This is a genomic window from Winogradskyella echinorum, from assembly GCF_014297365.1.
GTDB lineage: Bacteria > Bacteroidota > Bacteroidia > Flavobacteriales > Flavobacteriaceae > Winogradskyella > Winogradskyella echinorum.
This window is the reverse complement of sequence record NZ_JACOQD010000001.1, coordinates 519043-576713: the sequence shown is the minus strand read 5'-3', so window position 1 is coordinate 576713 and position 57671 is coordinate 519043. Positions and strand designations below refer to the sequence as shown.

43 protein-coding genes and 1 tRNA gene (1 of these 44 running past the window's edge) are annotated in these 57671 nt (G+C 32.7%); 28 read left to right on the top strand and 16 right to left on the bottom strand.

Annotated elements, in window-relative coordinates:
• The 4 genes from ilvC to ilvD all read right to left on the bottom strand — a co-directional run.
• On the bottom strand, positions 1-26 hold the beginning of the coding sequence (ilvC, locus tag H8K90_RS02535) for a ketol-acid reductoisomerase (protein WP_186844363.1). 1474 nt of this gene lie to the left of the window's left edge; only the first 26 of its 1500 coding nucleotides appear in the window; the start codon lies at positions 24-26; its stop codon lies off the left edge, out of view.
• Between the two features lie 77 nt (positions 27-103).
• A complete protein-coding gene (gene ilvN, locus H8K90_RS02530) occupies positions 104-634 on the bottom strand; it encodes an acetolactate synthase small subunit (protein WP_186844362.1) in 531 nt (176 codons plus the stop codon).
• 112 nt (positions 635-746) lie between these two features.
• Positions 747-2480, bottom strand: coding sequence for a biosynthetic-type acetolactate synthase large subunit (ilvB, locus tag H8K90_RS02525; protein WP_186845246.1), 1734 nt, complete (start codon positions 2478-2480; stop codon positions 747-749).
• Positions 2481-2622: 142 nt separating this feature from the next.
• Positions 2623-4302: a dihydroxy-acid dehydratase gene (gene ilvD / locus H8K90_RS02520; protein WP_186844361.1), complete on the bottom strand. Its 1680-nt coding sequence runs from the start codon at positions 4300-4302 to the stop codon at positions 2623-2625.
• Positions 4303-4764: 462 nt separating this feature from the next.
• On the opposite strand from ilvD, the gene H8K90_RS02515 reads away from it, so the two are divergent.
• The 14 genes from H8K90_RS02515 (at position 4765) to H8K90_RS02450 (ending at position 29600) form a co-directional block, all read left to right on the top strand.
• Positions 4765-7545: a LuxR C-terminal-related transcriptional regulator gene (locus H8K90_RS02515; protein WP_186844360.1), complete on the top strand. Its 2781-nt coding sequence runs from the start codon at positions 4765-4767 to the stop codon at positions 7543-7545.
• Positions 7546-7801: 256 nt separating this feature from the next.
• On the top strand, positions 7802-10912 hold the full coding sequence (locus tag H8K90_RS02510) for a SusC/RagA family TonB-linked outer membrane protein (protein ID WP_186844359.1): 3111 nt from the start codon (positions 7802-7804) through the stop codon (positions 10910-10912).
• Between the two features lie 9 nt (positions 10913-10921).
• Positions 10922-12331 carry a RagB/SusD family nutrient uptake outer membrane protein gene (locus tag H8K90_RS02505; RefSeq protein ID WP_186844358.1) on the top strand — a complete coding sequence of 470 codons (1410 nt, stop codon included), beginning with the start codon at positions 10922-10924 and terminating at the stop codon, positions 12329-12331.
• A gap of 122 nt (positions 12332-12453) precedes the next feature.
• Positions 12454-13836 carry a glucoamylase family protein gene (locus tag H8K90_RS02500; RefSeq protein WP_186844357.1) on the top strand — a complete coding sequence of 461 codons (1383 nt, stop codon included), beginning with the start codon at positions 12454-12456 and terminating at the stop codon, positions 13834-13836.
• Positions 13837-15204: a glucoamylase family protein gene (locus H8K90_RS02495; RefSeq protein WP_186844356.1), complete on the top strand. Its 1368-nt coding sequence runs from the start codon at positions 13837-13839 to the stop codon at positions 15202-15204. It begins immediately after the preceding gene.
• A 12-nt stretch (positions 15205-15216) separates the two neighbouring features.
• Positions 15217-16002 (top strand): carboxylesterase family protein, encoded by a 786-nt coding sequence (locus tag H8K90_RS02490; RefSeq protein ID WP_186844355.1) that lies wholly within the window; start codon positions 15217-15219, stop codon positions 16000-16002.
• A gap of 2 nt (positions 16003-16004) precedes the next feature.
• Positions 16005-18347 carry a beta-glucosidase BglX gene (gene bglX / locus H8K90_RS02485; protein ID WP_186844354.1) on the top strand — a complete coding sequence of 781 codons (2343 nt, stop codon included), beginning with the start codon at positions 16005-16007 and terminating at the stop codon, positions 18345-18347.
• A 12-nt stretch (positions 18348-18359) separates the two neighbouring features.
• Positions 18360-20966, top strand: coding sequence for a glycoside hydrolase family 2 TIM barrel-domain containing protein (locus H8K90_RS02480; protein ID WP_186844353.1), 2607 nt, complete (start codon positions 18360-18362; stop codon positions 20964-20966).
• The gene (locus H8K90_RS02475) at positions 20967-21854 is read left to right on the top strand and encodes an alpha/beta hydrolase (RefSeq protein ID WP_186844352.1); all 888 of its coding nucleotides are present in this window, start codon (positions 20967-20969) and stop codon (positions 21852-21854) included. It abuts the gene before it with no gap.
• Entirely contained in the window at positions 21854-23548 is a 1695-nt protein-coding gene (locus tag H8K90_RS02470) for a sulfatase family protein (protein WP_186844351.1), read from the top strand. Before H8K90_RS02475 ends, H8K90_RS02470 begins: the two co-directional genes overlap by 1 nt.
• Positions 23549-23550: 2 nt before the next feature.
• On the top strand, positions 23551-25398 hold the full coding sequence (locus H8K90_RS02465; protein ID WP_246457491.1) for a family 43 glycosylhydrolase: 1848 nt from the start codon (positions 23551-23553) through the stop codon (positions 25396-25398).
• An 81-nt stretch (positions 25399-25479) separates the two neighbouring features.
• Positions 25480-27246: a DUF4886 domain-containing protein gene (locus H8K90_RS02460; protein WP_186844350.1), complete on the top strand. Its 1767-nt coding sequence runs from the start codon at positions 25480-25482 to the stop codon at positions 27244-27246.
• Between the two features lie 95 nt (positions 27247-27341).
• Entirely contained in the window at positions 27342-28163 is an 822-nt protein-coding gene (locus tag H8K90_RS02455; RefSeq protein ID WP_186844349.1) for an endonuclease/exonuclease/phosphatase family protein, read from the top strand.
• 60 nt (positions 28164-28223) lie between these two features.
• A complete protein-coding gene (locus tag H8K90_RS02450) occupies positions 28224-29600 on the top strand; it encodes a sugar porter family MFS transporter (protein WP_186844348.1) in 1377 nt (458 codons plus the stop codon).
• Positions 29601-29707: 107 nt separating this feature from the next.
• On the opposite strand, the gene H8K90_RS02445 is transcribed toward H8K90_RS02450, so the two are convergent.
• Complete coding sequence (locus H8K90_RS02445) at positions 29708-30754, bottom strand: hypothetical protein (RefSeq protein WP_186844347.1); 1047 nt, start codon at positions 30752-30754, stop codon at positions 29708-29710.
• Between the two features lie 185 nt (positions 30755-30939).
• Positions 30940-31015: transfer RNA gene (locus H8K90_RS02440), tRNA-Phe, on the bottom strand.
• A gap of 160 nt (positions 31016-31175) precedes the next feature.
• Here H8K90_RS02440 and H8K90_RS02435 point away from each other — a divergent pair.
• From H8K90_RS02435 to H8K90_RS02405, 7 genes are all read left to right on the top strand, one after another.
• Positions 31176-31904 (top strand): type III pantothenate kinase, encoded by a 729-nt coding sequence (locus tag H8K90_RS02435; protein ID WP_186844346.1) that lies wholly within the window; start codon positions 31176-31178, stop codon positions 31902-31904.
• Positions 31904-33226, top strand: a complete 1323-nt coding sequence (locus H8K90_RS02430) for a hypothetical protein (protein ID WP_186844345.1) — start codon at positions 31904-31906, stop codon at positions 33224-33226. The genes H8K90_RS02435 and H8K90_RS02430 overlap by 1 nt, the downstream gene beginning before the upstream one ends.
• Before the next feature lie 14 nt (positions 33227-33240).
• A complete protein-coding gene (locus H8K90_RS02425) occupies positions 33241-34602 on the top strand; it encodes a hypothetical protein (protein WP_186844344.1) in 1362 nt (453 codons plus the stop codon).
• Positions 34602-35171 carry an LPS export ABC transporter periplasmic protein LptC gene (lptC, locus tag H8K90_RS02420; protein ID WP_186844343.1) on the top strand — a complete coding sequence of 190 codons (570 nt, stop codon included), beginning with the start codon at positions 34602-34604 and terminating at the stop codon, positions 35169-35171. Before H8K90_RS02425 ends, lptC begins: the two co-directional genes overlap by 1 nt.
• A 36-nt stretch (positions 35172-35207) precedes the next feature.
• On the top strand, positions 35208-35399 hold the full coding sequence (locus tag H8K90_RS02415) for a hypothetical protein (protein ID WP_186844342.1): 192 nt from the start codon (positions 35208-35210) through the stop codon (positions 35397-35399).
• A gap of 3 nt (positions 35400-35402) precedes the next feature.
• Complete coding sequence (locus H8K90_RS02410) at positions 35403-36692, top strand: hemolysin family protein (RefSeq protein WP_186844341.1); 1290 nt, start codon at positions 35403-35405, stop codon at positions 36690-36692.
• A gap of 103 nt (positions 36693-36795) precedes the next feature.
• A complete protein-coding gene (locus H8K90_RS02405) occupies positions 36796-38943 on the top strand; it encodes a peptidylprolyl isomerase (RefSeq protein ID WP_186844340.1) in 2148 nt (715 codons plus the stop codon).
• Positions 38944-39043: 100 nt separating this feature from the next.
• On the opposite strand, the gene H8K90_RS02400 is transcribed toward H8K90_RS02405, so the two are convergent.
• From H8K90_RS02400 to H8K90_RS02390, 3 genes are read right to left on the bottom strand one after another with little or no spacing between them, the layout of a single operon-like run.
• The gene (locus tag H8K90_RS02400; protein WP_186844339.1) at positions 39044-39976 is read right to left on the bottom strand and encodes a GYDIA family GHMP kinase; all 933 of its coding nucleotides are present in this window, start codon (positions 39974-39976) and stop codon (positions 39044-39046) included.
• Positions 39973-40341, bottom strand: coding sequence for a GIY-YIG nuclease family protein (locus H8K90_RS02395; protein WP_186844338.1), 369 nt, complete (start codon positions 40339-40341; stop codon positions 39973-39975). The genes H8K90_RS02400 and H8K90_RS02395 overlap by 4 nt, the downstream gene beginning before the upstream one ends.
• A gap of 50 nt (positions 40342-40391) precedes the next feature.
• A complete protein-coding gene (locus H8K90_RS02390) occupies positions 40392-41693 on the bottom strand; it encodes a hydroxymethylglutaryl-CoA reductase, degradative (RefSeq protein WP_186844337.1) in 1302 nt (433 codons plus the stop codon).
• Positions 41694-41936: 243 nt separating this feature from the next.
• Between H8K90_RS02390 and H8K90_RS02385 the strand changes: the two genes are divergently transcribed.
• From H8K90_RS02385 to H8K90_RS02375, 3 genes are all read left to right on the top strand, one after another.
• Positions 41937-44168 carry a S9 family peptidase gene (locus tag H8K90_RS02385; protein WP_186844336.1) on the top strand — a complete coding sequence of 744 codons (2232 nt, stop codon included), beginning with the start codon at positions 41937-41939 and terminating at the stop codon, positions 44166-44168.
• Positions 44169-44189: 21 nt separating this feature from the next.
• Positions 44190-45779 carry a peptide MFS transporter gene (locus H8K90_RS02380; RefSeq protein WP_186844335.1) on the top strand — a complete coding sequence of 530 codons (1590 nt, stop codon included), beginning with the start codon at positions 44190-44192 and terminating at the stop codon, positions 45777-45779.
• 182 nt (positions 45780-45961) lie between these two features.
• Positions 45962-46522 (top strand): thioredoxin family protein, encoded by a 561-nt coding sequence (locus H8K90_RS02375; protein WP_186844334.1) that lies wholly within the window; start codon positions 45962-45964, stop codon positions 46520-46522.
• A gap of 117 nt (positions 46523-46639) precedes the next feature.
• Here the strand turns inward: H8K90_RS02375 and H8K90_RS02370 are convergent, their stop codons facing one another.
• Positions 46640-48667 (bottom strand): ComEC/Rec2 family competence protein, encoded by a 2028-nt coding sequence (locus H8K90_RS02370; protein ID WP_246457489.1) that lies wholly within the window; start codon positions 48665-48667, stop codon positions 46640-46642.
• Between the two features lie 41 nt (positions 48668-48708).
• On the opposite strand from H8K90_RS02370, the gene H8K90_RS02365 reads away from it, so the two are divergent.
• Positions 48709-49269 carry a hypothetical protein gene (locus H8K90_RS02365; protein ID WP_186844333.1) on the top strand — a complete coding sequence of 187 codons (561 nt, stop codon included), beginning with the start codon at positions 48709-48711 and terminating at the stop codon, positions 49267-49269.
• Positions 49270-49273: 4 nt separating this feature from the next.
• Here the strand turns inward: H8K90_RS02365 and H8K90_RS02360 are convergent, their stop codons facing one another.
• The 4 genes from H8K90_RS02360 to surE are packed head-to-tail and all read right to left on the bottom strand — an operon-like array spanning position 49274 to position 52009.
• Entirely contained in the window at positions 49274-49783 is a 510-nt protein-coding gene (locus H8K90_RS02360; protein WP_186844332.1) for a C40 family peptidase, read from the bottom strand.
• 51 nt (positions 49784-49834) lie between these two features.
• Positions 49835-50953, bottom strand: coding sequence for a lipid-A-disaccharide synthase (gene lpxB, locus H8K90_RS02355; protein ID WP_186844331.1), 1119 nt, complete (start codon positions 50951-50953; stop codon positions 49835-49837).
• The gene (locus H8K90_RS02350; protein WP_186844330.1) at positions 50953-51243 is read right to left on the bottom strand and encodes a hypothetical protein; all 291 of its coding nucleotides are present in this window, start codon (positions 51241-51243) and stop codon (positions 50953-50955) included. The genes lpxB and H8K90_RS02350 overlap by 1 nt, the downstream gene beginning before the upstream one ends.
• Positions 51236-52009, bottom strand: a complete 774-nt coding sequence (gene surE / locus H8K90_RS02345) for a 5'/3'-nucleotidase SurE (protein ID WP_186844329.1) — start codon at positions 52007-52009, stop codon at positions 51236-51238. The genes H8K90_RS02350 and surE overlap by 8 nt, the downstream gene beginning before the upstream one ends.
• 342 nt (positions 52010-52351) lie before the next feature.
• Here surE and H8K90_RS02340 point away from each other — a divergent pair, with 342 nt between their 5' ends.
• The 3 genes from H8K90_RS02340 to H8K90_RS02330 are packed head-to-tail and all read left to right on the top strand — an operon-like array spanning position 52352 to position 55826.
• Positions 52352-54529, top strand: coding sequence for a carboxy terminal-processing peptidase (locus tag H8K90_RS02340; RefSeq protein WP_186844328.1), 2178 nt, complete (start codon positions 52352-52354; stop codon positions 54527-54529).
• An 8-nt stretch (positions 54530-54537) separates the two neighbouring features.
• On the top strand, positions 54538-55632 hold the full coding sequence (locus H8K90_RS02335; protein WP_186844327.1) for an ABC transporter permease: 1095 nt from the start codon (positions 54538-54540) through the stop codon (positions 55630-55632).
• Positions 55633-55649: 17 nt separating this feature from the next.
• Positions 55650-55826, top strand: a complete 177-nt coding sequence (locus H8K90_RS02330; RefSeq protein ID WP_186844326.1) for a hypothetical protein — start codon at positions 55650-55652, stop codon at positions 55824-55826.
• Positions 55827-55839: 13 nt separating this feature from the next.
• Here H8K90_RS02330 and yihA read toward each other — a convergent pair whose 3' ends face one another.
• Positions 55840-56454, bottom strand: a complete 615-nt coding sequence (yihA, locus tag H8K90_RS02325) for a ribosome biogenesis GTP-binding protein YihA/YsxC (protein ID WP_186844325.1) — start codon at positions 56452-56454, stop codon at positions 55840-55842.
• Between the two features lie 52 nt (positions 56455-56506).
• Positions 56507-57271, bottom strand: a complete 765-nt coding sequence (locus tag H8K90_RS02320; RefSeq protein ID WP_186844324.1) for an alpha/beta fold hydrolase — start codon at positions 57269-57271, stop codon at positions 56507-56509.
• Between the last annotated feature and the right edge of the window lie 400 nt (positions 57272-57671).

Genomic DNA, 57671 nt, shown 5'->3' with positions numbered 1-57671 from the left:
GGTAATGTGTTGAAATAATTTGACATTGTTTCTAGTTGTTTTTGTTTGAAGAAAAAAGAACCAAAACATATTTATTTGGTCTTTTTTCTAATCTCTTTTTTATTTAATCTTGAAATGCTTGAAGCATTGATGATATTTTCATTTCGTCTTTTGTAACCGCGACACGCCCTGAGCGTGTAAACTGCATAATTCCGAAAGCATTTAATTCTCTATATAATAAATCTATTTCTTCCTTTCTTCCTGATTTTTCGATAGCGAAAAATACTTTGTTAACAGTAACAATTCTGGCGTTACTTTCCTTAATGATATTTTGAATTTGACGTTCATCAAATAATAATTCAGATTTAATTTTAAACAAGCAAGATTCTTGATAAATGATTTCATCTTCAGTATGATAAAATGCTTTAATCACTTCGACTTGCTTTTCAATCTGACCAATGATTTTTTTCATTTGGGACTCTGTAATATTGACAACGAGCGTAAATCTTGAAACACCTTCAATTTCTGAAGGAGACGTATTTAGACTCTCAATATTCATGTGTCTTCTTTGGAAAATTGCTGAAATTCTATTCAACAGTCCAATGTTATTTTCCGTATAAATTGAAACGGTAAATTGTTTTATTTCTGTACTCATATCTTTAAGATGATAGATAAAAGAGAATAGAAAATAGATTTGTTTTTAATTCTATCTTGTTGTTTTCTCTCAATCGTCTTTATTCTTTTCTCTATACTCTGTTTTCTTTGTTTTACTCTAACCTTATATCTGAAACACTCGCTCCTGTTGGTATCATAGGAAAAACATTATCTTCCTTTTCCACTCTCACTTCTAGGAAGTAAGGACCGTCACAATCGATCATTTCTTTTATAGCAGCTTTTAAATCTTTTCTTTCTGAAACCTTTTGTGCATCAATGTGATAACCTTTGGCAATGGCCACAAAATCTGGATTCACCATTTCTGTTGAAGCATATCGTCTGTCAAAAAATAGTTGTTGCCATTGGCGCACCATGCCTAAGAATTCATTATTTAAAACCACAATTTTAACAGGTACTTTTTGCTGAAAAATAGTTCCTAATTCTTGAATATTCATTTGGTAGCCTCCATCGCCAGCAATCATAATTACTTCGCGTTCTGGAGCTGCCATTTTTGCACCGATTGCTGCAGGTAATGCAAATCCCATAGTTCCTAAACCTCCTGATGTAATATTACTTTTAGAAACGTTAAAATCGGCATAACGACAAGCAATCATTTGGTGCTGACCAACATCACTAACAATGGCTGCTTCACCTTTGGTTTGTATGTTGATTTCTTTCAATACTTCACCCATGGTTAAACCTTCTTTAGTTGGGTGAATATCATTTTTAATGACCTTTTCGTATTCTATTTTGTATAAATCTTTAAATTTTTGATGCCAATCGTTATGCGAATTCGCATTTAGTAAAGGTAAAAGTGCATTAAGACTTGTCTTTGCATCACCTAAAACAGCTACATCTGTTTTTACGTTTTTATCAACTTCAGCAGGATCAATTTCAAAATGAACAATTTTTGCTTGTTTAGCATAAGTGGCTAAATTCCCTGTTACACGATCATCAAAGCGCATACCTATGGCAATTAAAACATCACATTCGTTAGTTAATACATTAGGTGCATAATTACCATGCATACCAACCATACCAACATTTAATGGATGCGAAGTTGGCATTGCAGAAGCTCCTAATATTGTCCATGCAGAAGGCAAACCAGCTTTTTCTATTACAGCTTTAAATTCTTCTTCTGCTTTTCCTAAAATAACACCTTGTCCCCAAACTACTAATGGCTTTTTAGCATTATTAATAAGTTCGGCTGCAGCTTTTAGAGTACTTTCATCTGTTTTAGGTACAGGTTTATAGCTTCTTATGCCTTTGCATTTTTCGTATTTAAAATCGAATTCTTCAAACTGTGCATTTTTTGTAATATCTATTAAAACAGGTCCTGGTCGTCCGCTTTTGGCAATATAGAATGCTTTAGCAAATACTTCTGGGATTTCTGATGCCTTTGTTATTTGGTGATTCCATTTAGTTACGGGTGTAGAAATACCTACAATATCAGTTTCTTGAAACGCATCACTACCTAACAGGTGAGAACCCACTTGACCAGTGATACAAACCAAAGGTGTAGAATCTATTTGAGCATCGGCTATACCAGTAATTAAATTTGTTGCTCCTGGGCCAGAAGTTGCAATAGCAACACCAACTTTACCAGAAATTCTTGCATATCCTTGTGCAGCATGCGCAGCGCCTTGTTCATGGCGTGATAAAACATGATGAATTTGGTCTTGATACTTGTATAATTCGTCATACACTGGCATTATTGCTCCACCAGGATAGCCGTAAAGCGTATTTACTCCTTCGGCTAATAAACATTTAATAACCGCCTCGCTACCAGAAATACGTTCTGAGGTCGTTGAGGTTTTTATTTGATTTTGTTTTGTTTTTGTTTCCATATCTTCCTGCGAAGGCAGGAATCTCATCCTACCGTTTTATGGTTTTATTTTATACCTCTCGCTTCGCTAGAGGCTTGTTTTCGTTTTTTATTTTTCTTAGCCATTAGATTTTACGACTGAGAGATTCCTGCTTTCGCAGGAACTAAAATTCATCGGTTACGCATCCTTTAGATGCCGATGAAACTGTTTTTGCATATTTATATAACACACCACGTTCAAATTTTAATTCTGGTGCTTTCCATTTCGCTCTTCTCTTTTGAAGTTCTACTTCTGAAACTTCTAAGGAGATTGAATTAGTTTCGGCGTCAATAGTGATGATGTCTCCATCTTCTACAACAGCTATAGTACCACCTTGTTGTGCTTCTGGTGTTATGTGTCCGACGACAAAACCATGTGTTCCACCAGAGAAACGTCCATCTGTAATTAAGGCCACATCTTTTCCTAAACCTGCTCCCATAATTGCTGCAGTTGGTTTTAGCATTTCTGGCATTCCAGGACCACCTTTTGGGCCCTCATACCTAATGACGACGACATCTCCTTTTTCAACTTTACCATCTCTAATTCCGTCGTTTGCTGCATATTCACCTTCAAAAACTTTAGCTTTTCCTCTAAAGCATAAGCCTTCTTTACCAGTAATTTTGGCTACACTACCTTCAGTGGCTAAATTGCCGTAGAGCATTCTTAAATGACCAGATATTTTAATAGGTTCTTCTATTGGTTTAATAACATCTTGTCCTTCTGTTAGGTCATTAACATCTAATAAATTTTCTGCTATTGTTTTTCCTGTTACGGTTAAACAATCTCCGTGTATTAATCCTTTCTTTAAAAGATATTTTAAAACAGCAGGAATACCACCAACCGCATGAACATCTTCCATTAAATATTTTCCACTAGGTTTTAAATCGGCTAAAAACGGTGTATTGTCACTAATATCTTGAAAATCTTTAAGCGTGAAATCGATTTGAGCTGCTCGTGCTATAGCTAAGAAGTGTAATACAGCATTTGTAGAGCCGCCTAAAATAGTTACTAATCTTACAGCATTCTCAAGAGACTTTCTTGTAATTATATCTGAAGGTTTAATATCCTTTTCTAATAAAACTCTTAAAGCTTCACCTGCTTTTATGGATTCTTGTTTTTTAGCATCACTTAATGCTGGATTAGAGGAGTTAAATGGTAATGCCATACCCAAAGCTTCAATAGCAGATGCCATTGTGTTTGCTGTATACATTCCACCACAAGCACCAGCTCCAGGACATGCTTTTTCAACTATATTCTGATATTCATTTTCAGACATTGTCCCTGCAACTTTACTTCCCCATGCTTCAAACGCTGAAACGACGTCTAATTTTTTACCTTCGTGACAACCAGAATCTATTGTGCCTCCATAAACCAAAATGCTTGGCCTATTTAATCGTATCATTGCCATTAATGCACCTGGCATATTTTTATCACAACCTACTACAGTAACAAGACCGTCGTAACTCATGGCCTGCACAACAGTTTCCATAGAATCCGCAATAATATCGCGAGAAGGTAATGAGTAACGCATTCCTGGAGTTCCCATAGAAATACCATCGCTGACACCAATGGTGTTAAAAATTAAACCAACGACATCTTCATTTTTTGTGCCTTCCTTAACTAATTTTGCTAAATCATTAAGGTGCATGTTGCAAGGATTACCTTCGTAACCCGTACTTGCTATACCGACAATAGGCTTAAAAAAATCTTCTTTTGTTAATCCAATAGCATGCAACATAGCTTGAGCTGCAGGTTGTGTTGGGTCTTGAGTTACCGTTTTACTGTATTTGTTTAATTGACTCATAGTTTTTTAATTGCAAAATGATTTGCTAGGTTTAAAAGTACTTGTTATACTAAATTTTAAATTATATTTTCTTTTTTTTAAGCTAAATTCAGTTTTAATTTCATTTATATAAACATATGATAACCAAATATTTAGAGGTTTTTAAATATGATGTTCAAGTCTGTTAATTTTTTGCATAAAAAAAGCCTTCCCGATTAAAGGAAGGCTTAAATTAAATTTATCTATTAATTCATCATAGCATTCCTTGGCTTCGCGAAATAATCACGATGCGTGTAATAGAAATGATATTAATGACTTGTTTGTTCATTGTTGATTCAAATATTAGAAATTAAGTTTTTATTTCCTAATATTTTTCAACTGATAATTAAATTGAATTAAGTTTTATTTGATGATAAAGTGTTTCACTATAAATGAAATTATTACTTTTAAGCGTTTTCAACTTAAATTTTTTGATACTTCTTAATGAAAAAGTGTTTATCATTTTTACTGTTTATTTTTTCTTTAAACTGTTATAGCCAGTTTTCTCCGAGTATTCATAATTATTCTTTAGCTGAGTATAAAGCGAGTAACCAAAATTGGGACATTTCTAGAGCAGAAGATGGAAAAGTGTATGCTGCAAACAATAGTGGTTTATTAGAGTATGATGGTTTGGTTTGGGAGCTTCATCAATTACCAAATAAAACAACAGTTAGGTCTGTGTTGCCTGTTGATAATGTAATCTATACAGGCTCTTATGAAGAGTTTGGATATTGGGAAAGAGACGATTATGGTATTTTAAAATATTTTTCTTTAAGTGATAGTGTATTAGATAAAATTTCACCTAATGAAGAAATATGGGAAATTGTAAAATTTAAAGATAAAATCATTTTTAGATCTTTTCTAAATGTATATATATATGATTTTAAAAAGGTAATTCAACTCTCACCAAAATCAATAGTAATATCTTGTAGTGTAGTTGAAAATGAGTTGTATGTCAGTACTTTAAATCAAGGTGTTTTTTTATTAAAAGATAATAGTCTTGTGCCTTTTTACTCAAATGAGTTACTAATAGATACTAAGATTATATCAATTAGTAAATATCAAGATAAGTTAATGATAATGACCTCTTTAAAAGGCAGTTATTATTTGGAAAATGAAAACTTAATTCCGACTGATTTTCCCATTAATGAACAAATAAAACTACATCAGCTAAATAATTTCTCTGTTTTAGAAAATGGAGAAATGGTTTTCGGAACCATTAAAGATGGTCTATTCTTAACCGATAAAAATGGACAGATAAAATTTCATATCAGTAAAGAAAATGGATTATTAAATAATACTGTACTTGGTCAATCCTTAGATGCTTCGGATAATTTGTGGATAGGTTTAGATAATGGTATAGCAAATATTGCACTTAATAGTGATAACTTTTTCTTTAATGATGTGTCAGGAAAGTTAGGTGCTGTTTATGATATTATAGAACATAAAGGAGCTATATATATAGGAACAAATACAGGTCTTTTTAAATTAGATGGCAAAGATAGGCTGCAATTTGTTGAAGGTTCTCAAGGTCAGGTTTGGGATTTGAAAATTATGGATGGTGATCTTTTTTGTGGTCATAATGAAGGTACCTTTTTAGTAAATGAAAATGGGATAGAAATGATTTCTACTTATACAGGTGGTTGGTCTATAAAAAAAGTGCCAGAAAGGGAACATACTTATATACAAGGAACTTATTCTGGACTCGTAAAATTCGAAAAAGTATTAGGTAAATGGAATGTGAAACATTTGGGTAAAACAACGATACCATCTCGATTTTTAGTTTTTGAAGACTTACATACGGCTTGGGTTGCTCATGCAACAAAAGGGGTTTATAAAATAAGTTTTGATAAAAATTATGATGCAATTGTAAATGTTGAGGACTATCAAGACAAGGGTATTAGCTCAAACTATAATGTTAGAGTCTATAATATAATGAACACTATTAGTTTTAAAACTAATGAAGGTTGGCAAAAATATGAACCAATATTAGATTCAATAATACCTTTTGAATTATTAAATGAAAAGTTAGGAAGGGATAGCTACATTATATCTGAAGAAGATACAGATCTTATAGCTTTGAAAAATAAGCAAGGGTATATTAGTTTTAAATCTTTTGCAAATAATGAGGATGGTCTAGTACTAAATGATAAAACTTTAAAGGATCGCTATATTGTAGGCTATGAAAATGTTTCAAAAATCAGAGATTCAATTTATGCCTTAAATTTAGATAATGGCTTAATGATGGTTAATAGTTCATCTAAAGCTAACGTTGAATTATTTGAACCCAAATTAGAGAGCGTTACAGTAGGAGGAGAACCAATTAAAACTGCTGATGTTAAGGATGGTATAGGATTTAAGTATAATAAAAATCTAGCAGTCTCATTATCATCGCCTAAATCACTAAATCATTTTTTTGAGTATAATATCTTAAATACAGACGATACATGGTATAAAATAGAGGGAAATAAAGTGGAATTCTCTAACTTAAAAGATGGAGACTATACAATCTCTTTTAGAACAAGTGATAATTCTGGTAATATTTCAAAAACCAAAAATGTAAGTATTGATGTTTTTCCTCCATGGTATAGAAATACTTTGGGTTTATTACTGTATATATTAATCGCAATTTTAATTGTTATTATATTTTATATAATGCACAATAGAAAAATAATTAAGGAGCAACGATTAATTAAAATAAAATACCAAAAAGAACAACAAAAATTATTGCGAGAAAAGACATTGGAAAATGAAAAGCGAATTGTACAGTTAAAGAATGAATCTCTTGAAAACGAAATAAAACTAAAAAGTAAGCAATTAGCTAATAATGCAATGGCATTAGTAAAGAAAAATGAAACTTTACAAGAAATTAAAAAGGAGCTTACCCTAAACAAAGATAGTTTTAGCAATTATTATGCATTTAAAAAATTAGTAAAGAAGTTAGATAACTCAATTGTTCTTAAAGATGAATGGGAAGTTTTTGAAAACAACTTTAGCCAAGTTCATGATGAGTTTTTTGAGATATTAAAAAGAAAACACCAAGCACTTACACCTAAAGATTTGAAGATTTGCGCATACATCAAAATGAATCTTTCCTCAAAAGAAATTGCGCCATTAATGAATATTTCAGTTAGAGGCGTAGAAACGCATAGATATCGCCTAAAAAAGAAATTAGATTTAGAAAATGATATATCTGTAGGTGATTATTTGTTAAATATTAAATAATTGTCATAATATTTTATCTGATAAGCAATTTTAACTACGTCATTACTACGTCATTTTGTTAATCTTTACGCAACTAAAACGTTTTTTTAATAGCTTTATAGTACGTCAAAAGCAAGTTTTTTAGTCAATTTTCGCTTTTTATTTTCATCAGTGGCGTAATTAAAATGTAAACATATATTAATAGAGTTTAACATTAGATTATAATTTAGACACAAGAAATAAACTAACTATCTAATCTAAATATTAATTAATTTATATGAAAACAAAAATTAGTCTATTGTTGATGCTATTTTTTTCGTTTTATGCTTTTGCGCAACAGATCGAAATTAATGGCCAAGTCACAAGCTCAAATGATGGTTTGCCTCTGCCAGGAGTAAGTGTAATTGTAAAAGGAACTACTAAAGGGGTTTCAACTAATATTGATGGTAAATATTCTATTTCAGTGAATGTTGGTGATCAATTAGAGTTTAGTTACCTCAGTTTTAAAACTGTTACTATTACTGTTGGTAATGAAAAGGTAATTAATGTGTCTTTAGAAGATGACATAGAAACTCTTAATGAAGTTGTTGTTATTGGATACGGTACGCAAAAAAGAAAAGAAGTTACTGGTTCTATTGCCAGTGTATCAGGGGAGGAATTATTAAAACAGCCTGCCGTAAATGCTGTTCAGTCTATTCAAGGTAAAATGACTGGTGTTAACATCGTTAACACTAATGCACCTGGTAGTGAACCAAATATAATAATAAGAGGTATCGGCACTGCTGCTGGTGGAGATGAGCCATTATATGTAGTAGATGGTGTACAAGTAAATAGTATAACTAATATCAATCCTGCAGATATAGCGTCATTTGACGTGCTTAAAGATGCGTCTTCTGCAAGTATTTATGGTATGAATGCGGCTAATGGTGTAGTTATTATCACTACCAAAAAAGGTAAAGAAGGAAAAATGAGATTAGAAATTTCGTCTTTTTATGGTGCTAAAACTATGTTGAATCAAGTAGAGATGGCGAATTCTTTTCAATACGCCAGATATTTTAATGAAAACCAAGTTGCTTTGGGTGAAACTGTTTTTCTTTCTAGCGATCAACCACATGATACAGACTGGTATGATGAATTAACAGATGTAGGTTTAAGCAACTCTAATAACATAGCAATATCAGGTGCTAGTGAAAATATTAATTATTTTTTTAGTTTCAATAATTACACTGAAGACGGTATACTAAGTGATGACGATTATAACAGAAATACCTTAAGAGCAAATAATAGTGTAGAACTTTTTAACGATCGATTAAAAATTTCATCTAACATCAGTGCGTCTTTTATTCAAGCCTTTCCAAAACCTTTTGGAGCATTTAATGCGGCTTATAGACAAGCACCAGTTGTGCCAGTTTTTTATGAATCAGGACAGTATGGTCAATCATTTTGGAATCAAACAACTGGTATTGCTACTTATTTAGGTAATCCTGGTGAAATTATCGACAGGTTAAATTCTACGGGTAATCCGCTTATGGCTGTTGATTTTGCAAACCAAAAGAACAATACTACAGACTTGCAAGGAAGTATTCAAGCGGATTTAAAAATTACAGATTATGTAACGGCTTCAGCAAGGTACTCTGCAACAAAATCTTTTAATAAGGTTAGAACGTTCAATGATACAAGAGGACAATGGTTGGCTGGTGATCCTACAAGAACTGACGACGAATTTCAAACCAACCAAGATAATAATCCTGGGGTAGTTTCATGGGCAGACAATAGTTTGTTCTATTCTAATTCTGAAAGTTATAGATACAATGTTGAAGGGTTTTTAAATTTTGAAAAAACCTTTAATAATGTACACAATTTAAATGCTGTTGTAGGTTTGTCAAGAGGTCAGAGAAATGATGTGTATACCATAAATGCGAGAGGATACGGTGTGCCATTACAGGAAAACTATTGGAGTGTTAATTTTGCTGACGATGGTTATGAAAAAGTTGTAAATCAATTTTATTCAACTCCAACAAGAGAACAATCTTATTTTGGTAGAGTTATGTATAATTATGATGAGAAATATTATATACAGGCTAATATAAGAAGAGATGGTTCAAGTAATTTTAAGAATGATAATAACGAAGACTACTTCGATAACTTTCCTGCTATAAGTGCTGGTTGGACCATTTCAAACGAGAGTTTTTTCAACGCACCTTTCATTGATTTCTTAAAAATAAAAGCTGGTTGGGGTAGAGTAGGTAACTCAAGAGTACCATTTAATCAAACAACTTTAACAACAAGTACAGGTAGTAGTAGTGTAAATTATGTGTTTGGCGCAAATCAAGATTTAGCGTTTGGTGCTGCTTATGGAGCTGAAACATTCCCTATTTCTTGGGAAGTAACCGAGGAATTAAACGCAGGTTTTAATTTAACTGCTTTAGATTATAGATTAAATGCAGAATTTAATTACTACGATAGAAGTACTGAAAATGCAGTTTTACTTGTAACTCCAATTTATACTACTGAGGGTTCTCAAAGTTTTTACGATCATGGCGCTGAGGTTTCTAATAAAGGAGTTGAGATAGATTTAAAATGGAGAGATAATATCGGTGATGATTTTTCTTATAATGTTGGAGCCGTTTTTTCAACCAATAAGAACCGAGTAATAAATGTAAAATCTGCTTATGATGGCCAAACAGGAGGTAGTTTAAGTAATGGTCAAATAACTAAGAGATTAGAAGAAGGTCAACCAATATATGCTTGGTGGATGTATGAAACCGATGGTGTATGGCAAAACGAAGATGAAATAGCTAATAATGCAAGTATTTCAGGTGCACTACCTGGGCACTTAAGATATAAGGACCAGAATGAAGACGGAGTTATTGATGATAAGGATAAAAAATTCTTCGGAACTTATTTACCAACATATTCTTACGGACTTTCTTTAGGATTCAATTATAAAAACATAGATTTCGTAGTAGAAGGATATGGAGCAGGTGGAAACAAAGTTTATAATGGATTAAAAGGTACTCGTATCAATGGAGGTGAGAATATTACGGAAGAAGTATTTAATTACCGATGGACAGGCGAAGGTTCTACAAATAAATATCCAGGTGCAAATAGAGATTCTTTTGCTTCAGATTATTACCTAGAGGATGGAGATTATTTTAGAATCAATAACATTACTATAGGTTATACAATTGAAAATTTAATTGACGGATTAGGTAAAGTTAGGGTTTATGCTACTGCTCAAAATCCTTTTATGTTTACCAAATATTCTGGGTTTACCCCAGAAATAGTAGGAGGAAATGGAGGAAGTGCAGCCAATACATCTGGTATAGAGCTGTCTGCATATCCTAACCTTAAGACATTTTTATTTGGTATTAATATTGAATTATAAAAAAAAGTTATGAAACGAAAAACAATAAAATTTGGAATGCTATTGTCAGCTTTACTTATAGTAGTTAGCTGTAACGATGAGTACTTAGATGTTGACAGTAGAGCAAGTATTGATGCGGCTGATATTGGAGAAGCTGTTCCGCCAGAACAATTGGTAAATGGTATTTACGGTATGTTAACAGACTGGGATTTCTCTTTTTCTTATTTAGGAATCACAGAAATTATTTCAGATAATGCAGATAAAGGTAGTTCTGCTTCTGATACAGGTACAGATAAACAACAATTAGATGCCTTAGAACATACAACTACTGGGCCATCAATAAGATCTATGTGGGAGCATTGGTATAAAAGTATTGGTAGAGCAAGTATTTCAATAAATTATTCAGAAACTTATGACATATCTGATCAATCATATAGAGAAAGATTAATAGGTGAAGCTAAGTTTTTAAGAGCACTCAATTATTTTTGGTTAGTGCGTTCATTTGGTGATGTGCCTTTACAACATGTAGACTATGTTATCCGTCAACCAAAAGCAGATGTATATGCTTTTATAGAACAAGATTTGTTAGATGCAATAGATATGTTGCCTAATAAGAGTGAATATGCAGATTCAGAAATAGGACGAGCAACTAAAGGTGCCGCTCAAGCTTTATTAGCAAAAGTATATATGTATGAAGAAAGTTGGCAAGATGCTTATGATATGGCTACAGCCGTAATTACTGGAGGTGAGTACGATTTACATTCTAATTATGAAGAATTGTGGAGGGCTTCTCAAGAAAATGGTATAGAATCAATTTTTGAAGTACAAGGAAGAGGAGAATCTATAGCTCATGGTGTACAACAATATTCACAAACACAAGGTGCAAGAGGTACTGGTGGTTGGGGCTGGGGTTTTAATACACCTTCTCAAAATCTTTTAAATGCATTTAATGCAGAAGGAGATGTTATTCGTAGAGATGCAACAATCATTTTTGCAGGTGAAACATTATGGGACGGTAGAGAAGTTAGCGCTTCCACAGAAAACCCTATGTATAATGAAAAAGCATACTCGAGTGCGAATGCAGGTGCAGGTGATGGTGATAAAAATGTTAGAATTCTTCGTTTTGCCGAAGTATTATTAATTCAGGCAGAAGCTGCACTTCATATAGGTGCAGATGCTGCAACACCATTAAACAGAGTGAGAAATAGAGTTAATCTTGCTTCTATAAATTCACCAACTATGAATGATATTTGGAAAGAAAGAAGATTAGAGTTGGCCTTTGAGCACGACCGTTGGTTTGATCTTAATAGAACTGGTCAAGCAGAAAGTGCTATGGCAGCAGATGGTAAAACATTTATTGTAGGAAAACATGAATTGTTTCCAATTCCAGATTTACAAATTAACCAAACACCAGAGATGACTCAAAATCCTGGTTGGTAATAAGTGAGTTTAATATTGAGCCAAAACACTATAATTTGAGTGTGTATAAATTTTTGAATTAGTCTTTACTGCTTTAGCTGCATTGAAATAATATGCAGCTAAAGTTTATTCAAACACTACTAATGAAACTAATTAATCAAAATAAAACTATTGTTTTGATGGCCATAGTATTATCTATATTTAGCTGTCAAAATAATACTAAATCCACTGAGAATTCAGATATGGCTTTAGTTAAGGATGCTAAATTTGATTTAACAGAAAATCATCTTTTAGATACCATTCAATTCCAGACTTTTAATTATTTCTGGGATGGAGCAGAGCCAAATTCTGGAATGGCAAGAGAGCGGATTCATTTAGATAATGATTATTCCATGTCTCCAGAAAATATAGTGACTACTGGAGGAAGTGGTTTCGGTCTTATGGCAATTTTAGTAGGAGTAGAACGAGGTTGGATTACAAGAGAACAGGCTTTTAAAAGATATACTAAAGTTTTAGATTTCCTGGAAAAAGCTGATCGCTTTCACGGAGCTTGGTCACATTGGATAGATGGAGAAACTGGAAAAATGTATCCATTTGGTAAAAAAGATAATGGTGGTGATTTAGTGGAAACCGCATTTTTGGTACAAGGGTTATTAACAGTTTCCGAGTATTTTAAAAATGGTTCCCAAAAAGAACAAAAGCTCATTACCAAAATAGAACAACTTTGGAAAGAAGTCGAATGGAATTGGTATACAAAAGAGGGTGAAGATGTGCTTTATTGGCATTGGTCACCAGAGTATGATTGGGACATGAATTTCCCAGTAGGTGGTTACAACGAATGTCTAATTATGTACGTGCTTGCTGCAGCCTCACCAACCTACCCAATTTCAAAAAAAGTTTACGAAAAAGGTTGGGCAAGAAATGGTGACATAGTTTCAAAGGCATCTTATTACAATGAAGAATTGATTTTAGATTATTTTGAGCATAGCGACGCACCAGTTGGTCCATTGTTTTGGGCACATTACTCTTATTTAGGATTAAACCCAAAAGGATTATCAGACCAATATGCCGATTATTGGAAACTCACTCAAAATCATGCTAAAATTCACTATAAGTACGCAATACATAACCCAAAGAACTATAAAGGTTATGGCGATGATATTTGGGGATTCACTTCAAGTTATTCTATAAATGGTTATGCTGGTCACAGACCTGGAGATGATTTAGGCGTCATATCGCCAACGGCAGCATTATCCTCTTTTCCCTATACACCAAAAGAGAGTATGCAAATGCTAACAAATTTGTATAAAAACCATGATAGTTTAATAGGTGAGTATGGTCCCTTTGACGCATTTAGCTTCGAACACAATTGGTATCTGCCTAGATATTTGGCAATTGATCAAGGTCCAATACCTGTGATGATAGAAAACTACAGAACAGGTTTGTTTTGGAATTTATTTATGAATAACAAAGACGTACAAAACGGTCTGAAAAAGCTTGGTTTTACCAATGAAAACAAAAACTAAATGAAGAAATTAGGTTATATATTATTAATTATTTTTTTCAGTTGTGGTTCTAATGATGAATCGACTTATCAAGAGCCAGATGATTCTGTAGATGATGAAATACCAACAGATGATGATCCAGTTGTTACGAATCCTTTAACCGATATTCAAATAATGAATTTAACACAACGGACGACCTTTAAATATTTTTGGGATTTTGCTGGTGCTAATTCTGGTGCTGCTAAGGAGCGTTATCATCCAAACGATCCTTCAAATAGTCAAAATGTAATTACAACTGGCGGTAGTGGTTTTGGTCTTATGGCAATTTTAGTAGGAATTGAGCGTAATTATATTTCTCGCACAGAAGGTGCAGAAAGACTAACACAAATACTAAATTTCTTTGAAGGTGCAGACCGTTTTCATGGCGCTTGGTCGCACTGGTTAGATGATAATTCGGGTGCTATAATTCCTTTTAGTTCGCAAGATAATGGTGGAGATATTGTAGAAACTGCATTTTTTGCCCAAGGTTTAATTTGTGTAAAAGAATATTTCAAAAACGGAACATCTGAAGAACAAGTTTTGGCCAGCCAAGCCGATACACTTTGGAAAAGTGTTGAATGGGATTGGTACACCAACAATCAAAATAAATTGTTATGGCATTGGAGTCCATCTAATGGGTTTGCAATTAATCTTGAATTAAGTGGTTATAACGAAACTTTAATTGCATTTATTCTTGGTGCTGCGTCACCATATCATGCGATTTCACCAGATGTATATCATCAAGGTTGGGCAAGTAATAGTAGTATTGTTTCAACAGAAAGTCAGTACAGTATTCCATTAATTTTGGATCATGCGGGTTCGGGTACGGGTCCTTTGTTTTGGGCTCATTATTCTTATTTAGGATTAAATCCAACAAACCTAAATGATCAATATGCTAATTATTGGAATTTAAATGTAAATCATACTAATATAAACTATCAACACTGTGTTAGTAATCCTCATAATTATACAGATTATGGTGTAGATTGTTGGGGATTAACGGCTAGTTATACACGCAATTCTGACGGTTCCGTAGGCTATACGGCTCACGAACCAGAAAATGATAATGGTACAATTTCGCCAACGGCAGCTATTAGTTCTATGCCGTATACTCCAGAAAAATCATTGGCAGCAATGCATTATTTCTATGGAAAGGACTTAATGGGTCCTGCTGGTTTTTACGATGCTTTTAATCCACAGTACAATTGGGTTACTGAGCGTTATTTAGCCATAGATCAAGGCCCACAAATTATTATGATAGAGAATCATCGCACTGGCTTATTATGGAATTTATTTATGCAAAACGACGATGTGCAAAACGGATTAAACATATTAGGATTTACCTATTAAACCAATTAAAAAATGAAACACATTAAAAACCAAATAACATTTTGTTTGCTGCTAATTTCAGCAATAACCTTCGCACAAAAAGATATATATAAAGAAGAAGTGCATATTAAAGGTGAAGATACATTGCAGTACCGTATAATGTATCCTGAAAATTTTTCAGAAGATAAACAATATCCTGTATTGCTATTTCTTCATGGAGCTGGTGAGCGTGGTAATGATAACAAAAAACAACTTGCACATGGAAGTAAATTGTTCGCAGATAAAACCAATCGTGGTGCGTTTCCTGCAATTGTTATTTTTCCTCAATGTTCAAAAGAAAGTTTTTGGTCTAATGCAGAGGTGGATCGATCTTCTCTTCCACGAAAGCTTGTTTTTCCAGAAGATAAAGAAGCAACAAAACCAATGCAATTGGTGATTGATTTAATGCAAGAAGTTACCAGTAAAGACTATGTGAATAAAGATAAAGTTTATGTTGGTGGATTATCTATGGGTGGTATGGGAACTTTTGAAATCTTATCCAGACAACCAGATATGTTTGCGGCTGCTTTTGCTATTTGTGGAGACGGTAATGCTGAGCTAACTAAAAACTATGCTGCTAAGGTAGAATTATGGGTTTTTCATGGTGCTAATGATGATGTTATAGACCCAAAAGGTTCTTTAAAAATGGTGAATGCTATTTTAGAAAATGGAGGGAAACCAAATTTCACTTTATACTCAGACGCTAATCATAACAGTTGGGATCCTGCTTTTGCAGAACCTGAATTATTAACCTGGCTTTTCTCTAAATCAAAAAAATAAAAATGACGACGCTTAAATTCACTAACATAAAATCTCTTGTAATTGGTTTCGGTATACTCACAGCATTATCGTGTAGCACCAATAGCAACAATTCATCATCGGTAAAAACGGATAATCCCTATCAAACTAAGGTAGATTCGATTGTTGATTTAATGACCTTAGATGAAAAGCTAGGTCAGTTAAATCTTCCGGCAACAGGTGCTATTACAACAGGTTCTTCAAAAAGTACCGATGTTGTAAAAAAGATTGAAGATGGAAAAATAGGTGGACTTTTCAATATTAAAGATCCTAAAAATATTTACGAAGTTCAGAAAATAGCGGTTGAAAAAAGCCGATTGGGTATTCCGTTAATTTTCGGAATGGATGTGATTCACGGTTTTAAAACAACCTTCCCAATTCCTTTAGGTCTTTCTGCCTCTTGGGATATGGAAATGATTGAAAAAACAGCACAAATTGCCGCTTCTGAAGCTAGTGCAAATGGTATTAATTGGACATTCTCGCCTATGGTAGATATTTCTCGGGATCCTCGTTGGGGAAGAGTTTCAGAAGGAAATGGTGAAGATCCATATTTAGGTAGTGAAATAGCACGTTCAATGGTACGTGGCTATCAGCAAAATGATATTGCAGCAAACAATACATTAATGTCTTGTGTAAAACACTTCGCTTTATACGGTGCGCCAGAAGCAGGTAGAGATTACAATACGGTAGATATGAGTCGGATTAGAATGTATAACGAATATTTACCACCTTATAAAGCTGCTGTAGAAGAAGGTGTAGGTTCGGTAATGGCATCGTTTAATGAAATAGATGGAATTCCTGCAACAGGTAACAAATGGTTATTAACCGATTTGTTGCGCGATGATTGGGGATTTGATGGATTTGTAGTATCTGATTACACTGGAATATACGAAATGCGTGCGCATGGTATGGGTGACGAATTCGATGTAACATCTTTAGCTTTAAAAGCAGGATTAGATATGGATATGGCTGGTGATGCTGCTAATATAAATGCATCTTATATCAAAGATCTTAAAGGTGCCTTAGACCAAGGTAGGGTTTCAATGGATGATATAGATAAGGCGGTAGCACGTGTATTAACAGCAAAATATCAATTGGGTTTATTTGACGATCCATACAAATATTGTAGTGAAGAACGTGCTAAAAATGATACTTACACGAAGGAAAATCGTGATTATGCACGTATTGTGGGTGCAGAATCATCAGTATTACTAAAAAATGATAATCAGATTTTGCCACTTAAAAAATCTGGCACCATTGCAGTAATTGGCCCCTTAGCAAAAGCTAGTAACAATATGGCAGGTACCTGGTCAGTGTCTACTGATCACGAAAGTTGTATTTCGGTGTGGGATGGTTTACAGCAAACTGTTGGCAAGGATGTTAATTTATTGTATGCAAAAGGTAGTAATATCGATTACGATTTAGAATTAGAACAGCGTTCTACAATGTTTGGTAAAACCATTCCTCGAGATGGAAGAACAGATCAACAAATGCTAAATGAAGCATTATCAGTTGCTAAAAAATCTGATGTTATTGTAGCTACTATTGGTGAATCGGCAGAGTTTAGCGGTGAAAGTAGTAGTCGAACAGATATTGGCATACCACAAGTTCAAAAAGATTTGTTGCAAGCATTATTAAAAACAGGAAAACCGGTTGTTTTAGTACTGTTTACTGGTAGACCTTTAACGTTAGTTGAAGAGAGTGAAACTGTTCCGGCAATTCTTAATGTTTGGTTTCCTGGTAGCGAAGCTGGTTTATCCATTTCAGATGTGTTGTTTGGAGATGTAAACCCATCTGGTAAGTTAACAGCAACATTTCCAAGAAATGTTGGTCAGGTACCGTTATTCTACAATCATAAAAACACAGGTCGTCCACTAAGCAATTCGGAAGGTAAATTTGAGAAATTTAAAACCAATTATTTAGATGTTCGTAACGAACCATTATATCCATTTGGTTTTGGATTAAGCTACACCACTTTTGAATATAGTAAGCTTAAAATTGATAAAACGTCGATGTCTCAAAACGACATAGTTACTGTCTCTGTTGATATAACAAACACTGGTGACTACGATGGAAAAGAAGTTGCTCAGCTTTACATTAGAGATATGGTTGGCACAGTGACAAGACCAGTAAAGGAACTTAAAGGTTTTAAGAAAATATTTATAAAAAAGGGTGAAACAGAAACGGTAACATTTAATATTTCCGTTGAAGATTTAAAATTTTATAACTCTAGTTTAGAATTTGTTGCAGAACCGGGTGAATTTCAAGTCGCTATCGGTACAAATTCAGATGTTCCTTTCGAAAATTCATTCAAACTTTTAGATTAATAGCTAATTATTATGCCACACATAAAATACAAGACGTTATCCCTAGCTTTTATGGCGTGTGTGGCTTCCTTTTTTTTAAGTCACGCCCAGTCCAAAATCATTAATTCGGGTTGGCAGTATTCTGAAGATAAAACCCATTGGCAAACTGTTAATATTCCTCATACTTGGAATGCTAGAGACGCATTTGATGATGAGTCTGGTTACCGTCGTGGCTTAGGTTATTACAAGAAGCAAATCTTTGTGTCTTCTAAAGATGAAGACCAAATTTTCTGGTTAAAATTTAATGCAGTTAATCAAGAAGCAACCGTTTTTGTAAACGGAAAAGAAGTCACTAATCACAAAGGTGGTTACACAGCTTTTAATGTTGAAATCACTTCGCTTTTAAACTTTGATTCGTACAATTTAATTGAAGTTGTAGTTGATAATTCTCATAATGACAATATTCCGCCTTTAGATGCCGATTTTACCTTTTATGGTGGTATTTATCGCGATGTTGAATTAATAAACGTCCCAAAACAACATTTTAGTTTAAAGGATTTTGCGTCTGATGGATTTTACATTGATTATTACAATGTTTCCAAAGAAAAAGCTGGTGTTAAGGTCAAAGTGTTAATTGATAATTTTGAAGACAAAGCAAACACACATTTAGATCTTAAAATACTTGATGAAGAAGGTGAAATTATTAGAGAAGATCATCAAGGTTTAAAGTTAAAAGCTAACGAAACCAAAATTGTTGAATTCGACTATCCAGAGATTAAAAATCCAAAATTATGGTCGCCTGATTACCCATACCTATACAAATTAGTCATCACTCTAACAGATAAAAATGGAACCATTTTAGACCAAAAGCATTCCAATTTAGGTTTTCGTTGGGCAAGTGTAGACCCAGAAAAAGGCTTTTTCCTCAACGGAAAACCAATAAAATTAATTGGAGTTAATCGTCATCAAGATTATAAAGATTATGGTAATGCAGTACCAATTGAACTGCAAAAGAAAGACATTCATATTATAAAAAATATGGGTGCAAATGTCATTCGGTTTGCACATTATCCGCACGCTAGAGAATTATATAAGCTTTGTGATGAACTCGGTATTTTAGTCTGGACAGAAATTCCAATAGTAAATAAAGTAACCGATTCCGATACATTTTTTGAAGTTTCTCATACTATGCAAAATGAGCACATCAAACAATATTACAACTATCCAAGCGTGGTAATGTTTGGTTATATGAATGAGATTTTTCTACGTTGGGCTTTCGATAATAAATCAACCGAAAAAGAAAAGGAAGATTTAAAAATAACATCATTAAAGCTAGCAAGAGAGCTTGAAGATTTAACCCGAAAACTAGCACCAAATCATATTACGGTTATGGCTGGTCATTTAAACGAAGTATATAACGAGACTGGAATTGCCGATTTACCCATGATTTTTGGCTGGAATCTCTATTTCGGTTGGTACGATGCGCAAATTGAGGATTTAGGTAAATTCTTAGACGACCAACATCAGCGGTATCCAAAACGCTCAATGTTGCTTTCAGAATATGGTCCAGGAGCAGACGTTAGAATTTTTACAAAAACACCTAAAAAGTTCGATTTTTCTACAAATTATCAAGCAAAATTGCATCAATCTTATTACAAGCAGATTACAAACAGATCTTTCATGACTGGAATGACAGCGTGGAATTTTGCCGATTTTGGTTCAGAATTCCGAGGTGATGCCATTCCACACGTTAATCAAAAAGGATTGGTGCAATATGACCGAACAACTAAGGATATTTACTATTGGTACAAATCGGTTTTAGATGATGGTGTGCCTTTTATTCATATTGCAACAGATTATTTGAGCCAGTTAACGGTTTTAGAAGATGATACGTTTCCAATTCAAATCTATTCTAATTTAAAAGACATAAATGTAAGTTTGAATGGTAACAGTTTAGGCGATTTTAAAGTTGAAAACGGTGTTGTTTCCGTCAATATGCCTTTCACAAATGGTGACAATACTATAAAAGTTTCAACTGAAATTATTTCCGAAGAAAAAAGAATGAAAGTTAATCGAATTGAAACATTTGATTTTAAGAATTTTAAACGTTTTGGTGTAAATATAGGTGCACATTTCAACTTTTATGATGAAGAGCAAAACATTACGTTTGTGCCAGATCAAGCGTATAAAAAAGGATGGTTTGGGTATAAAAATGGTACAGCTTTCGGTATAACCAAAGACAAAAATCAAGGTCTGCCACATAATATTAAAAACACCAATGCAGAGCCATTGTTTCAAACTTTATTAGAAGGTTGTAACGAGTATAAAGTAGACGTGCCTGAAGGTAATTATCAAGTCGCGTTATACTTCGTTGAACCTCATATAAAGCCAACCGAAAACATTTATAACCTTTCTAGAAGTACTTCAGAAATTAATAAAAAGCAGCGCATTTTTGACATCTATATAAATGATAATTTAATAGAAAAGAACTTGAATTTAGCAGAGCAATATCCAGAAAAATATGGTGTTGAGATAAGTTCAGAGATTAATGTAAATACTTCAGAAGGACTTACTATTAATCTTAAAGCCATTGAAGATAAAGCGGTAATTAGTGGAATTTTAATTGAAAAACTAGACTAAATGAAATTTGTAATAAACCTATTTGTATTCTTGTTTGTGTTTACACTCTCAGCACAAAATAAAGCGACTTACACGTATTCCATAAAAGGAAAAGACACTTTAATGTTGGATGTTTACACACCAAAAAATATCAAAAAAACAGATACGTTACCAGTTTTGCTTTGGATGCATGGTGGTGGATTTGCAGTTGGTCACAGAGATTATATAGATGATGAAAATTTAGTGAAATATGCTGCTAAAGAGCAGAATTATATTGGTATATCCATTTCGTATCGTCTACTAAGAAAAGGTACAAAAACAGGTTTTGGTTGCGATTGTAGTAAAGATGAAAAGTTAGAAACCTTTAAGCAAGCTGCCATCGATTATATGGATGCAGCAAAATATGTGGTTGAGCACGCTAATGAGCTTCAAATCGATACTACAAAAATCATTGCTGGTGGCAGTAGTGCTGGTGCCGAAGGTATCCTAAATGCAGTGTTTATGCGCGAGTATTTTGTGGATAATGCCGAAGATTACAGTAATGTAAAATTTGCCGGTGCATTTTCGTGTGCTGGTGCTATTGTCGATGCGAGTTATATGTCGCCAGAAAATGCTGTGCCAACCGTCTTATATCACGGAACAAAAGACCAATTGGTACCTTATGGAAATGCACCACACCATTACTGTGCACCAACCAAAGACGGTTATATAATGTTGGATGGTTCTAAAATTATAGCCGATAAACTAGAGGAATTTGAGACGTCTTTCTATTTCAATATTGTGAAAGATGCACGTCACGAAATTTCCAGAATTCCTTATGAAGAATTAGATATTGTGTTCAACTTTTTTAAACGCACAGTGCTTAATGACGAAGTCGTTCAAACTAAAATCATAAAAACGAAACAGTAATGCGATATAGTTCAGTAATATTAATATGTCTTTTGTTTTTTCAGTCTTGTAAAGAGGAAAAAAAGCAAGATAATGTTGATGTGCCAAAAAAGCGACCAAACATCGTTTTTATTATGGCAGACGATCATGCTGAACAAGCCATTAGTGCATACGGTCATCCTATTGGTCAACTAGCACCAACGCCAAATATTGACAGGATTGCCAATGAAGGTGCGCTCTTTAAAAACAACTTTTGCACCAATTCTATTTGTGGTCCAAGTCGTGCTGTGATACTAACAGGAAAGTTTAGTCACGTTAACGGTTTTAAAATGAACGGTAACCGTTTTGATGGTAGCCAACAAACGTTTCCTAAACTGCTTCAAAAAGCAGGTTACAATACTGCAATGATTGGGAAATGGCATTTACATGGTAATCCGGAAGGCTATGACTATTGGAATATTTTAAAAGATCAAGGTAATTATTACAACCCAGATTTTATAGCATTAAATGAAACTACAAAGCTTGCAGATACAACCAGGATTGAAGGTTACGCAACCGATATTATTACTGAAGAAGGCTTAACGTATCTAAAAAAAGTAAAAGATGCTGATCAGCCATTTATGCTCATGTTACAGCACAAAGCGCCACACAGAAATTGGATGCCAGCTTTGCGACATGCCAATAAATACGATTCTATAAAATTTCCATTACCAGATACTTATTTCACCAATCATGAAGGTTCTTTAGGCTCTCAACAACAATTGCAAACCATTTATAAAGACATGTATGAAGGTCATGATTTAAAAATGACTAAAACAAAAGGTAATCCAGAATTAGCTTGGAATCCTTGGACCACCGATTTTGAGCGTATGTCACCAGAGCAGCGTTTAGCTTGGGACAAGGCCTATCGAGCAAAGAATGATGCGTTTCATGATGCTAATTTATCTGGAAAAGCATTAGCCGAATGGAAAGGACAACGCTATCTACAAGAATACTTAGCCACCATTGCTTCGGTTGATGAAGGTGTTGGTCGTGTGTTAGACTATCTTGAAAAAAACGGATTAGCAGAAAACACCATTGTGATTTATACTACAGATCAAGGATTTTATCTGGGAGAAAAAGGCTGGTTTGACAAACGTTACATGTACGAAGAATCATTAGCAATGCCGTTATTAGTAAAATATCCGAATGCAATAAAGCCAGGAACTGTGATAGAGGATTTAACTCAGAACCTCGATTTTGCAGAAACCTTTTTAGACTATGCACAAGCTGAAATTCCTGAAGATATGCAAGGTAAATCCTTGCGACCACTTTTAGAAAAAACATTTGATGAAACAGATGATTTTAGAGATGCTGTGTATTATCACTATTACGATTATCCTGCATTTCACATGGTGAAGAAGCATTACGGAATTAGAACTAAGCGCTATAAACTCATGCATTTTTTTGATGATATTAATACTTGGGAATTATATGATTTAGAGGAAGACCCAAAAGAAATAAATAACCAAATCGATAATCCAGAATATGACGAAATTGAAGCTGAACTAAGAACTCAGTTGGCAGAGCTTCAAAAACAATATAAGGTCACCGATGAAGAATTTAAGCAAGCACCAAAGCAGCAAGTAGAACGTGCTTACAAGCAATTTGAAAGATTAAGAGGTCATACAGGCACTTCTTATAATCCAGAAACAGATAAAGACACTAAAATATAAACATGAAAAAGTTCATTTTTCTATTCACTATAGCATTTCTGTTTTCTTGTAACAAAGAAAACAAAAAGAATGCAGATGAAAATTCAATATCAAAAGACTTATCTGAAACCGTTTCAGATCAACAAACCTATATCAATCCACTAGATATTGATTACACTTATATGGTGTATAATTCTAGCAGAAATCAATCGTATCGTTCTGGTGCAGATCCTGCAGTTATTGAGTTTAAAGGCGAATATTATATGTTCGTCACACGTTCATTTGGGTATTGGCATTCTAAAGATTTAGTCAATTGGAAATTCATTAAACCACAACAATGGTTTTTTGAGGGCAGCAACGCACCAACAGCATTTAATTATAAAGATTCCTTAGTGTATTTTGCTGGCGATCCTGCTGGTTATGGAAGTATTTTGTATACAGATGATCCTAAAAAAGGAACGTGGACACCAACCGCTTCCATTTCAAACAACATACAAGATTCCGAATTGTTTATTGATGACGACGGAAAAGCTTATCTGTATTGGGGCTCTTCTAATGTGCATCCTATTCGTGTAAAAATGCTGAATAAAGACGATCGTTTTTTAGAAACTGGAGAGCGAAAAGAGCTGATAAATCTTGATGAAGAAAAACACGGTTGGGAAAGATTTGGTGAAAACAACTTTCATCCAACCTTAAAAGAAGGTTATATGGAAGGAGCGTCAATGACCAAACACAACGGAAAATACTATTTGCAATACGCAGCACCAGGAACACAATTTAATGTTTATGCAGATGGCGTATATATTGGTGATACACCAACAGGACCATTTACATACATGAAAAATAATCCCATGAGTTTTAAACCTGGCGGATTTACAAATGGTGCAGGACACGGCATTACTGTAAAGCAAACTAATGGTCAATATTGGCATTTTGCAACAATGGCGTTAGCCTCTAATGCACAGTGGGAACGTCGTTTATGTATGTTTCCTACCTATTTTGACGAGGATGGATTAATGTATAGTAATACGTCTTACGGCGATTACCCGCGTTTTGCACCGAGTCATCCTACAAAAGCAGGCGAGCATAACGGTTGGATGTTATTGTCTTATAAAGGAAATGTTAGAGTATCATCTTCGCTTCAACAAATAATGAAATTCACGTCTAATGATGATGAGGTTGAAGTAAAAGAAATCCCAACAGAAATGAATGCTGATGGACAAATAGCATCTAAGGTGTTAACCGATGAAAACCCTAAAACTTTTTGGGTTGCCGAAGCCAATGATGATAAGCAATGGATAACTATTGAATTATTAAATGAAGGAACTGTTTACGCCATTCAACTAAATTATCACGATCACGAATCAGGCATTTACACACGTGTTGAAGGATTAAAACATCAATTTACTATTGAAACTTCCGAAGATGGTAAAAACTGGAAAACCGTTGTGGATAGAAGTCAAAGCGAAATTGATGCACCAAATGCATATCTCGTTTTAGACAAGCCAGTAAAAGCAAAATATGTTAGATATAACAATGTAAAAGTACCAGGAAATAACTTCGCAATGTCTGAAGTTAGAGTCTTTGGGCTTGGTTTAGGCGAAGTGCCAAACAAAGTGTCTAATTTCAAAATTAATCGTGAAAAAGACCGAAGAGACGTCTCATTTTCTTGGGATAAAGTTGAAGGCGCACAAGGGTATAACATTCGCTGGGGAATTGCACCAGATAAACTCTATCAATCATGGCAAGTGTATGATACCAATTCACATTTTATGCGTTGTTTAGATAGAGATACACCATATTATTTTACGATTGAAGCGTACAATGAAAACGGGATATCAGAACTGAGCGATGTAATTTTTATTGAATAATAATGAAGCATATTTTAACTCAATTGTTAGCAATGATTTCAATTGGAGTTAGAATTAAATATTAACTAAATAAATATAATTATGAAAAATCTAACAACCAGTAAATTTATGAAGTTGGCGCAATTTTGTTTGTGCGTCTTCTTTTTGATCAATTTTAATTCTTGTACAGAAGAAGATGATATCACACCTTTAGGTAGTGAAGAAACTTTAAATGTAGAAACTGAAGCCTTAGTACCAAATAGTATAACGTTGACGTCTGGTTGTGAGTATAGGATTGTTCCAGAATTTAATAATGTTATTTTTCCGGCAAAAAACTATACTTGGACGGCTCAACCTGCTGAATTAGTAGATTTTACAGTAGAGCCTTTAACGTTTGCAGTAACTGTTCAAACAATTGCAGAAGGGAATGTTACCTTAACTTTAGCATCTGATGACGGAGAAGTTTCGGCATCTGTTCAAGTAATTATAGACGATGAAAGTGATGGTATTCTTAAGATCTTGGCTATTGGTAATAGTTTTTCAGAAGATGCTTTGGAAGCTTATTTTTGGGGATTAGCTAATGCGGAAGGCAAGCAAGTAGTGGTAGGGAACATGTATATTGGTGGTGCAAATTTAGATACGCACCTTTCGAGTGCATCAAGTGATTCTAATAACTATAGCTACAGAAAAATAGACTTAGATGGTACACGTACTGTTACTTCAAATTTTTCAATTTCTGAAGCTGTTGCAGATGAAAATTGGGATTATATTAGTTTCCAACAAGCGAGTTATGAATCTGGACTTTTTGATACATTTATAAATCCACTTCCAAGTTTATATAACATTGTAAGAGGTCATAATCCTAATCCGTGTACTAAGTATATATTGCATAAAACTTGGGCCTATGCTCAAAACTCAACTCATTCTGGTTTTGCAAATTATAATAATGATCAAATGACAATGTTTAATGGAATTATTGATGCATATACTTTAGCAGAAAATTTAATTCCTACGACTATGGTTATACCGGCAGCAACTGCTATTCAAAATGGAAGAACCAGTTTTTTAGGAGATGGTTTTACGCGTGATGGATATCACTTAAATGATTTGGGTAAATACACAGCATCCTGTACGTGGTATGAGATGTTATTTGGTGAGTCTGTAATTGGAAATTCTTATGAGCCAGATGGAATATCAGATTATTATCAAGGATTGGCACAACAAGCTGCACACGAAGCTGCTTTAAACCCTAATGAAATTACTATTTTAGTTGATTATGAAAACCCAGGAGGAAATGGAATTATTTCTGAACCTGTATTTATTAATTTTTCAAGCTCAGATAATCCTGATGGATGGAATGCGTATACAAGCCATTTAGATGGTGGTGGTATTCCAAATATTTTATATTCAAATGGTGATTTTACAGGTGTAACTGCAACTACAACTGCTAGATTTAGAGGTATAAATAATACATCTGGAGCAGGTTCATCTACAACGGATTTTAATATGGATGATTCAGTTTCACGTTCTAATTTTTATTCTCATGCACTTGCTTGGGGTTCAAACCCACCGCTTGAAGAAAGTGTTATAGAGTTCACTGGTTTTGAGTCTAATGATACTTATGAGTTTTGTTTCTTTGGTTCAAGAAATGGTGTAAGTGATAATAGAGATACAAAATATACTGTTATTGGTGCTACTGAGCAATCTGCTAATTTAGATGCTGCAAATAATGCAACTAACACTGTTTGTATTTCGAATGTACAGCCAGATGCAAACGGAAAAATAACTTTAAGAGTTTCAGCTGGTGATGCTAATACCAACGGCAATCAGTTTTATTACATAAACGCAATGAAAATAGCACCTCAATAGAGATAAATTATGAAATAGGTCTCTTTATTTATAGACTTTTATATTTAAATAAATAAAGAGACCTATATTTCATTTGCAGAATAAATTTAAATAAGATGAAATATATTTTAATCCTTGTTCTTACTGTTTCAAGTTTTGGATTTGCCCAAGATTTTTCAGTAATGTCCTATAATATTAAACTAGACTACCCTATTGAAGGCGAAAATAGTTGGACAAACAGAAAACCTTTTTTTACCAATCAAATTAAGTTTTACGAACCTGATGTTTTGGGTGTACAAGAAGCTATGCCTAATCAAATGAAAGATATAGATAGTCTTTTGGTAGATTATAGTTTTGTAGGACTAGGAAGAGACGACGGAAAAGACCAAGGAGAATATTCTGCTATTTTCTATAAAAAAGAAAAGTTTACGGTTGTTAAATCTAACACCTTTTGGTTGTCGCAAACACCAGAAAAAGTTGGTATGGGTTGGGATGCAGTTTGTAATAGAGTGTGTACGTATGTTTTGTTAAAAGATAATGTTTCTGGTAAACAATTTTGGGTATTTAATACGCACTTTGATCATGTAGGAAAAGAAGCTAGAAAAAACAGTGCTACATTAATTATTAAAAAAATTAAGGAACTAAACATAGACAATTATCCTGTAATCTTAACAGGAGATTTTAATATGGAGCCTAGCCATGAGAGTATAAAGCACATCAAAACTGAACTGAAAGATTCGAAAGAAGTTGCTGAAGTCACTTTTGGCCCAGAAGGAACCTATAACGGATTTCATTTTGATAGACCAGTGACAAGACGTATTGATTATGCTTTTGTAAGTGATGGCTTAGAAGTGAAAAAATATGCCGTTCTAAGTGATAATTGGAATTTACATTATCCTTCGGATCATTTGCCAGTATTTATCAATTTTAGTTTATAGGCATTCGTTTAGATTATAGTGAATTAACAGTACTTATTTAATGTTATAAAATCAAAAAAAATGAAAAAAGGTACTTTCTTATTATTAATAGCCGCAGTTTCTGCTTTAGGAGGTTTACTGTTTGGTTACGATACAGGTGTTATAAATGGAGCACAATTTTATCTTACAGAATATTTTAATTTAAGTGATGGTTTAAAAGGTTGGGTTGTAGGAAGTGCACTATTAGGATGTTTGGCAGGTGCAATAATTGCTGGTCCTTTAAGTATTAAAATAGGAAGAAAGTGGTCCTTGATAATTTCAGCTGTATTTTTTACAGTTTCTGCTTATGGATCTGGTTTGCCAGAGATATTTCCTCAATCTGTTAGCATGTTGGTAGCATTTAGGATTATTGGTGGTTTAGGTATTGGTGTAGCATCTATGAATGCGCCAATGTATATTGCAGAAATTGCACCTTCAAATATCAGAGGACGCATGGTCACTTATTATCAATTAGCAATTGTTATTGGATTCTTTGTAGTTTTCCTAGCGACCTATTTCATTGGAAATGATTTAAGCGAAACTGAAAATATAGAATTTGGTTGGAGACGTATGTTTTGGTCCGAATTAGTGCCTAGTGTTTTATTTTTAATCCTATTGTTTATAGTGCCGAAAAGTCCTAGATGGTTAGCTCTCAAGGGTAAAGATGAAGAAGCTTTGGCAATCTTAAAAAAAATTAATGGTGAAGAAGTAGCCTCTCAAGAAATGGAGCGAATAAAAGAATCCTTAAATGAGATTAACAATGGTACCAGAGTCAACTTTTTTGCAAAAGCAATATTAGTTATTGTTGCAATAGGAACTGTTCTTTCAGTTTTACAGCAGTTTACAGGTATTAATGCAGTTTTATATTACGGAGCAGATATTTTTGAAAAAGCACTTGGCTTTGGAAAAGAAGATGTCTTAGCACAGCAAATATTGTTAGCCTTTGTCAATTTGGTATTCACTTTTGTAGCCATGTTTACTGTAGATAAATTTGGTAGAAAACCATTACTTTATATTGGTTCTGTTGGAATGATTCTTGGGTTTTTACTTTTAGCGATTACACTTCAAACCAATAGTGTTGGTCTATTATCTTTAATAGGTGTATTATTATTTATTGCATCATTCGCTTTATCAATGGGTCCTGTGGTTTGGGTATTACTGTCAGAAATGTTTCCAAATAAAATTAGAAGTGTTGCCATGTCAGTGGCAGTAGCCGCACAATGGGCAGCCAATTATGTAGTTTCTCATTCTTTTCCGGTAGTAATGGGAAGTGATTTAAACAATAGTGCTACCTGGAATGGTTCATTACCTTATTATATATTTATTGTATTTATCTTAGTTATTGTATTTGTTACTTATAAGTTCATTCCAGAAACAAAAGGAAAATCGCTCGAAGAAATAGAAGGTTTTTGGGAATAATTATTATTTAGAATATTTAAATAAACAATAAACCCGATTCGTTTGAATCGGGTTTTTTATGTTGATTATTTAATTCAATTGCGTAAAGATTTAGCGCTAAAGTAAAACTATCCTATTGATACTTCAACAGGACATAGTTGATCTCCTGTTTGAGTTAATCCTGAAACAATTTCTAAATATGGTATAATATATCCTGGACCAATTACTTGATAGCAGTCCATATCTAAAAAAGCAACTTGCTCATTTTCTACATATAGAACAATGTCACTCTCAAAGGTGCCATCTGTTTCATCAATAGTAATAGTAAATTCTTCATTTGTGTTGAGTGCAGCTTCAAAAATTACTTCTCCATTTAAGTTTTCAATCCGTATTGGTGCTTGTTGAGTATCTCCTGTATATTCAAATGTTAGTTCAGAGATTCCACTATTACATTCAGAACATGGTTTTTCAGTTTCTAATTCTAAAGCGATATTGTCTATGGCGCCAGAACTATTCATTATAATTTCCATAAATGCAACACCATTTGTGTTTTCTAAATCTACAGTCATTTTTGAATTGTCACCACCAGAGTTCAAAACTTTGGTGAATAGAATATTTTCTTCAATATCATATAAATTTACAACTGTAGGATTAGAGGATTCTTCAATATCTAAGATATCAAAGGTTTTTAAGGTTACATTGTGATTACTACTAAAATCAAATAGAAAACTGGCACCTATCTCAAAAATATCATCAGGATCGTTAGAATCTAAATCTTCAGAAAGAATTAAAACATTGCCCAATGCTGTATCGTTACTAGCACCACCATTTCCAATTCCTGGTCCTCCATAAATTTCATTAGGAGTGCCGATATCAAAATCTCCTCCCGTAGGATTTGATGAATCAAAAATCATGGCAGCATTACTATTTGGAAATGCCATTGTTATGCCAGCGACTAGAGCATTTTCAAAAGGATCTGTTATAAATATTTCAGATACAATGTCACCTGCATTAAAGTCTTCAAAATCTATTATGAAGGATTCAGTAGTTGAAAATTGTTGATTTAGATTATAAATATAGTAGGTTTGTAGAGGATCAGATGTTTCATCCGGATCGGTTTCACATGCAAATACTAGACATAGTATGACTGCTGAAAGCCATCGTAAATTTTTCATGGTAGATAAAGTTTTAAAGATTTGGCTACAGAAAACTAGAAAAAAAATTATCTCTAATTAAGATTTTAACTGAAAAAACGTTGAAACGACTGTTTTTCGGTATTTTACTTACAAAAAATTACACGTTATCTATGAAGATATACCTAAAAACCAAAAAACCCGATTCAACTGAATCGGGTTTTTGATGGTGGTGCCTCCAGGAATCGAACCAGGGACACAAGGATTTTCAGTCCTTTGCTCTACCAACTGAGCTAAGGCACCAATTGCTTAATTAAGCGGATGCAAATATATACTCATTTTTATTATTCACAAAAAGAAATTAGTAAAATTTGATTTTATAAATTTGCAACACTAAATAAGCCTTAAAATGAGCTTAATAGAAATGAGTTTATAGCTTGTTTTGTGTAATAATAAATTATTTATGAATCTTATTGTAGATGTTGGGAATACCTTTGTAAAGTTTGCCGTATATAAAAATGCAGATCTTATCCATAAAATTAGTTTTGAGCTTTCAGAATTTAAAAAACAATATCAAGTCTTAAAAACAGAGTTTCCCAATATTAAATCTGCAATTATTTCTTCAGTTGGGCGGTTATCAAAAAGTCAGATTGAGATTATTAAAGAGGATATAGATGTTATTGAGTTAAGTTATAAAACAAAATTACCTTTTAAAAATTCTTATAAAACACCAAAAACTTTAGGAGTTGATCGTATAGCGTTGGTAAGTGCCTCTGTAAATCAATTTCCAGATAAAAATGTTTTGATTATAGATGCTGGTACATGTATTACTTACGACTTTATAACAGACAAAAACGATTACTTAGGTGGAGCAATTTCACCAGGTATTAGGCTGAGATATAAAAGCTTAAATAATTTAACGGCAAATCTTCCGTTATTAGATACAAACCAACCAAAAACAATAATTGGAAACTCTACAGAATCATCGATTCATTCTGGTGTTGTATTTGGAGTAATTAAGGAAATTGATGGTGTTGTTGACCAATATCAGTTAAAATACCCAGATTTAACAGTTATTTTAACAGGAGGAGATGCCAAATTTTTGTCAAACCAATTAAAAAATAGCATATTTGCGAATTCAAATTTCCTTTTGGGAGGTTTAAATTTTATTCTAGATTTTAATTCAAAATAATGATAAAACGACTCATTGTAATTTGTATTACAATTCTCAGTTCTAGTGCTTTTGCACAACAAGGAACCACATCGCCTTATTCTTTTTATGGTTTGGGTAGTCTTAAATTTAAGGGTACAGTAGAAAATCGTAGTATGGGAGGTATTGGTGTATACTTAGATAGTATCCATGTTAACCTTAGAAATCCTGCAGCTTATGCTGGTAAATCTTTGAGTGGGCCAGTTTTTAAAGGCGAAAGCAGACCCGTAAAGTTTACCGTCGCTGGAGCATCATCTAGCGCTACTTTAAAAAGTGATTTTGGTGAGGGTAAAGCTAATAGCTCAACATTCGATTATTTAGCTTTATCAGTACCAATAGGAAGATTTGGTTTTGGTTTTGGATTGGTACCATATACTTCAGTTGGTTATAAACTCGATGATGTAAATGATGATAATGATTTAATAAATCGCTATCGAGGTGAAGGCGGAATTAATAGAGTATTTGCTGGTTTTGGCTACCAAATTTCTGATAATCTTAATGCAGGTGTTGATATTAGTTACAATTTTGGAAATATTCAAAATACGGCAATTGCTTTAGAATATACTACAGAAGGAGATTTAGCTCAATACCAAACTAGAGAGTATAATAGGTCAGACTTAAGTGGATTGAGTTTAAACTTTGGATTAGCATTTAAAGATAAGATAACAGATGAGTTGGAGTTGTCTGCAACGGCCACATATGCACCCGAAACTAATTTGTCATCTGAGAACGAACGTGTATTTTCTACAGTCTCTTTAGATGCCATCTCTAGAGATGTTATTGCAGTATCTAGCAGAATTGAAGCAGATTTAGAATCTAATAATTTAAGAAATACTGATTTAACCATGCCATCTCGTTTAGCTTTTGGTGTTGGTCTGGGTAAACCAAATTCTTGGTTTGTTGGTACAGAATATACGCTTATGAATACTGCGGATTTTTCTAATCCAATATTTAGTAACCAAATTTCAACCTTTGAGAATTCATCTCAATTGTCAGTAGGTGGTTTCTATATTCCCCAGTATAATGCCTTTTCTGGCTATTTAAAACGTGTAGTATATAGAGCAGGATTTAACTTTTCAAATACTGGTTTAGTAATAAAAGATGAACCAATTAAAGAGTTTGGCATATCTTTTGGTCTAGGTTTACCAGTTGGAAAGAGGAATTTGTTTTCTAATGCTAATTTAGGCTTAGAATTTGGACAACGCGGAACAACTAAACAAAATTTAATCAAAGAGAATTTTATAAACTTCAACGTAAGTTTATCTTTGAACTCTAGATGGTTTGAAAAAAGGAAGTATAACTAACAATAATAATTAAGATGAAGACGAGAATTACTATACTATTACTGGCACTTTTTGTGAGTTGTAACATAGGTTTTGCTCAGCAAGATGAAGAATGTATGAATAACCTATCACTTTTTGATGGTTATTATAAAAGCAAAAGGTATGATGACGCTTATGGTCCTTGGAAAATAGTACGAGAAAAATGTCCTAAATTCAATAGAGCAATTTATGCTTACGGCGAGAAAATTTTAAAACACAAAATTGATAAGTCAACTGGTGCAGAAAAAATAGCTCATATTAACGACTTACTATTACTTTGGGATCAAGCTAGAGAGCACTTTGCTTCAAAATATCCTTTGGGTGAAGTTTTAGCTGACAAAGCTAATTTGGCTTATAAGTATAGAAAAGACTTAAATAAAACTGATGATCAGTTATATAATATGTTTGATGAAGCATATAAGAAGGATGTTACTAATTTTACAAGTGCACAAGGATTATATACTTATTTTTCTCTTATAGTAGATTTGTTTGATGCCGGTAAAAAAACAGCTCAAGAAATGTTCGATAAGTATGATGATGTGATTGAAGTTATTGAAGGTGCAGAAAAAAGCTATACCGAAAAACTTAATAAGTTAGTAGAAAAAGAAGAAGCTGGTACGACCTTATCTAAAAAGGAAGTGAGTAGAAAGAATAATTATGAAGCTAATTTAGAGGCTTATGAAAAAGTAACCTCTAGTATGGATCAGAAATTAGGTAAAAGAGCTACATGTGAAGTTTTAATACCACTTTACCAAAAAGATTTTGAAGAAAATAAAAACAATGGAGTTTGGTTACAACGTGCAATGAACCGTATGTATGCTAAAGGATGTAAAGAAGATCCTTTATTCTTAAAGTTAGTAGAACAAAAGAATAGTATTGAGCCAAGTGCAGATACTGCTTTCTACCTATACTTATTAACTGATGAACAAAAATATTTTGACCAAACAATTAAGTTAGAAACAGATCCTTTAAAAAAGGCAAAACTTTATAAGAAGTTAGCGCAAGACTTTAAGAAAAGAGGAAGTTATGGTAAAGCGAGACAATATTACATGGAAGCTTTAAAACTTAACCCTTCAGATGGCTCACCATATTTACAAATTGCAAATATGTATGCTAAGAGTGCTAATAACTGTGGAGATACTAACTTTAATAAAAGAGCAGTATTTTGGTTAGCTGCAATAGAAGCAGAAAAAGCTGGTAGAGTAGATGGTCGTTTAAGAAAGGCTGCTGCTCAGACAGCTGCGAGCTATAGAGCTAGTGCACCGAGTAAATCAGAAATTTTTAACTGTACGTGTGCAGGTGAGACAATTAAAATAGGATGTTGGATTCAGCGTTCAGTTACTGTCCCAAAAAATTAATGACAAAACGTAATTTACATATTATAAAAAACATAGTCACAGCAATTGTTGTGACTTTGTTTTTTTCGTGTAAAAACGATTTTGATGAGGTACAGAAAATAGGTGTTCTTCAAAACCAACCTATAGGTGAAGCCGAAAACATTGATTTAAAATATACAGAGACTAAAGAAGATACTGCCGTAAGACTTGTAGCAAACCTTTTAAGTCCCAAAATGTTAGATTACTCTAATAGAGATTTTGCTTTTTCAGAGTTTCCTAATGGTATTGAGCTCATAGTCTATGACGAAGACAATAATAAAACAACAATAACCTCTCGTTACGCCATTTATTATACAGAAACTGGAATTATAGATTTAAGAGATGAAGTAGTAGTTGCTACCTACAGTGGAGATACTTTACGAACGCATCAATTGTTCTATAACGAAAAGCTAGAATGGGTTTTTACCAATAAACGTTTTACTTTTAAAGGACCAACTACTCAGACCTATGGCTATGGCTTTGATTCGGATAAAACATTCAAGAAATACCAAATTCATGAAATGGGTGGTGATTTTGAACTCGATAATTGATTACCTTTGTTTAGAAATAAATCTTACTTCTAATAAATGAAACTTCTAAAATTCTTTCAGTACGCTTATATTATTTTTGCTGCATTATTTCTTTGGGATGCTATTACTAACTGGTCAGTTGATAGAAATAGAGCTTACATGTCATTGCTTTTTACAGCTTTAGCAATTTTTATGTTTTTCTTTAGAAAACGTTTCAGAAAAAAGATAGAAGACCGTAACCAAAAATAATTTATGACTGCCGATATAGTCATTATTATAGGCATGCTTATACTTTCAGCCTTTTTTTCGGGTATGGAAATTGCTTATGTGTCTTCCAATAAAATTCATATTGAATTAGAAAAAAAGCAAGGGGATTTTTTAGGTAAAATACTCGAAAAGCTTACAGCTAAGCCATCAAAGTATATTGCAACCATGCTTATAGGTAACAATATAGCATTGGTTATATATGGTTTTAAAATGGGCGATGTATTAATGCGCTGGTTTAATACCATGCTGCCATCAGATAGTAGAGCTTTATCTTATTTATTTGGTGATTTACAATTACTAACACAAACTATAATTTCTACTCTTGTTATATTAATCACTGCAGAGTTTTTACCAAAAGTGTTTTTTCAAATTTATGCTAATTCATTGATGAAGATTTTAGCATTTCCTACATATATATTTTATGTGCTGTTTTCATGGGTTTCAGATTTTGTCATTTGGATTTCAGATGCAGTTTTAAAATATGTGTTTAGAGCTAAAGGTGAAGATGCTGTTTTAGCAATGACCAAGGTTGAACTTGGTAATTACATTAGTGAGCAAATGGAATCTGTTGAAGACCATGAGGATGTGGATACAGAAATTCAGATTTTTCAAAATGCGCTCGAATTTTCAGAAGTTAAAGCACGAGAGGTTATGGTGCCTCGTACTGAAATTACTGCAGTGGATATTTCGGATAGTATCGAAAATTTACGACAGTTATTTATTGAAACAGGCCGAACAAAAATTATAGTTTATAAAGATACTATCGATGATATTTTAGGTTACGTACATTCATTTGAGCTTTTTAAAAAGCCAAAAACGATAAAGTCTATTATTATTCCGGTTGGTTTTGTACCCGAAACAATTCTTATTAAAGATGTACTTAATATTTTAACTAAGAAGCGTCGAAGTATGGCTGTAGTTATTGATGAATATGGAGGTACATCTGGTATTATGACTGTTGAAGATATTATTGAAGAACTATTTGGAGAAATAGAAGATGAACATGATACAGTTGAGCTAATTGAAGAACATATCAATGAAAATACCTATAAGTTTTCTGCACGATTAGAAGTGGATTACATCAACGAAACCTATAAATTAAATCTACCCGAAGGCGAAAACTATGAAACTTTAGGAGGCTTAATTGTTAATGCAACAGAAGAAATCCCTCAGGAAAATGAAGACGTACTTATTGAGAACTTTAAGTTTACTATAGAGGAAGTTTCTTCAACGAAAATAGATGTTGTACTTCTAAAAATTCTTGAAATAGATTAATTGAGTTAAACGCTTATAAAAACTAAGCTTCTCCTTTTTTAATTTGCTAGAAAGTACTATTTTCGCAGACTTATTTATACCAAATACACATACAAAAAGGACTATGGCAGTTTTAAATAAAATTAGACAACGTTCACTGATACTAATATTAGTAATAGCATTAGCGTTATTTTCATTCGTAATTGGGGATTTATTCAAAAATTCTACAGCATTTTCTGGAGAATCTCAAGATGTTGTTGCAACCATTAACGGAAAAGATATTAACCGTTTAGATTTTCAACAAAAAGTAAAAAACTATCAAGACAGAGCTGGCGGAAGACAAACGTCTACGCAAGCAATGAATGTAGTCTATAATCAAGAACTTCGTAAGATTATTTTAGAGTCTGAGTTTGAAGCATTAGGCTTATCTGTTGAAAAAGATGAAATGCGAGATTTATTAAAAACTAGTTTTTCATCATATCCGGAATTTCAGGATGCAAATGGTAATTTTGACGTGAATCGATTAAATGCATTTATAGCAAACTTAAAAGATTTAAATGGTGAAACTGCACCACTTGGAAACTTTGTAGTGAATTATGATAGTTGGACAAACAATGAGCAGACTATTGCTGCAAATGCAATTCAGCAAACATATTACAATATGATTAAAGCTGGTGTGAGTGCTACAATATCTGAAGCTGAAGATGAATATTTTGGTGATGCTAAAACGGTAGATATTCGTTATGTGCAAGTGCCATACACAAGTATAGCAGATAGCTTAGTGCAAGTTTCTAAAAGCGACATTAGTTCTTACATGAAGAAGAATGAGGAAAAGTTTAAGGTAGATGAAACTAGAGAAATTGTTTATGTAGAGTTTAAAGAAGAAGCTTCTAAAGCAGACGAGGATAAGATTAAAGCTGGTTTATTAGCTTTAAAGAATAATAGAGCTGAGTGGAATGAAAGTAGTAAGAGTACTGACACAATTTTAGGTTTCGATTCTACAACTAACATCGAAGATTTCATCAATATAAATTCAGACATTAATTATAATGATTCGTTTTTAAGAGCAGCTCAATTACCTGCTGTTGCTAAAGATACATTGATGAATCTAAATGTTAACGATTATTTTGGTCCATATAAAGATGGTGAATATTTTAAATTATCTAAAGTAATTGCGATAAAGCAATTACCAGATACGGTAAATGTGCGTCATATTTTAGTGCCTTTTGCTGGTGCCTCTAATGCAGGTCCAGATGTTACAAGGACTGTTGATGAAGCAAAGAAAATGGCCGATAGCATTTTAGCTAAAATAAAGAGTGGTACTAAGTTTATGGATTTACTTGAATTATCTTCGGATAAAGTAAGTAATGAAAACGATGGTGAATTAGAATTTGCATACAATGCAGGTATGGCTCCAGAATTTAAAGCCTATTCTTTTGATAATAAAACAGGAGATATAGATGTTGTAGGAACATCTTTTGGTTTTCATATAATTGAAATATTAGAGCAAAAGAGTTTTAACAAAGCTATTAAAGTAGCAACATTGGCAGATAAAATTGAACCTTCTGAAGAAACGCTTAATGAAGTTTTTAATAAAATGTCTAAGTTTGAGATCGCTATAAAAGAAGGAGATTTTAATGCTTTAGCTGCTGAGCGTGAGTTAACTGTAAAGCCGATTACCTTTAAAGAATTAGATGAAAACATTCCTGGTCTGGGAAGCCAGAGAGAGGTAGTACGTTGGGCATTTGATGAAGATACAGACACTGGAGAATACAAAAACTTCTCAATTTCTGGTTTTGGATTTATTGTTGCTAAGCTTGTAGAGAAAAGACCAGAAGGTCTAATGAGTGTTGAAAACGCATCAATTACTGCAATACCGGAAATAAGAAAGGAGAAAAAAGCTGAAATGATTAGATCAAAAATTACAGCAACTACAGTCGATGATATTGCCAAAAATAATGGACAGAGTCCAAGAACGGCAGCTGCACTTACTATAAAAAATACAACGCTTTCTGGAGCAGGTGTAGAGCCTAAGGTTGTTGGTGCTGCATTTGGTCTTGCACAAGGAGCAACCTCAAAGCCAATTGATGGTGAAAAAGGTGTGTATGTAATTGAAGTGACTAAAGTAAATGAGGCTACAAAGCTAGATAACTATGCAGCGATTATCAATAGATTAAATTCTCAGCGTAAAAATATAGTACAAGGTAAAGTATACCAAGCTTTAGAAAAAGCCGCTGATATAGAAGATAATAGAGCTAAAACAGTTTACTAATTAGCTTTAAATAAAGAATAAAAAGAAATGGCTTTACAGAAATGTGAAGCCATTTTTATTTTTATGCATGCTGTACTTGTTTCAGCATTTAAGAGTTTAATCAAAGTACCATTTCAGTGTAAGGAATCACAGTATCAAATCCTTTATCATTAAAGTAGTCTGTAGGATTAGTCTTAGAAGTCACCAAAACAAAGTCACCTCCCCAAGCACCTAAACTTTTTATACTGCCATTAAAGTCTTTAAAAAGTCGAGATTTTATGGTCTTTTGTTTAATGAGATTAGAAATTATTTCCTCGTGGGTTTCGATAAGTGCTTCAAATTCTGAAAGTGATTCACAAGAAATAATTGCATTAGTAATAGTATTTATCTTATTTATTACTTCAGTATCAACTTTAGCATTTTTTTTATATGCAGCTATTCCATCTCTACTATTTTGTTTTTGGTTAAGATAAACAAAGTAGAGTTGTGCCTTAAAAGCAGGACTGAAGCTAACTGCTTCAACTAACGGTTTCTGGCTATATCTTAATAGATAGGTTATCGGTGTATTATTTTGAGCACAAGCAATATCGTATCCACTACCTTTAAATGTTTTTTCTAAAAGTTTGTAGGCGTCAACATTTGCCCAATTTGCAATATTATTAACAAGCGTTGATGAGGTGCCTAATCCCCAAAGTCTATTAAAATCTTGATGTGTTGTAATATTATAACCTTGGTTAGAATTTAAAAACTCAGGATTTAAGTTATAAGTTGCTTTTAAAATTTGAATAAGTCTTTTAGAAATTTCGGTATAGTTTTTAGCTTTTAAACTTAGTCGGTTAGAAGCCTTTTTAATTAAGAATACATCCTCAAACCAAATCTCACCTAATTCATTAAAACTTTTCCAAACTATAGTGTTTAAGTCATTGGTTTCAACCTTTAAGCTCTGACCATATTTAGTTGGTATGGCAAGTGCTTTTGCGCCATCTAATACAACATATTCTCCAGTAAGTAGTAATTTGCCGTTGCTTCTTAATTTCTTTGAACTGATTGTCATTTTATTGAATTGTCTTTGGTGGCTGAACTTAGTCGATTTTCGGTGGCTGAGCGTAGTCGAAGCCACATTTTGTAATGACTATCATTTTTACATTCCGATAGTTTATTTAATTCTTCAAATTTATTCTCAATAAGCGCTTCTTTCTTTTTTCTACTCCAACCTTGAATTTGTTTCTCTCTATAAAATGCGTCATCAATTCTTTGAAATTCTTCAAGATAAATGAGTTGAACAGGCAAACGCTTTTTTGTGTGATTTGCACCTTGTCCGTTATTATGTTGTTCTATACGCAAATCTATATCTATAGTACTTCCTGTATAGTACGATCCATCTGAACATTCTAGTATGTAAACGTATCCTTTTGGCATCTATGTTTTAACGTGACTTCGACTACGCTCAGCCACCAGAGTATTGTCACTTATTTTCTTAAATTTTCTATAGCTTCAACAACTGCACTATGCGTCACTATATTGGTTTTAAAATGTTCTACAATTTGAGTTTTCTCTTTTGTAGTGGCTTCAAATTGATTTAAAATATTCATTAAGTGCATTTTCATATGCCCTTCTTGTATTCCTGTTGTAGTTAAGGATTTTAAAGCAGCGAAATTCTGAGCGAGTCCTGCAACAGCAACAATCTGCATTAAATCTTTTGCTGCAGGTTTTTCGAGCAATTCTAACGAAAATTTCACCAATGGATGTAGGCTCGTTAAACCTCCAACCGTACCCAAAGCTAACGGAATTTCAATCCAAAATCTAAAAGTATCATTATCAATAGAACAATGTGTTAAGCTTGAATATTTGCCATTTCTTGCTGCATAAGCATGTACTCCGGCTTCTACTGCTCTAAAATCATTTCCAGTTGCTAAAACAACAGCGTCAATACCATTCATTATCCCTTTATTATGGGTTACAGCTCTATATGGTTCTACTTCTGCTATATTAACAGCTTGCTTAAATTTTTTTGCAAATACTTCAGGCTTAGAAATGTCTTTACTTTTTAAATCTTCTATTTTACAAGACACTTCCGCTTTAACTAAACAATTAGGGACATAGTTAGATAGTATACTCATAACTATGCTTAAATCACCTTCTAAATTTTTCTCAGCTTCCGACTTAAATGTGGTTGCAAATTGCTCTAAACACGAATTAATAAAATTCGCACCCATAGCATCCAAAGTTTCAAAAGTTGCATGTAGTTGGTAATAATTATCTAAATCGTCAGACTTATTTTTTAATTCTATATCTACAATACCACCACCACGACGTTCCATATTCTTGGTAATATCAGCAGTATCAGAAATTAGTTTGAACTTTACGTTTTCGAAAAAAGTCTTTAGTTGGTTAAAATCACCTTTGTATATAAAGTGAACTTGCCCAATTTTAGTGGTTGAAATTACTTCTGCCTTAAAACCACCTCTATTTAGCCAAAACTTTGCTGCTTTACTAGCAGCCGCTACCACAGAGCTTTCTTCTATGGCCATTGGTATTGTGTATAACCTATCGTTGATTTTAAAATTTGGAGCAACACCAAGTGGTAAGTAGTAATTAGTAATCGTATTTTCTATAAACTCGTCATGTAATTTCTGAAGTTGTTCGTTAGAATTCCAATATTGTTTAACCAGCATTCTTGCGGCTTCTTTATTGGTGAAATATGAATCTAATAACCATTCAATCTTTTCAGATTTACTAAGCTTAGAAAAGCCAGAAATAGCGTTTGGCATATTATTTTTAGTTTTAAAACACAAAGATACTTAGGATTGGCATAAAAAGTGTGGCATAACAACTAATAATTGCGGATTTACTGTTAATAATATCTGTTTTTTGCATTATTTTTAGTAAACTTGGCATTGCTATATTGAAAAATGAGATATATAAAACATTCATAGATTTTAGCATTAATGCGTTAAATATTGCTAATGAGAACGTTCTATATAACCATGAATTAAAATAACAACAAGAAACGTATGAAATTGAGACACTTCATTGCCATTATTGGCTTTTTAACAACTACATTAGTTTATTGTCAAGACAAACAAATTACGCTTCAAGATATATGGAGTGGATCATTTAGAACTGAAGGGATGCAAGCCCTACATTCTATGAAAAATGGAAAGCAGTACTCAGTTCTAAATTTTGATAGGCAAAGTAGAACTTCTACTATCGATATTTACGATTATAAAACCTTAGAAAAAGTAAAAACCTTGGTGTCTTCTGCAGATATAGCAGAAATTCAAGGTTTTTTTGATTATAGTTTTAGTGAAGATGAGTCTAAAATAATTTTAACTACCAATTCTAAACCAGTTTTTAGACGTTCTACTTTAGGTGAATATTATGTTTATGATATCGCTTTAAAAAAAGTGACAAAGGTTTCTGATGACTTGGTGCAAGAACCAACTTTATCACCAGATGCAACTAAAGTAGCTTACGGTTATCAAAATAATCTATATGTTAAAGACCTAAGTTCTGGTAATGTTGAGCAAATTACCAATGATGGTGAAAAGAATAAAATTATTAATGGTATCACGGATTGGGTTTATGAGGAGGAATTTAGTTTTGTAAGAGCTTTCGATTGGAATGCAGATAGCAATAAAATTGCTTTTATTCGTTTTGATGAGTCAGAAGTTCCTGAGTTTTCTATGGATGTTTTTGGTTCAGATTTATATCAAACTCAACAAGTGTTTAAATATCCAAAAGCAGGAGAAGCGAATTCAAAAGTATCTCTGCACTTATATGATTTAAATGCTAATAAAACCAAAATACTAAAAGTTGATAAGGCATATAACGATTTCTACATACCTAGAATAAAATGGACTAAAGATGCCAATGTCTTAAGTGCACAGTATATGAATCGTCATCAAAATGAATTAGACCTTTGGATGATTAACACTAAAGACATGACATCTGATTTGGTTTTAGCCGAAAAAGATAAAGCCTACGTAGATGTAACATTTAACCTAACTTTTTTAAAGGATAATAGTTTTATTTGGACGAGTGAAAAGGATGGCTACAACCATATTTATCACTATGATAACAATGGAAAACTAATAAATCAAATAACTAAAGGTGATTGGGAGGTGACTAATTATTATGGTTTTAATGAAAAAGAAAAAACTATTTATTACCAGTCGGTAGAAAATGGTTCTATAAATAGAGATGTTTATTCCATTAAGTTGAATGGTAAAAACAAAAAGCGCTTAACTAAAACGGATGGTACTAATAGCGCATCATTTAGTGCAGACTTCACCTATTTTATTAATACACATTCTAGTGCTACATCTCCGCCAGAATATACCTTAAATAGTTCTAAGTCTGGTAACGTTGTAAAAAGCATAAAAGATAACGATAGATTATCAAAAAAAGTTGCTGATTATGTAACCTCCAAGAAAGAGTTTAGCACTATAAATGTTAATGGTAATGAACTAAATATGTGGATGATTAAACCTGCGGATTTTGATGAGAATAAAGAATATCCTTTATTTATGTATCAATATTCTGGGCCAGGTTCTCAGCAAGTTGCTAATCGTTGGAATAGTGCAAATGATTACTGGTACCAAATGCTAGCACAGCAAGGCTATATTGTAGCTTGTGTAGATGGCAGAGGAACTGGGTTTAAAGGGGCAGACTTTAAAAAAGTAACGCAAAACGAATTAGGTAAATACGAAGTTGAAGATCAAATTGCAGCAGCGAAGAAATTAGGAGCTTTACCTTATATAGATGAAACCAGAATGGGAATTTGGGGATGGAGTTACGGAGGTTTTATGAGTAGTAATGCCTTGTTTAAGGGAAATGATGTCTTTAAAATGGCAATTGCTGTAGCGCCCGTTACAAGCTGGAGATTCTACGATACTATTTACACTGAGCGCTATATGACGACTCCACAAGAAAACCCAAGTGGTTATGATGAAAACTCACCAATAAATCATGTAGATAAACTTAAAGGTGATTTCTTGCTAATTCATGGTTCAGGTGATGATAATGTGCATTTACAAAATACCATGCGTATGGTAGAGGCATTGATTCAAACAGATAAACAGTTTGAATGGATGATCTATCCAGATAAAAATCATGGTATTTATGGTGGAAACACACGCTTGCATTTATACAAAAAGATGACCAATTTTATCAATAAAACTTTAGGTGATAAGCTAGAGAAAAATGATAAAAAGGAAGAGGTTTCATCTAAAATTAAAGGTTAAACTAACTAAATAATTATATATATGGAATTTAAATTTGGCGGTTCAGCTGAGAACCAAAAAACCGTTTTAGGACATCCAGCAGGTCTGTTTGTTCTATTCTTTACTGAAATGTGGGAACGTTTTTCTTATTATGGAATGCGCGCATTACTTGTTCTGTTTTTAGTATCGACAGTTCTAGATGGAGGATGGGAATGGACAAGAGCAGATGCATTAGTTCTTTATGGATGGTACACAGGTTTAGTTTATATAACACCAATTATCGGAGGATTTATTGCGGATAAATTTATGGGCTATCGAAGAGCTGTCGTTCTTGGGGCTTTCATAATGACTTTAGGACATGCGGCAATGGCTCTAGAAGGAATGACATCAATATTCTTTTATGCTGGTTTAACATTATTAATTATCGGTAATGGTTTTTTTAAGCCAAACATTTCTTCAATGGTTGGTCAATTATATAAATCTCAGGGAAAAGAGAAAGATGCTGGTTATACCATATTTTATATGGGTATTAATGCTGGTGCATTTTTAGGAATTCTTTTATGTGGTTATGTAGGTGAAAAAGTAGGATGGCATTATGGTTTTGGACTTGCTGGTATTTTTATGTTTTTAGGGATGTTACAATTTTATTTCACTCAAAGTATATTTGGTAAAATAGGTTTGTCACCTAAGCAAACTGAAGATTTTGATGATGTAATTGAAGATAGTATAGAAAAAATAGAAGATAATGTTGAGGATGTTATTGAAGAAGCTGAGAATTCTAAGGTAGTAAAAGATCGACTATTTGTTATTGGTATATTTTCATTGTTCGTAATTTTCTTTTGGTGGGCTTTTGAACAAGCAGGTGGTTCTATGACCATTTTTGCAGCTGATTACACTGATAGAGCCCTTGAAGGTAGTGCTGCTACAACTTTTAAAATTGTTAATACAATTATAACCGTAGTCCCTATGATAGTTATTACATGGGTGTTAGCTATGTTATTTAAACAAACATTTAAAAAATATGCATTAGCCAATATATTATTAGCTGCAAGTTTTGTGATTATTTGGGGTATTGTAATTTGGATGTTAAATAGAGAATTTCAAGCAGATACAACTGAAGTGCCAGCCTCTTGGTTTTCTGTGTTAAACTCGTTATTTATTATTTTGTTTGCTCCATTATTTTCTAAAGTATGGGAAAGTAAATTCAACCCTTCTGGTCCAATTAAATTTGCTATAGGATTATTACTAGTTGGTTTAGGATTCGCAGCATTGGCTTATGGTTCTGCAGGCATTCCAGATGGTGCAAAAACAGCTTCAGTGAGTTTAATGTATTTAGTGGTAGCTTATTTTCTTCATACTATGGGGGAATTATGTGTGTCACCAGTAGGATTATCTTATGTAAGTAAGTTAGCACCTGTTAAATTAGTAAGTATGATGTTTGGTATTTGGTTTACTGCAAATTTCTTTGCCAACCTATTAGGTGGTTTTACTGGTAGTTACATGGATCCTATAATGGAAGAGCATGGTTTAACTACATTCTTTTTAATATTTACTATTATACCTATTGCTGCTGCTGTAATAATGTTCTTATTAAATCCAATGTTAAAACGTAAAATGCATGGAATAGATTAAGGTCAGAACAGTTTTAACCGTTAAAATAACTTAAAATGCTCCTAAAAAGGAGCATTTTTTGTAAGTTGGGCGTGAATTTTGCAACAAATCAGTTATAAAATGAGGAATGTAGTTATATGAAACTACTAAAAATGTTTATTGACGAATTACATTTAACCTTATTAAAAAATATAAATCTTCAAATGAAAAAACTAGGATATTTATTTGTTATACTTCTATTAGCTTCTTTTAAACCTGCTGAAAAAGAAACAGAAGGAAAGATAAATTGGATTACAATAGAAGAAGCTATTGAGCTTCAGAAAACAGCACCAAAAAAGATAATTATGGATGTTTATACCAACTGGTGTGGTCCATGTAAGATGCTAGATAAAAATACTTTCGGTAATGCAGATGTGGCAAATTATATAAATGAACATTATTATGCTGTAAAGTTTAATGCAGAGGGCAATGATTCGGTAACGTATAAAGATAAAACCTTTGGAAACCCAAAATATGATGCCACCAAAGCTAATAGAAGAAATAGCGCGCATGAGTTTTCAAGATTTCTTAATGTAAGAGCATACCCAACGATGGTGTTTTTTGATGAAGAAGCTAATTTTATTACGCCAGTTACGGGTTATCTAAAACCACAGCAATTAGAGTTGTATTTAAAGCTATTTAAAAGTGATAAATACAAGGATATGAAAACACAAGAACAGTTTAACGAATATTACAAATCCTTTAAGCCAACGTTTAAAGAGTAAAAAATTCGTCAATTCGAGTGATTTTTATAAACCTTAGTTTAGAAAAATTGTATCGAGAATAGAATTCCTTGTTCTTGATATTTTTTCTTTTATAAAAAATTTGAGCTGACAGTTTAGTTATTTTAAAATATAAGCTCCCTTTTCATTAGTATAATGGAAAGGGATTTTTTTATGCTCGCAAGTTGCTTTCCAGCGTTTTACATAAGATTTATAGTTGCTAGCATCTGCAATAATTTGTTTTGGTTTTAAACTATCAATTAGACGATTGAGATTTAATCTTGGTGAGTTTCTTAATAAAACAGAATTGGGATTAAAGCTAAGTCCATTGTATACTCCTAAGCTATCTACCACTAAAATAGTTTTATTGTTGAATTGATATACAGATTGTAAACTATCAGAAGTAACACGTTCTATAGATTCACCGACTTTGAAGTTTTTTATAACATTATCGGTTGTTTGTTTTAAAGAATCGAGATTATGATGCACCATAAGTTTCTCATTTTCTTTTTGTCCTATTATAGAAAAACGACTTTTATTAAAGACAATAAAGACATCATTTTGTGTTTTGTTAATGTTATAAAAGGATATGCCTTGAAAACAGATAATACCAAACAAACTCATGGCTACCCATTTAAAAGTTTTATACTTATAAACTTGGACAAATCCAATAATTATAAAATAAGAACATATAACTTGTAGTATCGTAAACGGAATATCTCTAAGCAGAAAATCTTCAAACTGAGCAACCCAAGCAATAAAGCTATTTAAGCTATCTATAATGTAACTATAAGTAATGACCATAAAGTTGGGTAATATATTCAGTAAGACTAAAACAATTATTAATAAACCAAAACCGAGGATTAAACCTAAAAACGGAATCACAACAATATTAGAAATAAAGAACAGTCCAGGGAATTGATGAAAGTAAAATAGACTTATTGGTACAACTCCTACTTGTGCGGACAAGGTCACTGTAAAAATCTGCCAAGGTTTATCAATTATCCAATACTTTGGTTTCCAGAGTTTATAAATAATTGGTTGCACGCTAACAATACCTAAAACTGCTAAATAACTCATTTGAAAACCAACTTCGAACAGAAAAGTAGGTTTAAACAAAAGAATTATAAATGCCGAAATAACCAAGGTGTTATAAATATTGGTTGGTCGTTTTAAATGCATGGCAATACTTATAATGCTAAACATAGCCACTGCTCTCGTTACAGAAGGAGATAAACCCGCAATTATGGCAAATAACCAAAGCAGAATAACAATAACAAGTGGTCTTAAAAAGCGTCCATGTTTAAGATAGAGTAGTGGACGAAAAAGAAAATTAAGAATTAGTAATAAAATACCAACATGAAGGCCAGAAACTGCAAGAATATGTATGGTACCAGAATTTACATAGTTATTATAAATCGTTTTGTCAATAGTTTGACGCTGACCAAGTAATAGCGCATTCATAATACTAAGTGCATCTTTTTTGAATCCGGCTTCTATTAGTTTTTCGTTAATAGTAGTTCTCAAGTTATCAGCATAACCATAAATAGTAGTTTTAGAATCTGAAAGCAGTAATAACTCATCTTGTTTTAAGTATAACTGATGGTAAACTTGTTTCAATTCTAAATATTTGCTGTAATCAAATTGATGCGGATTTAATGGCTTCTGAATACCCTTTAATGCTGTAGAGGTGAATAATACATCATCAACATTAAATGATTTTGTTAAACTATCTCGTTTAATATTAATCAGTAATTGACCAGTGGCTTTTTCATTATTAAATGACTTTACGGAAACGATATATTTATTGTTGTAAAGGTCTGGCTTAAGTCGTTCTTTAATTTTGAAAACAATCGCATTAGAATTTTCAGCACGTAGATGAGAATAATGGATTGTTCGTAGTTTTTCATCTTGGAGGTTGTAAGACGTGATACCTATACAAATCATAGAAATGTACGTCAATAAACCAAAATATGGTAGTCTGTCTATTTTCTTTCTCAGTAAAAACCAGTAAATGCTAAGTAGAATAACTGAACCAATTGTTGTGTATAAAACAATATTGAAATTGATATTAAAATAATGCGCTAATACAATTCCAATAACCAAACAAATGGTTAGCTTTATGATGGTGAAATTTAGTAACTTCATGAATGTTAGTTACTAATATAAAAATTAATTAATTGATAATTATGAAAAGTGTACTTAGTGTTCTATTAATAATCATGATGCAGCAAGCTTTTAGTCAAAACTTTAGTATAGATAAAATTGAACTACAAGATACTATTTTGATAACTCAAATAAAGAAATTTATTAGTAGTACAAAAAAGAAAAAAAGTGTATTTGAGAATAGAGGTTATGTAGAATTGAGATATAAATACGTGAATAAACAGACCAAAGGTGATGAGCTTAGATACAAAATTTCTATAAAAGATCAGTACTATCGTCCTGAGATAGATAGAATGATATGTCCAAGGTATTATTGTTATATTGAAGGCAAGCTTGTATTAATATATGACCTTTGGTCAGATATGTTAGAGCAACCGAAATATAAGAAAAGAATAAAGCGAAAACTTAAAAAGTTAATGAAACCTTATTTGGACAAGCCTAAACATATTAAAGTAAGAGATAGTACAGGTGAAATTATTATAAATGATAAAGATTTTGTGCCAGAAAGTTTTAATATCCATGGAGGGATTACATTATCAATTTTTGGAAATGGCGAGTTTAAAATAGAGAAAGGGGTTTATTAAAGATTTACAAAACCCTACGAGCCTGCACAAAAGCAAAATACCAATACTTTTCAGCTAGAGAAGACACCATAACGCCTCTGCTACTAGACGCATGTATAAATTCTATGTTGCCAGCCCTAACATTAGTAACGATACCAACATGGTTTACTTTTCTGCTATTTTTCTTGGTTGCAAAAAAGACCAAATCGCCAACATTTACTTCTTTTAGGTCTATCCAATCGCCTGTGCCTTGCAATCCTGCTGTGGTTCTAGGTAGGTTAACGTTATGTTCCTTAAAGCTGGTGTAAATTAAGCCAGAACAATCCATACCACGCTTTGTAGTGCCTCCATATTTGTAACGGGTGCCATCAAATGTTTTAGCAAATTTCACGATAGATTCAGCTTCTTCTGAAGGTTTGGCTGAAGTATTTACCTTAACAGTGTGTGTCTGTCTTTTTTTACTCGAATAGCTTTTTTTCGATTTACAACTGCAAACTAATAGGATTAAAAAGATAAAGGGTAATATTTGTTTCATTTGTGATTTGGCTATTGCTTTTGGAATTTAGTTGTTTGTTATTTGGAATTTCTATAGGTTATTTGAGATTTGTGAAACAATCAATTCGGCAGCCTTGTCACTAGCACCTCTGCCACCAAGTTGTTTTTCTAATTCATAGTAATCTAAAAACAGTTGCTCACGTTTATTAGATTCTAATATGGCAGTCAATTCTTTTTTAAGACGGTTTTTGTTTAAATCTCCTTGGATAAGTTCGGTAACGACTTCTCGATCCATTATTAAATTCACCAATGAAATAAATTTTAAAGTAATAATACGTTTCGCTATTTGGTAAGAAATAGCATTCGCCTTATAGCAAACCACTTGCGGAACTTTAAACAAAGCTGTTTCTAATGTAGCAGTTCCAGAAGTTACCAAAGCGGCAGTAGATATACTTAATAAATCATAAGTTTTATTAGATATAAAAGCCACATTATCTTGTTTTATAAAACTTTGGTAAAAACTAAAATCTTGACTAGGCGCTCCGGCAATAACAAATTGATAATCTTTAAAATCATTGACAATGCTTAGCATTACTCCAAGCATTTTAGTGATTTCTTGTTTTCGACTTCCAGGTAGCAGAGCTATAATAGGTTTATCGCTAAGATTGTGAGTTTTTCTAAAGTCATTTTCTTCAACTTGAGGTCGATCTGCAATAGCATCAATAAGTGGATGTCCCACAAAATGAACCTCATAACCGTATTTTTTATAAAATTCTTTTTCAAACGGAAGGATGCAGTACATCGCATCAATATCGCGTTTTATTTTTTCTACACGACCAGCTCTAGAAGCCCAAACTTGTGGTGAAATGTAATAATGCGTTTTAAATTTCTGCTCTTTTGCCCATTTGGCAATACGAAGATTAAAACCCGAATTATCAATAAAAATAATCACATCTGGCTGAAATTTTTCAATATCAGCTTTACAGAATTTTATATGTTTTGTAATTTTTCTGAGGTTCATAATCACCTCTGCAAAACCCATAAACTGACGTTCTTTATAATGCATTACCAATTCACCACCAACAGATTGCATTAAATCACCACCCCAAAATCTAATATCAGCCTTCTCATCTTGTTTCAACAAGGCCTTCATAAGATTAGAACCATGCAAATCGCCTGAAGCTTCACCAGCAATGATATAATACTTCATTAGTTCATGTTTTTTATAATCATTGTAGAAATTAATATTAATACAGTGGCAATGAGAACTCCTTTCGCTCTGTTGTCTTTGTTCTTTTTTAGAAATAAGAAAAAAGTACCAAGATTAATCAACGCGCCTATACTCATAAGTTTAGTTAAAAAACCTTCGTTTATAGCTTGTTTAAAAACAGTTCCCCAATCATCAGATTTACCAAAAATTTGAATTGCTAAAATTAGACCAAATGCCGCAGCTATGAGTCCTACGATAAAACCAATTAAAATTTCTTTTTTATTATTCATTTAATTTCCATGTATTTAAATTCTGAATGGTGTGATGCGCAGTCAAATCAAACTGAACAGGTACCACGGAGATATAACCATTTTCTAAAGCCCATTCGTCTGTGTCTTCACCATTATCCATATTTACAAACTTACCAGTAAGCCAATAATAATCGCGACCCATTGGATTGGTGCGTTTATCAAATTCTTCTTTCCAATTGGCACGTGCTTGTCGGCAAACTTTGATGCCTTTTATAGCCTTTTTTTCAAGATTCGGTATATTCACATTCAATACCACACCATCTGGTAATCCATGTTCTAAAACTTGTTTAGTAATGGTTTTAATAAATGACTTGCTATGTTCAAAATTAGCATTCCAATTATAATCCAAAAGTGAAAATCCTATGGCAGGAATCCCTTCTATACCAGCCTCTAAAGCAGCACTCATGGTTCCGGAATAAATTACATTTATAGAAGAATTAGAGCCGTGATTAATGCCAGAAACACAGATATCTGGTCGTCTATCTAAAATTTCATTTACAGCTAATTTTACACAATCTGCAGGTGTACCAGAACAACTATATTCGGGTTGCTTGCCATCAATGGTTACTTTTTCAATATGTAAAGTAGAATTGATGGTTATAGCGTGTCCCATAGCACTTTGTGGGCTATCTGGTGCAACTACTACTACATCACCAATAGTATTCATTACAGAAATTAGGGTTCTTATTCCTGGTGCTGTAATGCCATCATCATTGGTAACAAGAATTAAAGGACGTTTAGACATCTAAAAAATGATTAATTGGTTGTAAAAATACTAAAAAAGCTTGCGTTTTATCGATAATGTGCGCTTTAACAAAAAATTAGTGCCATGTTTTTTTATGGCACGGTTTTTTCTTCTATTTTAGTGAAAAATTGAAAACCTACAATTAAAAGAATAATGAACATTATGAATATGAACCGAGCGATGGATTGGTATTCAAATTAAGTTTCAAGATTGTTGCGAATACATTTTACCTACAAATAAATAAAAAAGAAAAAATGAACCGAGCCTAATAACTAGTATTAATTGAATATGGAATTATAAAGGCGAACACATTTTTACCTACAAATAAATAAAAAAGAAAAAATGAAAGGGAATTATAAATTTTTACTACTAGCATTATTAATAGCCTTTGCCTCATGTAGTTTTACAAATAAAAAGTTTGAGGATCCGGATAAAGATAAATTGTTAATTCAGTTGATTACTTATCTTTTAGATCAGGCACATTTTAATCCGCAAGATATAAACGATGATTTTTCGGCAAATGTTTTTGAGGATTATTTAAATAACATTGATCCATTTAAACGTTATTTTTATGCGTCAGATATTAAAGAATTTGAAGCATACAAAAATCTTTTAGACGATCAAATTAAAGTGCACGATGTTACTTTTTTTAATCTTACGCACCAAAGATTACTTCAACGTATCGATGAATCGAAAAAGATTTATGCCCAAATTTTAGAAAAGCCTTTCGATTTTACAAAGGATGAAGCCTATTCTGCAGACTATGAAAAGTTAGATTATGTTAGCAGTAAAAAAGAAATGAAAGAACGTTGGAGACAACAACTTAAGTTTTCGACAATTGCAAATTATGATGATGCTATTGCTCAGCGCGATTCTAATCTTGAAAATAATAATCTTCCAGAAAGTGTGTTTTCTTCTGAAAAGAAAAAACAAAAATCCAAGGATAAAAAATCCTTAAAAGAGGTCGAAGTTGAGGCAAGATTAGCAACTAAGCGTTCGTTAGATGAGCTTTATGATTATATAGATGACAGACGACGTACAGATTGGTTTTCTGTATACATAAACGCTATTGTAGAAGGGTTTGATCCTCATACATTTTATTTTGCACCAGAAGACAAAGAACGTTTTGATAGAGATATGTCTGGTAATTTTGAAGGAATTGGAGCACGTTTACAGAAGAAAGTAGATGGCATTATGGTTAACGAAATTATTAGTGGAGGTCCAGCATGGAGAGCTAATGAGCTAGAAGTAGGTGATCAAATTCTTAAGGTAAAACAAGAAGATGAAGAAGAGCCAGTTAATATTGTTGGTATGCGTTTAGATGATGCTATTAAATTTATTAAAGGTCCTAAAGGAACAGTAGTTACATTAACATTGAAAAAAGTTGATGGTACTATTGAAGATATTTCTATAACTAGAGATATTGTTGAGTTAGAAGAGACTTATGCAAAATCTTCTACCGTAGAAAAAGATGGAAAAACCTTTGGAATTATCAATTTACCTAAGTTCTATATTAATTTCGAAGATTATAATAAAAGAAATGCAGCTTCAGATATTAAGCAAGAAATTTTGCGTCTAAAAGAACAAGGGGTGCAAGGTTTAGTATTAGATTTGAGAAACAACGGTGGTGGTTCTCTACAAACGGTTGTTGATATCGCAGGTTTATTTATTGAAGAAGGTCCAGTAGTACAAGTTAAAGGTGCTGGAGAATCCAAGCAAGTTTTAAGAGATAGAGATAAAGCTATTGTATGGGATGGTCCTTTGGTAATTTTAGTAAACGAATTGTCGGCATCTGCATCTGAAATTTTAGCGGCAGCAATGCAAGATTATAAACGTGGTATTGTAATAGGTAGCAAGCAAACTTATGGTAAGGGAACAGTTCAAAATGTACTAGATTTAAATACCATGGTACGCAACAATACTAATGGTGACATGGGAGCGCTAAAGTTTACTACTCAGAAATTTTATAGAATTAATGGTGGTTCTACGCAGTTAGAAGGTGTTAAAAGTGATGTGGTTGTACCAGATCGTTATAGTTATATAAATATTGGTGAAAAAGATCAGGATAATCCATTACCATGGGATAAAATTGATGCTGCAGATTATAATGTTTGGGAAAATTATTTCGATTATGATACTACAATTAGTAAAAGTAAAGCTAGAATGGCTGCCAATGAGCAGTTAAAGCTAATTGATGCTAATGCAAAATGGGTGAAGAAAATAAGAGACCAAGAGTTATATTCATTAAACTACAATGAATATAAAAAACAAATGGAATTGAATGAAGAGGAAGCAAAACGTTTTTCTAAGCTATCAGAATATCAAACAAACTTAACATTTAACTCTCTGCCATATGAGATGAAGTTAATGGATAGTGATTCTATCTTAAAAGAAAAGCGTAAACGTTGGCATCTTGCTTTAGCTAAAGATGTATATATAGAAGAAGCATTAAATGTGCTTAACGATTTAAAAATGACTTATGCTATTAAAAACAAAGTAGCAAATTCAGTGAAGAATTAAAACTATAAATGGGAAACCAAAATAATTCACTTACAAGATTAGCGCTTCAAAAGTTTAAAAAAAACTTTTGGGGCGTTTTTAGTATAAGTATAATTGGTTGTATTGGTCTCCTTTCAATTTTTGCATATTTATTTGCGCCAGATGCTTCAAAAAATGCAAATCAAATGCATTTGTCTATCCATTCAAAATCACCAGGTTTCGAAGTGCAGATGCTTACCATTCCTTCAGGCATAGAATCTGATCAAAATTTTATGTCTCAATTATTTTTTGGTGAAGAGAATACCGATACAGAAATCCCTATTCAGTCTTATAAAGTTAATGATGGTATTTTAACTTATATAGAATATACTTCTGATGGTTTACAAGGCTTAGAGAAACAGATTGCATTAAGTAAGTTTCCTGAAAAGGATTATAAAGAATACATAGATAATAGAAACTTTATTTTCGGTACAGATAAATATGGTAGAGATTACTTAAGTCGAATTTTAATTGGCTCCCGTATTTCCTTTTTTATAGGTTTTGTGGCTGTTTTTATTTCATTATTAGTTGGTCTTTTAATGGGAAGTTTAGCGGGTTATTATGGAGGAAAAGTGGATGCTTTTATTATGTGGATCATTAATATTACATGGTCAATACCGACTTTGTTATTGGTAATTGCAATTACTTTAGCTTTAGGTAAGGGATTTTGGCAAGTGTTTATTGCTGTAGGTTTAACGATGTGGGTGGAAGTCGCTAGAGTAGTGAGAGGACAGATAATAAGTGCAAAGGAAATGCAATATGTAACTGCCGCTAAAGCGTTAGGTTATAATGATTATAGAATTGTAACAAAACATATCTTACCAAACATATTCGGGCCTTTAATTGTTATATCTGCCGCTAATTTTGCAGCTGCAATTCTAATAGAAAGCGGATTAAGTTTTTTAGGAATAGGTGCGCAACCACCAATGGCAAGTTGGGGTGCTATGATAAAAGACCACTATAATTATATCATTTTAGGTAAACCGTATTTAGCATTAATACCTGGCTTTTGTATTATGTTGCTGGTAATGGCATTTATGTTGGTTGGTAATGCCTTGAGAGATGCTTTGGATGTAAAAACTTAAAAACAAAATATTTAATTATGAATAGAAAGGGTCAGATAATTTTTTTACTAGTATTTGTAGTGTCTAGCTTGTTATTAGATTCAGGATTTTCTATGGAATTTCCAAAAATGGGAAGCGTTATAAGAGCTCTTATTGGTGGTGTTTTAGGGATAGTGTTAATTAACGTTTTGCAGAAAAAAGAAGGTGAAAATTAAAATAAAGTTTATTTTATTGATTCTTCAATTGCTCTATTTCTTCATTTATATTTCCAATAAAATCTAGAACATCTTCTTTGCCGATATGCTTAGATGATGAGGTTACAAAATATTGAGGAATTTCTTCCCATGTTTTTAATAACTCTTCGCAATATTCATTAACATGACGGTCTATAGCCATAGGTTTTAGCTTATCTGCTTTAGTAAATATAATACCAAACGGAATGCCGCTTTCACCTAAATATTGCATAAATTCTAAATCAATAGGCTGAGGTTTATGTCTAATATCTACTAATACAAATGCCGAAATAAGTTGTTGTCGTTTTTCAAAATAATTGGTAATAAACTTTTGAAATTTCTTTTTCGAAGTTTTTGAAACACGTGCATAACCATAACCAGGTAAATCAACTAAGTACCAACTATCATTAATTATAAAGTGATTAATTAGTTGAGTTTTTCCAGGTCGTCCAGATGTTTTTGCTAAACTCTTTCTGTCTGTTAGCATATTTATTAACGAAGATTTACCAACATTACTTCGTCCTATAAAAGCATATTCTGGCAAGTTGTTCTTAGGGCATTTTGCCACTTCAGAATTACTAACTACAAATTCAGCTGATTTTATTTTCATGATACTTCCTGCAGAAGCAAGAGTCTTATTTAATTAAACTTAGTGGTATACTTTAAAAGCCTTTAGATTCTAACCACCCTTTAAGAATTTTGTTGAACTCCTCTGGGTGTTCCATCATGGCGGCATGGCCACATTTATCAATCCAAAACAAGTCAGAATCTGGTAATAATTGATGGAACTCTTCTGCAACTTCAGGAGGTGTTACATTATCGTTTTTACCCCAAATAATGCAAGTTGGTGTGTGCATTTTTGGTAAGTCTTTAGCCATATTGTGTCTAATAGCACTTTTAGCAATAGCTAAGGTTTTTATAAGCTTATTTCTGTTATTAACTGTTTCGTAAACTTCGTCAACGATTTCTTTAGTAGCAACCTCAGGATCATAAAAGACATCTTGTGCTTTTTTCTTTATAACTTCGTAATCACTGCGTTTTGTATATCCACCTCCCATGGCACTTTCATATAGTCCAGAACTACCAGTAATGATTAGTGATTTAACCTTTTCTGGATATAATTTTGTATGGTACAAACCAATGTGTCCGCCTAAAGAATTTCCTAATAAAATGACTTCTTCCAAACCTTTAAATTCAATAAATTCTTTGAGGTAATTGGCAAAGCTTTTTACGTTAGTTTTTAACAGAGACATGGTGTAAATAGGGAGTTCTGGTATAATAACCTTATATCCATTTGTACTAAAAAAATTAGTTACAGCATCAAAATTACTGAGTCCACCCATCAATCCGTGCAACACAATAATTGGTGTTCCTTCTCCTACTTCAATATATCTATAATCCTTTTCTTTTTTTAAAAGGTGTGTCATCTATAAGTTGGTGCTTTTAGTGTTGAAAACAAAAGTACATGATTTTTTTCATTTATAAATTGATAAAAATAAATGAAACAAAAACATGGACTAACGAAGTGGTTACTGATGTAAAATTAAATTTTGTTGTTTTTTAAAACAAATTTAATTTCTACTGAATAAATATAACTAAATCCTTTTGAATAAAAATATATCTATCATTTTTCGATGTTTCCAAACGAAAAATTTAAAACAGATCATTGTTAATAATTACCACTTTAAAAATCTTTCATAAATATCAATTTCATTGACTTCTTTTTGATTTGAAAAAATATAAATACAAAACTTATTAACAAAAGTGGGAGTATGTGGTAAAAAGTGGTGTTTTTTTCAATATATTTGAATCTTAATCGTTTAAGTG

What these genes read in the sequence shown, in the direction of transcription:
- ilvN (WP_186844362.1), bottom strand. Translation starts at nt 634, where the DNA reads ATGAGTACAGAAATAAAACAATTTACCGTTTCAATTTATACGGAAAAT.
- ilvB (WP_186845246.1), bottom strand. Translation starts at nt 2,480, where the DNA reads ATGGAAACAAAAACAAAACAAAATCAAATAAAAACCTCAACGACCTCA.
- ilvD (WP_186844361.1), bottom strand. Translation starts at nt 4,302, where the DNA reads ATGAGTCAATTAAACAAATACAGTAAAACGGTAACTCAAGACCCAACA.
- H8K90_RS02515 (WP_186844360.1), top strand. Translation starts at nt 4,765, where the DNA reads ATGAAAAAGTGTTTATCATTTTTACTGTTTATTTTTTCTTTAAACTGT.
- H8K90_RS02510 (WP_186844359.1), top strand. Translation starts at nt 7,802, where the DNA reads ATGAAAACAAAAATTAGTCTATTGTTGATGCTATTTTTTTCGTTTTAT.
- H8K90_RS02505 (WP_186844358.1), top strand. Translation starts at nt 10,922, where the DNA reads ATGAAACGAAAAACAATAAAATTTGGAATGCTATTGTCAGCTTTACTT.
- H8K90_RS02500 (WP_186844357.1), top strand. Translation starts at nt 12,454, where the DNA reads ATGAAACTAATTAATCAAAATAAAACTATTGTTTTGATGGCCATAGTA.
- H8K90_RS02495 (WP_186844356.1), top strand. Translation starts at nt 13,837, where the DNA reads ATGAAGAAATTAGGTTATATATTATTAATTATTTTTTTCAGTTGTGGT.
- H8K90_RS02490 (WP_186844355.1), top strand. Translation starts at nt 15,217, where the DNA reads ATGAAACACATTAAAAACCAAATAACATTTTGTTTGCTGCTAATTTCA.
- bglX (WP_186844354.1), top strand. Translation starts at nt 16,005, where the DNA reads ATGACGACGCTTAAATTCACTAACATAAAATCTCTTGTAATTGGTTTC.
- H8K90_RS02480 (WP_186844353.1), top strand. Translation starts at nt 18,360, where the DNA reads ATGCCACACATAAAATACAAGACGTTATCCCTAGCTTTTATGGCGTGT.
- H8K90_RS02475 (WP_186844352.1), top strand. Translation starts at nt 20,967, where the DNA reads ATGAAATTTGTAATAAACCTATTTGTATTCTTGTTTGTGTTTACACTC.
- H8K90_RS02470 (WP_186844351.1), top strand. Translation starts at nt 21,854, where the DNA reads ATGCGATATAGTTCAGTAATATTAATATGTCTTTTGTTTTTTCAGTCT.
- H8K90_RS02465 (WP_246457491.1), top strand. Translation starts at nt 23,551, where the DNA reads ATGAAAAAGTTCATTTTTCTATTCACTATAGCATTTCTGTTTTCTTGT.
- H8K90_RS02460 (WP_186844350.1), top strand. Translation starts at nt 25,480, where the DNA reads ATGAAAAATCTAACAACCAGTAAATTTATGAAGTTGGCGCAATTTTGT.
- H8K90_RS02455 (WP_186844349.1), top strand. Translation starts at nt 27,342, where the DNA reads ATGAAATATATTTTAATCCTTGTTCTTACTGTTTCAAGTTTTGGATTT.
- H8K90_RS02450 (WP_186844348.1), top strand. Translation starts at nt 28,224, where the DNA reads ATGAAAAAAGGTACTTTCTTATTATTAATAGCCGCAGTTTCTGCTTTA.
- H8K90_RS02445 (WP_186844347.1), bottom strand. Translation starts at nt 30,754, where the DNA reads ATGAAAAATTTACGATGGCTTTCAGCAGTCATACTATGTCTAGTATTT.
- H8K90_RS02435 (WP_186844346.1), top strand. Translation starts at nt 31,176, where the DNA reads ATGAATCTTATTGTAGATGTTGGGAATACCTTTGTAAAGTTTGCCGTA.
- H8K90_RS02430 (WP_186844345.1), top strand. Translation starts at nt 31,904, where the DNA reads ATGATAAAACGACTCATTGTAATTTGTATTACAATTCTCAGTTCTAGT.
- H8K90_RS02425 (WP_186844344.1), top strand. Translation starts at nt 33,241, where the DNA reads ATGAAGACGAGAATTACTATACTATTACTGGCACTTTTTGTGAGTTGT.
- lptC (WP_186844343.1), top strand. Translation starts at nt 34,602, where the DNA reads ATGACAAAACGTAATTTACATATTATAAAAAACATAGTCACAGCAATT.
- H8K90_RS02415 (WP_186844342.1), top strand. Translation starts at nt 35,208, where the DNA reads ATGAAACTTCTAAAATTCTTTCAGTACGCTTATATTATTTTTGCTGCA.
- H8K90_RS02410 (WP_186844341.1), top strand. Translation starts at nt 35,403, where the DNA reads ATGACTGCCGATATAGTCATTATTATAGGCATGCTTATACTTTCAGCC.
- H8K90_RS02405 (WP_186844340.1), top strand. Translation starts at nt 36,796, where the DNA reads ATGGCAGTTTTAAATAAAATTAGACAACGTTCACTGATACTAATATTA.
- H8K90_RS02400 (WP_186844339.1), bottom strand. Translation starts at nt 39,976, where the DNA reads ATGACAATCAGTTCAAAGAAATTAAGAAGCAACGGCAAATTACTACTT.
- H8K90_RS02395 (WP_186844338.1), bottom strand. Translation starts at nt 40,341, where the DNA reads ATGCCAAAAGGATACGTTTACATACTAGAATGTTCAGATGGATCGTAC.
- H8K90_RS02390 (WP_186844337.1), bottom strand. Translation starts at nt 41,693, where the DNA reads ATGCCAAACGCTATTTCTGGCTTTTCTAAGCTTAGTAAATCTGAAAAG.
- H8K90_RS02385 (WP_186844336.1), top strand. Translation starts at nt 41,937, where the DNA reads ATGAAATTGAGACACTTCATTGCCATTATTGGCTTTTTAACAACTACA.
- H8K90_RS02380 (WP_186844335.1), top strand. Translation starts at nt 44,190, where the DNA reads ATGGAATTTAAATTTGGCGGTTCAGCTGAGAACCAAAAAACCGTTTTA.
- H8K90_RS02375 (WP_186844334.1), top strand. Translation starts at nt 45,962, where the DNA reads ATGAAAAAACTAGGATATTTATTTGTTATACTTCTATTAGCTTCTTTT.
- H8K90_RS02370 (WP_246457489.1), bottom strand. Translation starts at nt 48,667, where the DNA reads ATGAAGTTACTAAATTTCACCATCATAAAGCTAACCATTTGTTTGGTT.
- H8K90_RS02365 (WP_186844333.1), top strand. Translation starts at nt 48,709, where the DNA reads ATGAAAAGTGTACTTAGTGTTCTATTAATAATCATGATGCAGCAAGCT.
- H8K90_RS02360 (WP_186844332.1), bottom strand. Translation starts at nt 49,783, where the DNA reads ATGAAACAAATATTACCCTTTATCTTTTTAATCCTATTAGTTTGCAGT.
- lpxB (WP_186844331.1), bottom strand. Translation starts at nt 50,953, where the DNA reads ATGAAGTATTATATCATTGCTGGTGAAGCTTCAGGCGATTTGCATGGT.
- H8K90_RS02350 (WP_186844330.1), bottom strand. Translation starts at nt 51,243, where the DNA reads ATGAATAATAAAAAAGAAATTTTAATTGGTTTTATCGTAGGACTCATA.
- surE (WP_186844329.1), bottom strand. Translation starts at nt 52,009, where the DNA reads ATGTCTAAACGTCCTTTAATTCTTGTTACCAATGATGATGGCATTACA.
- H8K90_RS02340 (WP_186844328.1), top strand. Translation starts at nt 52,352, where the DNA reads ATGAAAGGGAATTATAAATTTTTACTACTAGCATTATTAATAGCCTTT.
- H8K90_RS02335 (WP_186844327.1), top strand. Translation starts at nt 54,538, where the DNA reads ATGGGAAACCAAAATAATTCACTTACAAGATTAGCGCTTCAAAAGTTT.
- H8K90_RS02330 (WP_186844326.1), top strand. Translation starts at nt 55,650, where the DNA reads ATGAATAGAAAGGGTCAGATAATTTTTTTACTAGTATTTGTAGTGTCT.
- yihA (WP_186844325.1), bottom strand. Translation starts at nt 56,454, where the DNA reads ATGAAAATAAAATCAGCTGAATTTGTAGTTAGTAATTCTGAAGTGGCA.
- H8K90_RS02320 (WP_186844324.1), bottom strand. Translation starts at nt 57,271, where the DNA reads ATGACACACCTTTTAAAAAAAGAAAAGGATTATAGATATATTGAAGTA.